This is a genomic window from Novacetimonas pomaceti, assembly GCF_003207955.1.
GTDB classification, from domain to species: domain Bacteria; phylum Pseudomonadota; class Alphaproteobacteria; order Acetobacterales; family Acetobacteraceae; genus Novacetimonas; species Novacetimonas pomaceti.
In genome coordinates this window covers 57,517-115,187 of record NZ_NOXG01000002.1, presented here as the reverse complement: position 1 = coordinate 115,187, position 57,671 = coordinate 57,517, and the positions used below count along the sequence as shown (strand labels likewise).

General features: G+C 65.2%; 43 protein-coding genes and 2 tRNA genes (1 of these 45 running past the window's edge). 6 read left to right on the top strand and 39 right to left on the bottom strand.

All coding sequences use genetic code 11. The features are described 5' to 3' along the window. The 6 genes from tatB to CFR71_RS02865 form a co-directional block, all read right to left on the bottom strand. Positions 1-457: the 5' portion of a Sec-independent protein translocase protein TatB gene (gene tatB, locus CFR71_RS02890; protein ID WP_110526809.1), read on the bottom strand. It extends 155 nt beyond the left edge of the window; the window shows 457 of its 612 coding nt (coding positions 1-457); its start codon is at positions 455-457; its stop codon lies off the left edge, out of view. Between the two features lie 100 nt (positions 458-557). Beyond that, positions 558-1,301 carry an SMC-Scp complex subunit ScpB gene (gene scpB / locus CFR71_RS02885; protein ID WP_110527498.1) on the bottom strand — a complete coding sequence of 248 codons (744 nt, stop codon included), beginning with the start codon at positions 1,299-1,301 and terminating at the stop codon, positions 558-560. A 92-nt stretch (positions 1,302-1,393) separates the two neighbouring features. Further along, positions 1,394-2,239 (bottom strand): segregation and condensation protein A, encoded by an 846-nt coding sequence (locus CFR71_RS02880; protein WP_239020245.1) that lies wholly within the window; start codon positions 2,237-2,239, stop codon positions 1,394-1,396. Positions 2,240-2,291: 52 nt separating this feature from the next. Beyond that, entirely contained in the window at positions 2,292-3,278 is a 987-nt protein-coding gene (locus tag CFR71_RS02875) for an SPOR domain-containing protein (RefSeq protein WP_110526805.1), read from the bottom strand. Further along, positions 3,275-5,077 carry an arginine--tRNA ligase gene (argS, locus tag CFR71_RS02870; protein WP_110527495.1) on the bottom strand — a complete coding sequence of 601 codons (1,803 nt, stop codon included), beginning with the start codon at positions 5,075-5,077 and terminating at the stop codon, positions 3,275-3,277. The genes CFR71_RS02875 and argS overlap by 4 nt, the downstream gene beginning before the upstream one ends. 104 nt (positions 5,078-5,181) lie before the next feature. Next, a complete protein-coding gene (locus tag CFR71_RS02865) occupies positions 5,182-6,363 on the bottom strand; it encodes a deoxyguanosinetriphosphate triphosphohydrolase (RefSeq protein ID WP_110526803.1) in 1,182 nt (393 codons plus the stop codon). 130 nt (positions 6,364-6,493) lie between these two features. Here CFR71_RS02865 and CFR71_RS02860 point away from each other — a divergent pair, with 130 nt between their 5' ends. Together CFR71_RS02860 and CFR71_RS02855 are read left to right on the top strand one after the other, a co-directional pair. Continuing rightward, positions 6,494-6,874 carry a HesB/IscA family protein gene (locus CFR71_RS02860; RefSeq protein ID WP_110526801.1) on the top strand — a complete coding sequence of 127 codons (381 nt, stop codon included), beginning with the start codon at positions 6,494-6,496 and terminating at the stop codon, positions 6,872-6,874. A gap of 5 nt (positions 6,875-6,879) precedes the next feature. Continuing rightward, positions 6,880-7,674: an exodeoxyribonuclease III gene (locus CFR71_RS02855; RefSeq protein ID WP_110526800.1), complete on the top strand. Its 795-nt coding sequence runs from the start codon at positions 6,880-6,882 to the stop codon at positions 7,672-7,674. Between the two features lie 147 nt (positions 7,675-7,821). Here CFR71_RS02855 and CFR71_RS02850 read toward each other — a convergent pair whose 3' ends face one another. The 16 genes from CFR71_RS02850 to CFR71_RS02770 form a co-directional block, all read right to left on the bottom strand. After that, entirely contained in the window at positions 7,822-8,706 is an 885-nt protein-coding gene (locus CFR71_RS02850; RefSeq protein ID WP_239020244.1) for a cell envelope integrity EipB family protein, read from the bottom strand. Positions 8,707-8,714: 8 nt separating this feature from the next. Then, positions 8,715-10,532 (bottom strand): aspartate--tRNA ligase, encoded by a 1,818-nt coding sequence (gene aspS / locus CFR71_RS02845; RefSeq protein WP_110527489.1) that lies wholly within the window; start codon positions 10,530-10,532, stop codon positions 8,715-8,717. Between the two features lie 138 nt (positions 10,533-10,670). After that, a complete protein-coding gene (gene mtnA, locus CFR71_RS02840; RefSeq protein WP_110526798.1) occupies positions 10,671-11,771 on the bottom strand; it encodes an S-methyl-5-thioribose-1-phosphate isomerase in 1,101 nt (366 codons plus the stop codon). Positions 11,772-12,071: 300 nt separating this feature from the next. Continuing rightward, positions 12,072-13,946 carry a molecular chaperone HtpG gene (gene htpG, locus CFR71_RS02835; RefSeq protein WP_110526795.1) on the bottom strand — a complete coding sequence of 625 codons (1,875 nt, stop codon included), beginning with the start codon at positions 13,944-13,946 and terminating at the stop codon, positions 12,072-12,074. Positions 13,947-14,059: 113 nt separating this feature from the next. After that, complete coding sequence (locus CFR71_RS02830; protein ID WP_408889209.1) at positions 14,060-14,701, bottom strand: NUDIX hydrolase; 642 nt, start codon at positions 14,699-14,701, stop codon at positions 14,060-14,062. A gap of 19 nt (positions 14,702-14,720) precedes the next feature. Next, positions 14,721-15,206: a cupin domain-containing protein gene (locus CFR71_RS02825; protein ID WP_110527486.1), complete on the bottom strand. Its 486-nt coding sequence runs from the start codon at positions 15,204-15,206 to the stop codon at positions 14,721-14,723. A gap of 74 nt (positions 15,207-15,280) precedes the next feature. After that, positions 15,281-16,039: a hypothetical protein gene (locus CFR71_RS02820; protein ID WP_239020243.1), complete on the bottom strand. Its 759-nt coding sequence runs from the start codon at positions 16,037-16,039 to the stop codon at positions 15,281-15,283. Beyond that, a complete protein-coding gene (locus tag CFR71_RS02815) occupies positions 16,017-18,233 on the bottom strand; it encodes a beta-glucosidase family protein (RefSeq protein WP_110527482.1) in 2,217 nt (738 codons plus the stop codon). The genes CFR71_RS02820 and CFR71_RS02815 overlap by 23 nt, the downstream gene beginning before the upstream one ends. Positions 18,234-18,643: 410 nt before the next feature. After that, positions 18,644-19,114: a cellulose biosynthesis protein BcsD gene (bcsD, locus tag CFR71_RS02810; RefSeq protein WP_110526789.1), complete on the bottom strand. Its 471-nt coding sequence runs from the start codon at positions 19,112-19,114 to the stop codon at positions 18,644-18,646. Further along, positions 19,114-23,007: a cellulose synthase subunit BcsC-related outer membrane protein gene (locus CFR71_RS02805; RefSeq protein WP_110526787.1), complete on the bottom strand. Its 3,894-nt coding sequence runs from the start codon at positions 23,005-23,007 to the stop codon at positions 19,114-19,116. The genes bcsD and CFR71_RS02805 overlap by 1 nt, the downstream gene beginning before the upstream one ends. Beyond that, on the bottom strand, positions 23,004-27,668 hold the full coding sequence (gene bcsA / locus CFR71_RS16805; protein WP_408891584.1) for a UDP-forming cellulose synthase catalytic subunit: 4,665 nt from the start codon (positions 27,666-27,668) through the stop codon (positions 23,004-23,006). Before bcsA ends, CFR71_RS02805 begins: the two co-directional genes overlap by 4 nt. A gap of 225 nt (positions 27,669-27,893) precedes the next feature. Next, positions 27,894-28,979 carry a hypothetical protein gene (locus CFR71_RS17110; RefSeq protein WP_110526785.1) on the bottom strand — a complete coding sequence of 362 codons (1,086 nt, stop codon included), beginning with the start codon at positions 28,977-28,979 and terminating at the stop codon, positions 27,894-27,896. Next, positions 28,976-30,070, bottom strand: coding sequence for a glycosyl hydrolase family 8 (locus CFR71_RS02785; protein ID WP_207781317.1), 1,095 nt, complete (start codon positions 30,068-30,070; stop codon positions 28,976-28,978). The genes CFR71_RS17110 and CFR71_RS02785 overlap by 4 nt, the downstream gene beginning before the upstream one ends. Positions 30,071-30,696: 626 nt before the next feature. Continuing rightward, a complete protein-coding gene (locus CFR71_RS02780) occupies positions 30,697-31,173 on the bottom strand; it encodes an RrF2 family transcriptional regulator (RefSeq protein WP_110526784.1) in 477 nt (158 codons plus the stop codon). A 304-nt stretch (positions 31,174-31,477) separates the two neighbouring features. Then, positions 31,478-31,553 (bottom strand) — tRNA-Glu (locus CFR71_RS02775). Between the two features lie 99 nt (positions 31,554-31,652). After that, complete coding sequence (locus CFR71_RS02770) at positions 31,653-32,003, bottom strand: hypothetical protein (protein ID WP_110526783.1); 351 nt, start codon at positions 32,001-32,003, stop codon at positions 31,653-31,655. Positions 32,004-32,052: 49 nt separating this feature from the next. On the opposite strand from CFR71_RS02770, the gene CFR71_RS02765 reads away from it, so the two are divergent. After that, positions 32,053-33,024 carry an RluA family pseudouridine synthase gene (locus tag CFR71_RS02765; RefSeq protein ID WP_110527473.1) on the top strand — a complete coding sequence of 324 codons (972 nt, stop codon included), beginning with the start codon at positions 32,053-32,055 and terminating at the stop codon, positions 33,022-33,024. 253 nt (positions 33,025-33,277) lie between these two features. Then, complete coding sequence (gene rpoH / locus CFR71_RS02760) at positions 33,278-34,177, top strand: RNA polymerase sigma factor RpoH (protein WP_110526782.1); 900 nt, start codon at positions 33,278-33,280, stop codon at positions 34,175-34,177. 238 nt (positions 34,178-34,415) lie between these two features. Here rpoH and CFR71_RS02755 read toward each other — a convergent pair whose 3' ends face one another. The 5 genes from CFR71_RS02755 to argC all read right to left on the bottom strand — a co-directional run bounded on the left by CFR71_RS02755 (position 34,416) and on the right by argC (position 39,376). Further along, complete coding sequence (locus CFR71_RS02755; protein ID WP_110526781.1) at positions 34,416-35,705, bottom strand: adenylosuccinate synthase; 1,290 nt, start codon at positions 35,703-35,705, stop codon at positions 34,416-34,418. Positions 35,706-35,793: 88 nt separating this feature from the next. Continuing rightward, positions 35,794-36,957: an ATP phosphoribosyltransferase regulatory subunit gene (locus CFR71_RS02750; RefSeq protein WP_110526780.1), complete on the bottom strand. Its 1,164-nt coding sequence runs from the start codon at positions 36,955-36,957 to the stop codon at positions 35,794-35,796. Positions 36,958-37,036: 79 nt separating this feature from the next. Further along, positions 37,037-38,218 carry a phosphoserine transaminase gene (locus CFR71_RS02745; RefSeq protein WP_110526778.1) on the bottom strand — a complete coding sequence of 394 codons (1,182 nt, stop codon included), beginning with the start codon at positions 38,216-38,218 and terminating at the stop codon, positions 37,037-37,039. A gap of 56 nt (positions 38,219-38,274) precedes the next feature. After that, a tRNA-Leu gene (locus CFR71_RS02740) sits at positions 38,275-38,358 on the bottom strand. Between the two features lie 73 nt (positions 38,359-38,431). Next, positions 38,432-39,376 (bottom strand): N-acetyl-gamma-glutamyl-phosphate reductase, encoded by a 945-nt coding sequence (argC, locus tag CFR71_RS02735; RefSeq protein WP_110527470.1) that lies wholly within the window; start codon positions 39,374-39,376, stop codon positions 38,432-38,434. 94 nt (positions 39,377-39,470) lie between these two features. Between argC and mazG the strand changes: the two genes are divergently transcribed. After that, on the top strand, positions 39,471-40,274 hold the full coding sequence (gene mazG, locus CFR71_RS02730) for a nucleoside triphosphate pyrophosphohydrolase (protein ID WP_110526776.1): 804 nt from the start codon (positions 39,471-39,473) through the stop codon (positions 40,272-40,274). A 13-nt stretch (positions 40,275-40,287) separates the two neighbouring features. Here mazG and CFR71_RS02725 read toward each other — a convergent pair whose 3' ends face one another. The 8 genes from CFR71_RS02725 to dusB all read right to left on the bottom strand — a co-directional run bounded on the left by CFR71_RS02725 (position 40,288) and on the right by dusB (position 50,357). Then, on the bottom strand, positions 40,288-41,124 hold the full coding sequence (locus CFR71_RS02725) for an inositol monophosphatase family protein (protein WP_110527467.1): 837 nt from the start codon (positions 41,122-41,124) through the stop codon (positions 40,288-40,290). Positions 41,125-41,236: 112 nt separating this feature from the next. Continuing rightward, on the bottom strand, positions 41,237-42,523 hold the full coding sequence (gene hflX / locus CFR71_RS02720) for a GTPase HflX (protein WP_239019218.1): 1,287 nt from the start codon (positions 42,521-42,523) through the stop codon (positions 41,237-41,239). 20 nt (positions 42,524-42,543) lie between these two features. After that, the gene (hfq, locus tag CFR71_RS02715) at positions 42,544-42,828 is read right to left on the bottom strand and encodes an RNA chaperone Hfq (RefSeq protein ID WP_110526771.1); all 285 of its coding nucleotides are present in this window, start codon (positions 42,826-42,828) and stop codon (positions 42,544-42,546) included. Positions 42,829-42,961: 133 nt separating this feature from the next. After that, positions 42,962-44,353: a nitrogen assimilation response regulator NtrX gene (ntrX, locus tag CFR71_RS02710; protein ID WP_110526769.1), complete on the bottom strand. Its 1,392-nt coding sequence runs from the start codon at positions 44,351-44,353 to the stop codon at positions 42,962-42,964. Further along, the gene (locus tag CFR71_RS02705) at positions 44,343-46,613 is read right to left on the bottom strand and encodes a sensor histidine kinase NtrY-like (protein WP_110526767.1); all 2,271 of its coding nucleotides are present in this window, start codon (positions 46,611-46,613) and stop codon (positions 44,343-44,345) included. The genes ntrX and CFR71_RS02705 overlap by 11 nt, the downstream gene beginning before the upstream one ends. A gap of 3 nt (positions 46,614-46,616) precedes the next feature. After that, entirely contained in the window at positions 46,617-48,068 is a 1,452-nt protein-coding gene (ntrC, locus tag CFR71_RS02700; RefSeq protein ID WP_110526765.1) for a nitrogen regulation protein NR(I), read from the bottom strand. A gap of 85 nt (positions 48,069-48,153) precedes the next feature. After that, positions 48,154-49,296: a two-component system sensor histidine kinase NtrB gene (locus CFR71_RS02695; RefSeq protein ID WP_110526763.1), complete on the bottom strand. Its 1,143-nt coding sequence runs from the start codon at positions 49,294-49,296 to the stop codon at positions 48,154-48,156. Further along, positions 49,293-50,357, bottom strand: a complete 1,065-nt coding sequence (dusB, locus tag CFR71_RS02690; RefSeq protein WP_110526761.1) for a tRNA dihydrouridine synthase DusB — start codon at positions 50,355-50,357, stop codon at positions 49,293-49,295. The genes CFR71_RS02695 and dusB overlap by 4 nt, the downstream gene beginning before the upstream one ends. 247 nt (positions 50,358-50,604) lie before the next feature. Here dusB and ispF point away from each other — a divergent pair, with 247 nt between their 5' ends. Continuing rightward, positions 50,605-51,774 carry a 2-C-methyl-D-erythritol 2,4-cyclodiphosphate synthase gene (gene ispF / locus CFR71_RS02685; RefSeq protein WP_110527463.1) on the top strand — a complete coding sequence of 390 codons (1,170 nt, stop codon included), beginning with the start codon at positions 50,605-50,607 and terminating at the stop codon, positions 51,772-51,774. Between the two features lie 186 nt (positions 51,775-51,960). Here the strand turns inward: ispF and CFR71_RS02680 are convergent, their stop codons facing one another. From CFR71_RS02680 to CFR71_RS02665, 4 genes are read right to left on the bottom strand one after another with little or no spacing between them, the layout of a single operon-like run. Next, positions 51,961-52,725 (bottom strand): ATP12 family chaperone protein, encoded by a 765-nt coding sequence (locus tag CFR71_RS02680; protein WP_110526759.1) that lies wholly within the window; start codon positions 52,723-52,725, stop codon positions 51,961-51,963. After that, entirely contained in the window at positions 52,722-55,190 is a 2,469-nt protein-coding gene (locus CFR71_RS02675; RefSeq protein ID WP_110526757.1) for an AsmA family protein, read from the bottom strand. Before CFR71_RS02675 ends, CFR71_RS02680 begins: the two co-directional genes overlap by 4 nt. Before the next feature lie 50 nt (positions 55,191-55,240). Continuing rightward, complete coding sequence (locus tag CFR71_RS02670) at positions 55,241-56,218, bottom strand: RluA family pseudouridine synthase (RefSeq protein WP_110526754.1); 978 nt, start codon at positions 56,216-56,218, stop codon at positions 55,241-55,243. Next, a complete protein-coding gene (locus tag CFR71_RS02665; RefSeq protein WP_408889194.1) occupies positions 56,215-57,537 on the bottom strand; it encodes a replication-associated recombination protein A in 1,323 nt (440 codons plus the stop codon). The genes CFR71_RS02670 and CFR71_RS02665 overlap by 4 nt, the downstream gene beginning before the upstream one ends. Between the last annotated feature and the right edge of the window lie 134 nt (positions 57,538-57,671).

Here is a 57,671-nt window from a genome sequence, read left to right as displayed (position 1 = left end):
GTCCCGCCATCGCGGGCCAGGCGACCGGTTCGTCATGCAGCGACGGAATATGGATCGTCGCCTCCCCCCGGTAACGCGACGGCATCGCCACCTCCGCCATGGGCGGTTCGTGCGCTCCGGCCGCAGGCGGGGCGATGGTGGGCGCGGACAGGGCGGTCCCCGCCTCCAGCGGGCGTTCGTCGAGCGTGCGACGCAGGCTGCCATCGCCATCGACCGCGCGCATGATCTGGTCGCGCACGTTCATCCGGCGCAGACGGCCAAGCTGGTCGCGGGCCTCCGTCAGGTCGGCCTCGCGCACCATTTCGTCAACATGGGTCTGGAATTCGGCGGCCATCCTGCGCGCCTTCTTGATCAGGCCGGTCACCGTGCGGATCGCCACCGGCATGTCCTTCGGCCCGATCAGCAGCAGACCCACGGCCCCGATCAGGGCAAATTCAGACCACGCGAAATCGAACATGACGCCCTGCCCCTTCCTGCCCGGCCCGTGGCGAAGCCATCCGCCGTCGCCAGCGTTTCATCAATCCATCGCATGCGCGAAAAAACCGTCCGCAGACCTATCACGCATCGGGCGGCGCGCAAACCACGTCATCGGGGCCGGCGGGCGCGTCACCCATGCGCCCGTCCCCGCCTGCGGCGCCAGCCGGGACGTCTTCATCCATTCCTGACGGATCCGGGACGCCGGCTCCGCTTCCGCCTTCCGCCGCGTCGGGGGTGGCGGCCTGCGCCAGATCGGGCACATCCACCAGCAGTTCCTCCCGCCGGGGCAGGTCACGCAGGTCACGCAGGCCGAAATGCCGCAGGAATCCCTCCGACGTGCCCCACAGGATGGGACGTCCGGGCACCTCCTTGCGGCCCAGCGGCACCACCAGTTCGGCCTCCAGCAGGGTATCAAGCACCTGCTGGCTGAGCGAGACGCCACGTATCCCCTCGATTTCCGCGCGGGTGCAGGGCTGGTGATAGGCGATGATCGCCAGCGTTTCCATGGTGGAACGCGCAAGGCGGCGCGGACGGCGCAGCACCCGCGTCAACCGCGGCGCGAGATCAGGCGTGGTCCGGAACTGCCATCCCCCCGCGACCTGCACCGGCATGACGCCGCGCCCTTCGTAAAGGGCCAGCAGCGCATCCAGCGTCGCGCGGGTATAGGCCGCAAGGTCCTGCACGCCGGCGGGAATGTCGCCCTGTGTTTCCAGCAGTTCGGCGATCGCACGTTCGCTGACGGGTTCCGCGCGGGCGAAAATCAGTGCCTCGACCAGACGCAGGGACATTTCCGAAACCACGATGTCTTCGGGCGTCTCCGCCATTGCCGACGCGGCAAGCGTCGCCTCCCTTTCAGGAGCAGACACCTCCGGCAGGGGCAGGCGGGGCGCGGGATCATCGCCGGGCGGGGTTGTCGTCATGCGGGTTCCATTCCTGTTTCCGGCAGGTCGGCCTGCGGGTTGCGGCGCAGCAGGATCTGGCCGAATTCCTTGTTCTGGCGTAATTCTATGACGCCGTTCTTGGCCATTTCCAGCGAGGCGAGCAAGGTCCCGGCCACCGCCGCGCGCTGTTGCGCGCGACGCTCGGCCTCGTGCGTCCCGTCGCTACGCGCCGCCTCGCGCGCGGTGGGCAGGAAGGCGTCAAGGCTGCACCAGTCAGGGACCATGTTTTCCCCCAGCAGGCGGCGCAGGCGACGCAGGGCGTCCTGCACGGTCCAGAAATGGAACTGGCGCGGGCGGTAGGCACGTTTGCGCACCCGCCTGCGCATCACCGCCATGTAGCCACGCATCAGCTGCCCGATATCCACCGCCAGGCCCGAACGGTCGATTTCCACCAGTTCCTCGGCCTCGCCCCGTTCGAACACGTCATGGCCCAGGCGCGGACGCGCCATCAGCCATCCCGCCACCAGCCCGATGCGTTCAAGTTCGACAAGACGCGCCTGAAGGACGCCGGCCGCCTCCTCCGCGTCGAGCGCGTCGTCTTCGTGAGCGGGCAGCAGCAGGCGTGATTTCAGCCATGCCAGCCACGCCGCCATGACCAGCCAGTCCGCCGCCAGTTCCAGCCGCAGGTCGCGCGCGGAATCAACCACCGCAAGATACTGTTCCACCAGCTGCACGATGGAAATCCGCGCAAGATCGACCTTCTGCGCGCGCGCCAGCTCCAGAAGCAGGTCCATCGGCCCGTCGAACCCGTCCAGATGAAGGATCGGGGCCAGGACGACCGGCGGTCCCGCATCCCGATCCGACGGGTCCTCAGCGGGCATGGCCGGCCCCCTGCCCTTTCGCGCCTGCATGAAAAACGCACATGCCGGATGCTCAGAACCGGACCGGGTTACATGCCAGCCCGTGCGCCTTGACCTGCTGGCAGAAGGCCGAGGCCTCCGCCGTGGTGGCAAATCCCTTGACCCGCAGGCGATAGAACGTCGTCCCGTTCCGCTCGGCACGGACAATCGCGGGCTGCCTGTCCCCGAACAGGGAGGCATACTGGCGTTGCAGCCGCCCCCAGCTTTTCTGGGCCGCCGCCTCGCTGTCGAGCGCGGCGAGCTGCACGCCGTAACGCCCCGTCGCGCCATGCGCGGGGGGTGCCGCCGGGGCGGCGGGGGCGGCCTGCGTCCCCTCATCCTCATCCGCCTCGTCCTGCCGTGCCGGGGCGGGGGGCGCGGCGGGTTGCGGCGCGGCGGCAGGCGTACCTGCGGCCGGGGCTGGCGGCAATGGCGCGCTTTCGGGCTGGGCCGACGCCAGCGGCTCGGACTGCACGCCCGGCACAGGCGCCGGGGCCTGTCCCTGCGCTGGCGGGGCGGCGGCAGGCGGTTCGGGCGTGGTGGCCTGTCCGTACTGGCGGGCCATCGCGTCGGGCCGGGGCTGTTCCGGGCCGGGGGCCATGTGCCCGCCATCCGCGCCATCGCCCGCCGCATCCGTGCCCAGCACCTGCATGCCGCCCGGATCAACCGGCTTCACCCGCAGCGGCCCGGGTGGCGGGCCGATGACGGGAATGCCGTTCTGGTGATGCCCGAACAGCGACCATCCGCCCACAAGCACGATCAGCAGGCCGCCCAGGCCCGCCGCCCCGTAAAGCAGCCGGCGCGTCATCGGGTCGTTACCGCCCAGCAGCCCGGATCCCAGCAGGCCGGACAGGGTGGCCCCGATCCCGCGTCCCCGGCCACCCCGGCGGGACGAACCGGGTTCGCTCGGCTCCATCGGCGTGCGCGGATCGTCCTCGTCATCCCCGTAATCGGGGCTCATGCGTTCGCGGTTGATCCGTTCCTGGGCGGGATTACGGTCGGTGGGGTCTGCAGGACTCATCGCATCTCCTTGACCGGCTCGACCCCCAGAACGCGCAGACCCGAACGGATCACGGTTGCCGTGGCCTCGACCAGTGCCAGTTTCGTCCGGGTCAGCGCGGCATCATCCTCATGCAGGAAGCGCAATGTGGCATCATCACGGCCCCGGTTCCACAGCGCATGGAAATCCGCCGCCAGTTCCTGCAGGTAAAAGGCGATGCGATGCGGCTCATGCGCTGCCGCGGCGCTTTCGACCACGCGCGGCCACTGCGCCATGCGGCCCAGCACCGCCAGTTCCGCATCCGACGTCAGGCCGGACAGGTCCACCTGCGACAGCGCCTCCACCGACAGGTCGCCGGGCAGCCGGCCCGCCTGCGCCAGTTCCGCCGCGCCACGCATCACAGAACAGCATCGCGCATGGGCGTACTGCACGTAAAAGACGGGGTTGTCGCGGCTCTGCGCCACGACCTGGTCGAGGTCGAATTCCATCTGCGCGTCGGCCTTGCGCGTCAGCATCGTAAAGCGCACCGCATCGCGCCCGACCTCGTCAATCAGATCGCGCAGGGTGACGAACGTGCCCGCCCGCTTGGACATGCGCACCGGCTGCCCGTCGCGCACGATGCGCACGATCTGGCACAAAAGCACGTCGAGTTCCGGCTTCCCGTCCTGGCCCAGCGCCGCGACGGCGGCCTTCATGCGCGTGACATAGCCGCCATGGTCCGCGCCCCACACATCGATCAGCACATCCGCCCCACGCGCGATCTTATCCGCGTGATAGCCGATATCATTGGCGAAATACGTGTTCGACCCATCGGACTTGCGCAGCGGGCGGTCCACGTCATCGCCGAATTCGGTGGAGCGGAACAGTGTCTGCGGCCGTGCCTCCCAGTCGTCGGGCAGCTTGCCCTTGGGCGGTTCCAGCACGCCTTCGTAAATCAGGCCCTTCGCCGCCAGCCGGTCGATGGCGCGGTCGGTCTCCCCATCCGCGAGGATCTTCGCCTCGCTGGTGAAGACGTCATGATGCACGCCCAGCGCCTCCAGATCCTCGCGGATCATCGCCATCATGCGCGCCACCGTCTCGGTCCGCACGGTTTTCATCCACACGTCCACCGGCGCGGGACGGCCGTCCGCGGCCGCAAGCGACGTGCCATGGCGGGCGGCCAGCGCCTGCCCCACCGGCACGAGGTAGTCGCCACCATACTGGATGCCGCCGGGGACGAGGGCTGCGAATTCATCCTGCGTCAGGGGCGTGCCGATCGCCTGCAGGTAACGCCAGTACGCCGCCCATGCGAGTGCCGTGACCTGCGCGCCGGCATCGTTGATGTAATATTCCTTGGTGACATCATATCCCGCCTTTGACAGCAGGTTCGCCAGCGCGTCGCCAACCACCGCGCCACGGCAGTGCCCGACATGCATCGGCCCGGTCGGGTTGGCGGAGACGTATTCCACGTTCACCTTCACGCCCTGGCCCGCCTGGCTGTCGCCATAGGATTCGCCCGCATGCAGCACCTGGGCCGCCACCTCCTGCAGGACCGAAGGCTCAAGCTTCAGGTTCACGAATCCGGGGCCGGCGGCCTGCGCCGCGCTGACGCCCGGCACGGATTCGAGGGCACGCGCAAGGTCGGCCGCGATATCGGCCGGCCTGCGCCGCGCGACCTTCGCCACCAGCAGCGCCGCGTTCGTCGCAAGGTCGCCATGCGACGGATCGCGCGTGGGCGTGACCTCCACCCGCTGCATGATGGCGGGGGGCAGGTCGGGCACGACCCGGCCCAGCGCCTCGCGCACATGCGAAAGATAGCGGACGAACAGACTGTCAGACATGCGGTGCGGTTTCCCAAAATTGACACCCGGGGCCACGGCCCGGAACAGATCGCGATGGACACGCCACGCCCTTCAGGACGGTCATGGCATGATGCCATGCTGTTTCACCCCGGCGAGGACAGGTCCGTCAACCGCCGATATTCCTCCATCGCGAGGCGGTCGGTCATCCCGGCTATATAATCCGCCACGACCCGGTGCGCATCAGCCATCTTTTTCGCATCCCGCGCCGCCAGTGCCTGTTCGCGCCATCCATCGGGCAGCAGCGTCATGTTTTCCGACAGGATGGTGAAAATCGATTCGACCGTCAGCCGCGCCTTGCGCGTCATGCGGTTCACCCGCCAGTGACGGTAAAGCCGGGCATACAGGAATTTGCGGATCTCGGCATTCGCCTCGCGGATGGGGGTGCTGTATTCCACGACCGGATATGGCGCGTGGCGGATGTCATCGGCGCAACGCGGCGACAGGCGTTCAAGGTTGCGCTGCGTCTGCGCGGTCAGGTCGGTCGCCAGCACGTTGATGACGCGGCGGATCGTCTCGTGCCGCAGGCGCGGGTCATTGGCCCCGCACCCTGCCGCCCCCACCTCGCGCTGGACATGGCGGGCCTGGGCCAGCGCCTCGCCCACGACGGGCAGGTCCTCGAGGTCTGGCAGGTGCAGCAGCCCCGCGCGCAGCCCGTCATCAAGGTCGTGCGCGTGATAGGCGATATCGTCCGACTGTGCCGCGACCTGTGCCTCGGCCGAGGCGAAGCTGCCAAGTTCCAGCCCGTGGCGCGCCGCGTATTCCGCGACAAAGGGGGTGGGATGATCGACCGGCCCGTTATGCTTCGCCAGTCCCTCCAGCAGTTCCCATGTCAGGTTCAGGCCGTCAAAGGCGAAATAATGCCGCTCCAGCTTCGTGACCAGCCGCAGGGACTGGGTATTGTGATCGAAACCGCCCCATGGCCGCATCGCCGCCGACAGCGCCTCCTCCCCCGCATGGCCAAAGGGGGTGTGGCCCACGTCATGCGCCAGCGCCAGCCCCTCCGTCAGGTCCTCGTCAAGGCCGAGCCTGCGGGCGATGGAGCGCGCGATCTGCGCGACCTCCAGCGAATGGGTCAGGCGCGTGCGAAAGAAATCGCCCTCGTGATTGAGGAAGACCTGCGTTTTGTACTGCAATGTCCTGAACGCGGCCGAATGGACGATGCGGTCACGATCGCGTTGCCATGGCGTGCGCGTGGGGGCCTCTTCCTCCCGGTGGAGGCGACCGCGCGCGGTCGCGATCTGGACAGCGTAGAGAGCGACACTCATATATACCTCTATCCCGCATGAGGACCGGGCGCGGTGACCGCGCATCCGTCCTTGTCCGATAACCCGCCCGGGACGCGAAGGCTACCTTGCCGCCGCGCTCGCCGCTTTCGTCACACGATGGTGATACCCGATGGACATGACCGCCGAACACGCCACCTCCTCCGCTTTCCGCGTCTCCGACGGCGCGGTGAAGCGCCTGCGCGAGATCATCGACGAACAGGGCGCGACCCCCGGCCAGATGTCTGGCCCGATGCCCGGCCTGCGGGTTTCGGTCCTGGCGGGCGGGTGCAACGGATTCCAGTACAAATTCGCGCTTGAGACCGACATCGCCCCCGATGACATCCTGATCCCGGCGGGGGAGACGAACGTGATCGTCGATCCCGCCAGCCTCGACCTTCTGGCCGGGGGGGAACTGGATTTCAAGGACAGCCTGATGGGCGCGCATTTCACCATCCACAATCCGCAGGCCACGTCGTCGTGCGGGTGCGGCACCAGCTTTTCGATCGACTGATCCCGATGAAATTCGCCACCTGGAACATCAATTCGATCCGCCAGCGGCGGGATCTTGTCCTGCAATGGCTGGAACGCGAACAGCCCGACGTGCTGGGCCTGCAGGAAATCAAATGCACGGATGACCAGTTTCCCGCCGACGCCTTTCGCGAGGCCGGTTATGAAAGCGTCGTGGTCGGGCAGAAAAGCTATAACGGGGTGGCGATCCTCTCGCGCGTGCCGTTCACGCTTGCGCATCGCACCCTGCCGGGATGGGAGACAGACCCGCCACAGGCGCGCTATGTCGAAATCCGCACAGATACGCTGACATTCGGCAACCTCTACCTGCCCAACGGCAATTCCGGCGGCGAGGCGGGATATGACAACAAGCTGTCATTCATGGCGGCGCTGCGCGAACATGCCCGCGACATGCTGCGCGCGGGCACTGATTTCGTGCTGGCGGGGGATTATAACGTCTGCCCCACGGACAAGGACCTTGCCCCCGGCGCGCTGTCGCCTGACGACGCGCTGGTGCGTCCCGCCTCACGCGCGGCATTCCGCAGCCTGTTGTGGCTGGGGCTGACCGATGCGCTGCGGGCGCTGCATCCGGTGGGACGTTTCTATACCTTCTGGGATTACCAGGCCGGAGCATGGCAGCGCGACAGCGGCCTGTGCATCGACCACGCCCTGCTGTCCCCGCGCGTGGCCGAACGACTGCTGACGGCCATGCCCGACAGGGAAGAGCGTGGCATGAAACAGCCCTCCGACCATGTGCCGCTGGTTGTCACGCTGCGTGATGGCGACGGGAAGCTGGAATCATAAAAGTTTCCGGGTGTCGCCTTTTTTCAAAAAGGCGACGTCTTTCGAAGCTTTTGCAAAAAGCTTTACCAAAAACTTTTGTCATTCATTATCAGGAAGTTGCTTTCAGACAGTCCCCAGACGCCGGCAATCCCCGGATCCTGCGGGATTTCAGCGGGCAGGCGGTTGCACCATGACGGAACAGTGGCGTGGCGCCGGCAACGGCGTAAAGGTCCGTAGCGTGCCCCGCATGCGGAATTCCCCGAAATTCATGTCCAGCCGATCCGACACGCCATTTTCGAAATAGCGCATGCCGACATCGAAATCGGGCGGCATGTCATGGGTCGCATGATCGTAATAGGCCACATGCGTGATAACCGACCCCAGATGCGACAGCGCAGCGATATCCGTCGCCGTGGGTGGCGGTTTCCATCCCATCAGGACGACGAAGGTATCGATCGCGCCCTTTTCCGTGGTGCCATCGAACAGGACCGGGTCGATCGAGGCCTCTCCCGCCCGCGCGGCGGCAATTATGGCGCGCGTGTGCCCGACGGGGAAAACCGTCCCCGCCGCCAGTGGCACGACATGGGGGGTCGGCTGCGTATAACGCACCTGCCCGCCCGTGGCGGTCATCGTCGCCTCGCCACTGATTTTCTCTTCCGCAACACCACTGCCATACTGGTGGGTGCGAAAGACCATATGACCGCCATCCTTGTCTTCCAGCACGGCGTAATCGGTTTTCATCTCCGTCTGCGTGCCACTGCGCGACGCGGTCTGGAGATTGAGTTCCTGCTGGGTGGACCATGCCGAACAGGCATCCGACAGCACGTAGGTCATGCTGCCGCTGGCGGAAACGATTTCCCCGCCACTGACGGATTCGAGCGTCAGGTCATAGACCGCGCGATGCGGCGCCAGCACCACCGGCGCGACACCAGACGCGGCGGTGCCATGCGCCATCCGCGCGCTCCCCGTCCCGCCCGCCATCAGGGCCAGCACCATGCACAGCCCCCGCCAGCGCGGCGCGACCGGGGCGCGGGTACGGATGACGGGGCGCATGGAAAAGCTCAGTCCTTCTTGGGCGCGGGCGCACCCTTTACGACCGCGGGCTTCGGCTTTGGCAGGTCCAGCGCCAGCGACAGTTCCTTCAGGCGCGCGGCCTCCACCGGGGCGGGCGCGCCCATCATCAGGTCCTCGCCCTGCTGGTTGAGCGGGAAGAGGATGACCTCGCGGATGTTGGGCTCATCCGCCAGCAGCATGACAATACGGTCCACGCCCGGCGCCGACCCGCCATGCGGCGGGGCGCCGTAACGGAAGGCATTGAGCATGCCGCCAAAGCGGGCCTCGACCTCGCTTTCGGGATAGCCCGCGATCTCGAACGCGCGGATCATCACGTCCGGGCGATGGTTGCGGATCGCGCCTGATGACAGTTCGATGCCATTGCACACGATGTCGTACTGGTACGCCTTGATCGTCAGGGGATCCTGCTTCTCCAGCGCTTCCATCCCGCCCTGCGGCATGGAGAACGGATTGTGGGAGAAATCGATCTGCCCGGTTTCCTCGTTGCGCTCGAACATCGGGAAATCCGTGATCCAGCAAAAACGGAAGGAATTTTCCTCGATCAGGTCAAGTTCGGTCGCGATACGCGTCCGCACGAGGCCGGAGAATTTGGCGACCTCGTCCCCCTTGCCCGCGGCGAAGAACACGGCGTCCCCGGCCTTGAGCCCCGTCTTGTCGCGGATGGCGGCGACGCGTTCGGGCTCGAGGTTCTTGGCGATCGGCCCCTTGGCGCCATCTTCGGCGAAGATGATGTAACCAAGGCCACCGGCCCCGGCTTCGCGCGCCCATGCGTTGAGCTTGTCAAAGAAAGCGCGCGGCCTGTCCCCCGCGCCCGGCGCGGGAATGGCGCGCACCTGGCCGCCATCGGCCACGATGCGGGCGAACAGGCCGAACCCGGACTCCGCAAAGGATTCCGTGACATCGGAAATCTTCAGCGGGTTACGCAGGTCGGGCTTGTCGCTGCCATAGACTTCCATGGCGGTGGCATAGGGAATGCGCTCGAACGGGGCCTTGCTGACGGTACGGCCGCCGCCGAATTCGCGAAACACCCCTTCCATCACCGGTTCCAGCGTGGCGAACACGTCTTCCTGCGTCGCGAACGCCATTTCGAAGTCGAGCTGATAGAACTCGCCGGGGGAACGGTCGGCGCGCGCGGCCTCGTCACGGAAACATGGGGCAATCTGGAAATAGCGGTCAAAGCCCGCGACCATCGCCAGCTGCTTGAACTGCTGCGGGGCCTGCGGCAGGGCATAGAACTTGCCCGGATGCATCCGCGCGGGCACGAGGAAGTCGCGCGCGCCTTCGGGCGAGGACGCGGTCAGGATCGGGGTCTGGAATTCCACGAAGCCGAGGTCGGTCATCCGCCGGCGCAGGCTGGCGATGACCTGGGCGCGCAGCATGATGTTGCGATGCACCTTCTCGCGACGCAGGTCGATGTAGCGATAGGTCAGGCGCAGGTCCTCGGGGTAGTTTTCATGACCCGCCACCTGGAACGGCAGCACGTCGGCCGCCGACTGCACGTCGATCTGCTGCGCGCGCAGTTCGATTTCGCCTGTCGGCAGGTTCGGGTTCTTTGTCACCGCATCACGCAGCACGACTTCGCCCGTGACCGTCAGCACGCTTTCGACGCGGATCTTTTCCGCCAGTTCCAGCACCGGCGAACCGGCGGGAATCACGATCTGGGTCAGGCCGAAATGATCGCGCAGATCGATGAACAGCAGGCCGCCATGATCGCGCTTGCTGTGTACCCATCCGGAAAGGCGGGCCGTCTGCCCGGCGTCGCTGGCCCGCAGGGCCGCACAGCTATGGGTACGATAGGGATGCATGGTCTCGTCCTGTTCAACCTGTTTCAGGGGGCCGGCGACAGTTGCGACCGCCCGGTCCCGCAGGCGCGACAAAGCCAATCTGGCCCCGCGCTGTCAAGTTCGGACACGCTCGCAACGCCACACGGGCGTCTTTTTTACCTACACATATTCGGGGAACAGATCGCACAACCCGTCCGCCGTGGCGCTGCAGCGGCCGCGTTCGGTAATCAGCCCGGTCACCAGCCGCGCCGGCGTCACGTCAAAGGCGGGATTGGCCGCATGGCTGCCCTGCGGCGTCAGCTGCACGCGTTCCACCCTGCCCGCGTCATTGCGGCCAAAGATATGGGTGACCTCGCTGCTGGCGCGTTCCTCGATGGGGATTTCGCGCACGCCGTCGGAAATGCTCCAGTCGATCGTGGTCGAGGGCAGCGCAACCCAGAACGGCACGTTGTTGTCCGCCGCCGCCAGCGCCTTGAGATAGGTGCCGATCTTGTTGGCGACATCGCCATTCCGGGTGACGCGGTCGGTGCCCACGATCACAAGGTCCACCTTGCCATGCTGCATCAGGTGGCCGCCCGCATTGTCGGCGATGACCGTATGCGGCACGCCATGGCTGCCCAGTTCCCATGCCGTCAGCGACGCGCCCTGGTTGCGCGGACGCGTCTCGTCCACCCAGACATGCACGTCAATGCCCCGGTCGTGCGCCATGTAGATGGGGGCAAGCGCCGTGCCCCAGTCCACGGTCGCGATCCACCCGGCGTTGCAGTGCGTCAGCAGGTTGATCGGCCCTGCGGCATCGCCACGCGCGCGATGGATTTCCTCGATCAGTTCAAGGCCAAGCCGCCCGATGGCCTCGTTCTGGATCACGTCCTCATCACAGATGCGTCCCGCCTCGTCATAGGCGGCGGCCACGCGGTCGGCCGGGGGCACGAGGCGCAGGCGCGTCAGCATCCGCCCGATGGCCCAGCCAAGATTGACCGCGGTCGGGCGCGTCGCCGCCAGCATGGCCGCGTCGCGCTCCATCGCCGCGTCGGACGCATCCACCCGCAATGCCAGCGCCAGCCCGTACGCCGCGACCGCGCCAATCAGCGGCGCGCCACGCACCTGCATGGTGCGGATGGCATGGGCAACCTGCCCGCATTGCGTCAGGCGCAGGATATCCAGCGTCCACGGAAGCCGCGTCTGGTCAAAGATCCTTATGGACCAGCCATCTTCGGGATCGACCCAGACGCTGCGGTACGAGACATCATTGATTTTCATGCGTCGTTTGCCGTTGTCAAAATCAGGAACCACCACTCAGGGGCGTGCAAGGAAGCATCCGCGCGACATGTATTCAAGTCCCCGATCGCGTCCATGCGGTGTCATGGGTACATAAAGGGACATTCCCGCCCGATTGCCAGCCCCATGGGCCACAATGCCACACGACCGGCATGCAATCCGGCAACGGACTGTCCGGTCATGACCGGGACGGCAGGAACACTTCCGCCATTAAAAAAAATCCCGCCATGCACGGGGCATGGCGGGATTTTCCACGACGTTACGGCCTGCGGGCCAGATCCGTCAGCCCGCCTTTGCGGCGGTGCGCGACAGCAGCGTCGTCAGGCGATGGGCGAATGCCGCCGGATCCTTTGGCGTCTCGCCATCCTGGATACGTGCCATGTCCATCAGGATCAGGGCGATATCGTCGATCGATTCCCCCGCCTTCACCCGTTCGGCCAGATCATGGATCAGCACATGGCGCGGATTGACCTGCAGCACCGGCGCGGTGGCGGGCACTTCCTGGCCGCTGCGGCGCATCAGGCGGATCATCTGCAGGTCCGGCCCGTTTTCGGGCGCGCCCAGCACGACGGCACTGTCCACCAGGCGATTCGTCGCCTTCACATCGGACACCGCATCGCCCAGCGCGGTCTTGAGCGCGGGCAGGACGGATTCGAGGTCGCTTTTCTCCTCCGCCGTTTCCTCGGGCGCGCCGAACTTTTCCAGATCCGCATGGCTCTGGCTGATGTTGCGCAGCGGCTTGCCCTCATACGTGCCCAGACGGTCGGGCCAGAACGAATCGACCGCGTCCGACAGCAGAAGGACCTCGATCCCGCGGGCGCGGAATCCCTCCAGCTGCGGGGAGGACGGCAGCATTTCCGCACGGTCGCCCGTCAGGTAATAGATGGCTTCCTGTTCGGGCTTCATGCGCGAGATGTAACCCGCCAGCGTCGTCAGGCCTTCCTGCGTGGTGGAGGCGAAGCGCGCCAGCCCGGCCAGTTCCGTGCGGTGTTCCGCGTCGTCCCAGATGCCTTCCTTGAAGACCGGGCCAAAATTGTTCCAGAACTTCTCGAAATCCGCTTCGTCCTTGGCGCGGGTCTTCAGTTCGGAAATCACGCGGTTGGTCACGGCCTTGCGGATACGCGCCAGGACCGGGGTCGCCTGCAGCATCTCGCGCGAGACGTTGAGTGGCAGGTCCTCGGTATCGACCACGCCGGTCACGAAGCGCAGCCACGGCGGCAGCAGCCCGGCCTCGTCCGTGATGAACATGCGCCGGACATGCAGGCGGATCTGGCTTTCGCGCACGGGTTCGCCGAATTCGAACGGCTTGCTGCCCGGAATGAACAGCAGGGCGGAGAATTCCAGCGTCCCTTCGGCATGCCAGTGAAGCGTCGCCCACGGCGTGTCGAAGTTGTGGCTGACATGACGGTAGAACTCGTTGAGCTGTTCCTCGTCGATTTCGCCACGTCCCTTGCGCCACAGGGCCGTGCCCTTGTTGGCGGTGGTTTCCTCGCCATCCTTGACGATGCTGATGGGCCACGAAATGTGGTCGGCCCATTTGCGCACGATCGTCTCAAGCTGAAACGAATCAAGGAAATCGTCGGCGTCTTCCTTGATGTGCAGGATGATGTCCGTGCCCGCCTTGTCGCGCGTGGCCGGCGAAATGGTGTAGTTGCCCTTGCCCGTGGAGGACCAGCGCCATGCCTCGTCGCTGCCGGCGCGGCGCGAGACGACATCGACCCTGTCCGCCACCATGAACGCGGCATAGAAGCCGACGCCGAACTGCCCGATCAGGCTCGGCTTTTCCTCCGGCCTGGCCTTCTGCAGTTCCTCGCCAAACGCACGGGTGCCTGAACGCGCGATGGTGCCAAGGTTGCGGGCAAGCTCTTCCTTGCTCATGCCCGCGCCATCGTCGCTGATGGTCAGCAGGCGCGCGTCCTTGTCGGGATTGATGCGGATCTTCGCGTCGTCAGGCAGTGCGCGCGCGCCATCGGTCAGGGCCTCGAACCGGCGCTTGTCCGTGGCGTCGGCGGCGTTGGCCACCAGTTCACGCAGGAAGATTTCGCGTTCGGAATACAGCGCGTGAACCACAAGGTCGAGCAGCCGCCCGACCTCGGCACTGAATTCATGCTGTTCGCCGCCGGTTTCCCCAACGGGTGCCGCTGTCTGTTCTGTCATCTTTTTACCTGTTCTCCAGCTTCAGTTCGGCCGAAATATCATGAAATGGATATGGAAACGTTCGCCCCGTTTTCAATGGGCTATCGCCTGTCCGTTGCGCTTCGCGCATGGCTTCAGTCGCAATAGGTCGGCAGGTCCGGGCTGGCGGCGTAATCGAACATCATGTCGATCTGCTGATGCAGCACGCGGCCAAGCGAAAGGTCGGCGGGGATTTCGTCGCGGGCAAACCAGCCGATTTCGGATGTCTCGACACTGAGGGTGGGCTCACCGCCCAGCAGTTCGCACAGGAAACACAAGGTATAGCACGAAAACGGTCCCGGCGGATGGGGATGGCGCGCGCGGTCCCACACCGCCGCCAGCCGGGTCGCGCGCACGATATAGCCGCTTTCCTCGCGCACTTCCTTGACCGTGTTTTCGATGGGCGACAGGTTCACGTCAGCCCATCCGCCCGGCAGCGTCCAGCGCCCGTGGTCCAGCACCTCGCGCACCAGCAGGATGCGCCCCCGCGCATCGAACACCGCGCCCCGCACCGTGGCCTTGGGCGTGGCATAGCCGCGCTGTGCTGCGAACAGATCCGCGATCTGCGGCGCGGGCTGCCCCGTGCCCATCGCCATCATCCGCGCGGCGATGTCACGCACCGCCTCGTAACGTTCACGGTCAAAGGGACTGCCATCGGCATAGGTAAGGCCACTTTGCGCAATGGCCTGCAGTTCACGTGCCAGCACAAGCCATTGCGGTTCGTCCGTCGGCTTCATGTCCTTCATGTCCCCTCCTTCATGTTCCCTGCCCCTCCGCGCCGGTTTCATCCGCGGGGGACCAGCCGGGGGGCGCGAGTTCGAACTTTTCGAACAGGAAGGCCGGGGCGACGATACATGCCACCAGCGACCATGTCCCGGTGCTTTCGGCCGCCTGCCACGCGCCGGCGGGGACAACGGCCTGCAGCACTTCCCCCGCTTCGGGGCGCGGGCCAAGGATAATGGTTGTCTCGGTCAGTCCCCCGGCCTGTTCCCGGTCGGCGATGCGCAGGCGCATCGGCCCCCCGCCCTGCCAGCACCAGATTTCGGCGGCATCGACACGGTGCCAGTGCGAACGCTCCCCGGCGGCGAGGAGGAATTCGATGGTGCTGACGCTTCCCCGGCCGCCATCCGCGCGTTCCTCGCGCCATATCTCGCGATAGCTTCCGCCCTCGGGATGGGGCGCAAGCGAAAGGAGCCTGCGGATTTCCGTCGGGTCCAGATCAGGATTTCGCAGATCTAGCATCTTCGCATCCTTCGGCTTTGCATGGATCATGCCCGACCCTAGCATGTCCCCCCGTGGCCGGGGAAACGGGCTCCTCAGCGATGACCGTCGTCGGGAGGCACGAAGTCCAGCACCGCGCCGGTATAGGTTTCGACCACTTCGCTGAATGGCTGCCCGTCCTGTCGCGACAGGACCGCGCGATTGCGCAGGATTTCGTCCGGCACCTGGATGCCGCCCGGTGACACGGCATCCACGGAGGGGGCATCCACCGGCTGATGTTCCCACCCGGCAGGAAGCGGCGACCATAACAGGGTGGAGTCCAGGGTGCGCCGCGTAAAGCGCAGGCTGGCGACAACATGCCCGAAGGGAACATCCGTATGGTCCAGCCGGTCATTCATCGCGTCCGTCAGGCGCGAGGGCACGTACCAGTTATCGGCCAGCGACAGCACATGCGTCCCGCACGTCAGCGCCACCCGACGGTGGCGGATGGCAACGGACGGCCCGACGCCAAGGTCGGCGCGCACCTGTCGCGGCACCTGCGTATCGGCACCGGGCGACTGACGGGCCAGAACATGCGCGGGGGAGGCCATGGCATGCGTGGCGCACCATTTTTCCAGCGTGACGGTCGCGCTGGGCTGGGTCAGCAACGCGACCTGCAGGGCCTCGATTTCCGCCATCATCCACATCCGCAACAGGGGGGTGTCCGGCCATGACGCCGCCATTGCCTTCCCCCCCGTCGCGGTCAGCATCGCGACACCAAGCAGCAGGAACAGTGGCAGCAGGAACCGCCTGCCCCGTTCCGCCCTTCCGCCCACGCCGCGCACCATCTGGTCAGGGCGCCATGGTCCAGCCACCCAGATGGACCGTCACCTGATCCGAATCATCGGTGGCCGAGGATCCAAGCCAGACACGGTAATGACCGGACGGCACGTCCCAGCGGTTATGCTTCACATCGAAATGCGCCAGCATGCGCGGCTCCAGCCGGACCGAAACCTCGCGGCTTTCACCCGGCGCCAGCGTCACGCGCTGCCATCCGGCCAGGCGACGCCCCCCGCCATCCGGCAGGCCGACATAGATCTGCGGCACATCCACGCCCGCGCGCGTTCCGGTATTGCGCACCGTGAACGTGGCGGTGACATCGTGACCGTGATGGCGGACACGCAGCCCGTCATTGCTGAACGTGGTATAGGTCAGGCCATAACCGAACGGAAACAGCGGCTTGGCATGCGTCCGGTCGAACCAGCGGTACCCGACCTCGCTACCCTCGTCATAAACCAGTTCCTGATCGGTATGGAACTGCATCTCGAACACGTTGGTTGCCGTGACGCCGGCAATGTCCGGATGGGCCAGCTGCGCGGTGGAGGCGGGAAAGGTCATGGGCAGATGTCCCGAAGGCGCGACCCTGCCGAACAGGAGGCGGGCAATCGCCGTGCCGCCGCCCGAACCGGGGAACCATGCCTCCATCACCGCGCCGACATTGTCCAGCCACGGCATCAGGACCGGATCGCCGGTTTCCATGACCACGACCGTACGCGGATTGGCCCGCGCCACGGCTGCGATCAGCGCATCCTGATTGTCATCCAGCGTCATCGCGTTGGCGGCATCCATCCCTTCATAGGTGAACTGGGTCGCGAACACGACCGCGACATCCGCCTTGCGCGCCGCTTCGACCGCGCGGGTAATGTTCGTTCCGGGGTCATAGGTCAGATGCGCGGAAGGCGCCTCCGCCTGCATCATCCTGAACGGCGAGGACGGGAAATAGACCGGATCCCCCGGCCAGTCCTTCTTGCCCGGCCCCTTGACCACGCCGATCGGCGGCGCGCCGATCGGATCGACCTGGCTGGACCCGCCGCCGGATATCACCCCGACATCGGCATGCCCGCCAATCACCGCAATCCGGGCATTCGGGTCAAGCGGCAGAAGGTTCGCGCGGTTCTTCAGCAGGACCGCCCCCTCCTCCTCGTCATGCTGGGAGGCAAGCGTGTCCGTCACCACATCCAGTGGCTGCATGACCGGCGGATGATCAACCAGCCCCACGTCATACATGGAACGGATGATACGCCGCGCCATGTCATCCACGCGGCTGGCGGGAACGCGGCCTTCCTTGACGTCACGCGCCAGGATTTCGCGGAAATACGGACGGGCATCGGCATCGTCACCCGAAGATTCCTGATCCAGCCCCGCCAGCGCCGAACGGGCCGAGGAATGGGTCGCCCCCCAGTCGGACATGACGAAACCCGGATATTTCCAGTCCTGCTTCAGCACTTTGGTCAGCAGGTACGGATTTTCGCAGGCATAGATGTCGTTGACGCGGTTGTACGAACACATCACCGAGCCGGGATGTCCCGTTTCCATCGCGATCTCAAACCCGAGGAGGTCGCTCTCACGCATCGCCGCATTGTCGATATCCGCGCTCATGGTCATGCGCGACGTCTCGAGGTCATTCATCGCGAAATGCTTCAGCGTGGAAATCACATGCTGGGACTGGATGCCCGCGATCGTCGCGCCGACCATGCGTCCCGTCAGCAACGGATCCTCGCCCGCATATTCGAAATTACGCCCGCCGCGCGGGTCACGCGTCAGGTCGGCGCCACCAGCCAGCAGGACGTTGAACCCCTGCCGCCAGGCCTCGCTCCCGATCATGGCGCCCCCCTGGCGGGCCATGTCCGGATCCCATGTGCTGGCTGTTGCAAGGCCGGACGGCAGGCCGACCGCCTGCCCGTGCGGACGGACATGCGACGGATTGCGCAGCCCCAGCCCCGCATCGCTGATCTGCAGCGGCGGAAGTCCCGCCGGCGTCCGCAGATACGCGGCCGACCCCAGTCCACCGGGCGGCACGGGGGCGTTACCCATCGTTCCCCCACCATCAATGGTAAAGACCATCGACAGCTTGTCCTGCAGGGTCATGCGCGACAGGAGATCCTGCGCGCGCGTATCGGCGGGGCCTGCCGCGCCATCACGATGCCGGGCCTGCGCCATGGGCGACATCCCCATCAGGCCGCCAAGCGCCACGGCGGACAGCAGAACCAGTTTACGAGCCATCATCATGCGTCGATCATCCTCCCATGCCTGTTCCAGACCCAGACGAAGCTGACGCCACATATGGCATGCCACCCCCAGCCAACCCCAAGGATGAACGCCACCGTGGAAAAAAGGCATGACATATCGCAATGCCAGCAAAGAAAATTAAGGATTTGGCGCGTAATATCCCGACACAGTCAAATATCGGCCGACGATGACATCGACAATGGCACGGGAAGAGCAAGGGCCCCGGCTGCGAATATCGCCCTGAAACATGGCCATGCACGCAAAAAACCCGGCCGCCCTGAATGGATGGCCGGGCCACCGTGGCCGGATGCCTTCCCGCGCGCGGGAAACCCATCCAGCCCCCGGCGCAACCGGAAGAGGCCTGTCAGGCGTCATGAAACAGCGGCGGACCAGACCGCCGTTGTCATGCCTCAGGTCGCGGAGCTGCGGACGCGCATGTACAGGATGATGGTCTGGCGCGCCACGGCGTTGATATCTTCCGCATCAACGTCACGCGTCACGACATAATCACCGAACGCGCCGGCCTGCGACGTGATCCAGCGGCCATACAGCCCTTCAAGCACGGGGGCCAGCCACGTGCCCGACGGTTCGCCGGCGCTGCCGACCTGCGGCAGGTTTTCGTGCACGATGCGTAGGGACTGATCCTCGGTAAGGAGTTCAAGCGTCACCGTGCCCCAGCCGATCATGGCAAGCAGACTGTTCAGTTCAATCTGCAGCTTGTCCACTGTCTGGCATGGCGGCGGCATGATGCGGGTGCCCATGCCCCGACCAACCTCACGCAGGAGTTCGTTTCTGACTTCGATCCCGACCTGATCGTCAATTTCCCATGACAGGGCCTGAAGAAACAGGGTGAAATCCGGTTTTTTCTCAAAGATTGTCATTACTGGTCCATAATAAGATAGTGAGCCGAGATCATGGCGCCGCCTTCATCCCAGTTGCCAGCTTTCTGGAAACGACCGGAAAGATCAAGACGCAGCGAACGGCTGACGCGATAACCCACCCGGCCATCAAAACCACCAACAAGACTGCCGACGTCATCGCCGGGATAGCGAGCCGATTCCAGAGAAAGGGTAGCAGTAGATACGCCTGCCATTGCATTGGCAAGGGCCTGATACAGCGGATTGGTGGGGAAGAAGGCCGAGCTGTGCTCATGGAACAGCTGATAGCCGATCGATCCCGTCACATCCCAGTCAAACAGCCCACTGTGTCCCGAATAACGTACGGGCACCGTCGCGGCGAAATAGGACTGCGGCGAGAAGTAGCCGCCCTGTCCATAGGTATAGAAATCCTGATTGTTCTTGTACCCGAAATAGGTCAGGTTCACGCCGACGCGTACTTCGTGCTTGCGGTTGCGGAACGCCAGGGTATTCGCGCCCAGACCGCCCTCGACCTCGGTATTGCTCTGGACATGATGGCCCGTCTGGATGGCATAGCCGCCACCACCATACAGGATCGTATTGCCCAGCGTGGCCTCGACCTGGCCATGGAAATGATTGGTGACCACGCCACCCCATTTCTTGCCCGTCAGCGCATCCGTCATCCCGCCATAGGACAGGACGCTGTTGGTGATGGAACGGCGCTCGCCGCTGACACGGAACGTCACCGGCCCGACACGCGGGGCGAACTCCACACCGCCGATCACATTGGGCAGCGTAAAGCCCAGGGGCGACGCGCCCACGTCGGCGCTGACCCAGTTGTTGGCAAAGCGGACATCAGGGGCCACGCCCGCCTCGCGCCCGATGGTGTCCGTATTGATCCGGTGATGCGAATTGTTGTTCTCGGCCATGGCGAACAGGTTCGTGCCAAAGCGCGGGATGTCATACCCCGTCTGCGGCAGATGACCCGAGGTCAGGAAGGTCGGCGTGGCGGTAAAGGTCAGCGCCGAAGTGCCCGCCTGCAGCGGCACGCGTCCCACGATCGGAACGGAAGCCTCGGTCAGCGCGCCCATGCCACGCGTTCCCGAACGCACGCGGAAGCCCAGCCCCGCATCGACAGATGGCGCCATGTCTTCCGACAGGGTACGGATCTGCCCGTTGATGGAAGACAGCATCTGGTCCGAAACCTCTGGCACGCTGCCGGCCGAGCTGTAGCCATTTTCACCCGGAGGCGCCCCGAGCGAGAGCGCATGGCCATACGCATCGTGACGGAACGGATTGGATGACGGGGGCGCGGTCGCCTGCGTTTCCTCGCTCGGCAAGGCTTCGCCGCGGCTGATCTGCAACTGCTGCAGGCGCAATTCATAGGCGCGACGCAGGTCCGCCAGGGTCCGGTCGCCATGTCCCACGGCCCGATCGGCCACCGCCATGCCAAGCCAGCTGCGCGCGTCCATCGGTGACTGCTGCACGCCATCCTGCGCCAGCTGCATCGCCAGTTCGTTCTTGCCATCGTTCGTCGCGGCCTGCACCGCGGCCTGCCGCGCGTCCAGATCCTGCGGGTTATGACGCAGGACGGCCAGGTCGATTTCCAGCGCATGCCCGTACTTGCCACGTCCATTATACAGACGCGCAAGGGCAAGACGGGGGGACGTCGCCTGCGGATCGGCCTGAAGCGCCGGGGCCAGATGGTCATACGCCGACGCCTGGTCGCCACGCTGGTTCAGCAGGTCGGACTGCGCCACGGAAATCCCCATCCGGAGCTGCATCAGCGTCTGGCGCTGTTCCGGGGCCATCGCGACCCCCGTCGCCGTGCCGCTGCCATCACCCAGCGGGGCAAGCAGGCGCGCGGCGGCGACCGGATTGCTGATCTTCATGTATTCGGTGGCATAGGCCAGACGCTGCTCGGTCGTGAGATCGATGCTACGCGTCGAAGCGATCCGAAGCGCCATATGCGCGTGCAGCATGTCGCCACGCTGACGGAACAGGTCGGCCACGGCCACGCCCCGCGCGCCCGAAGGATCCGGCACGGCCAGCGCCTCGCGGATCAGGGGGGTGGGGTTGGATACCATCGAAAGGCGGCTTGCCAGATCCGACTTGATCGCCATTTCATCGGCGATCGTGCGGATGGCGGGGGAATATTCCTCCGGCGACAGCCCTGCCAGCAGGCGCCGCGTCATGACATCGTTGCCATTGCCCGACGCATACAGGATCGCCGCCTGATAATCCTCTGGCGTGCGGGGATTTGTCAGCAGCGGCTGCATCACGCTGGCGGCCTCGGCGCTGTCGCCCTGCTGTTGCAGCGCATTCGCCAGATTGATGCGCAGCCACGGATCATTGGGCGCACGCGTCATGGCCTGCCGCAGCAGGCTTACCTTCTGCGCGGAATCGGATGTCCGCGCGGCTTCGGCCATGATGCCCGAAACCTCGATCTGCCCGACCTGTTCGCTATAGCGGTTGCCGACACGCGACAGCAGGGCATTGGCCTCGTTCTCCTGGCCTTCGCCCATAAGCACACGGGCAAGCCCCATCAGCGCGATGGGATTGTCGCCGTTGCGCGCAAGGACGGCGCGGTAGTTGCGCTCGGCCTCGCTGGTCTGGCCCATGTTACGCTGCAGGTCAGCCAGCATGAGGGTCGCGCCCTCGGCCTGTCCGGGCTGGCGGGCCAGCGACATCAGCCGCTGTTCCGCTTCCTGGTTCTGTCCATTGGCGATCAGGCGACGGACAACCTCATACTGCTCGCCCACCGCCAGACCGGCCAGCGCGGGACGCCAGTGCGCCGCGCTTTTTGGATCGGCGGCCACAGCCTCTTCAAGATAGCGATGCGCTTCCTCGTTCTGGCCCGCCCGCATCGCGACCAGCCCCATGCCGCCCAGCGCGTCGGCATCCTTGGGGTTAATCTTCAGCGCGCTTTCAAAGGAAGCCCGCGCCGCCGAAAGGCGACCGGCATTCAGGGCCTTGAATCCATCCTGCCGCGACAGCGCGCCCTTGTCGGGCGGCCCACCGGCCGGTTCCGTCATGTGGGTCCGCAGCGCCGTATCGGACGGATGCGCGTCCAGCCACTGCTGCATCAGCGGCAGGGTTTCAGGCGTGACCGGCAGCCATGACAGCGTCTGGCGATAGGATTTTTCCGCCGTCGCCGCCTCGACCGGGGCCGTGCTCTTGTATTTCTCCAGGGCCTGAAGGCGCTGCAGGCCCTCCATCCGGGTCGCGGGCTGATAGGTCAGCACCTGCGCAAGGGCAAGCTGCGCACGGAAATCGGATGGGTTGGTCTTGACCAGCCTGACAAGGCCATCGCGGGCCGCGTCCGCCTGCCCCTGCACGCCGGCCAGGGTCTGGTAATATTCAACCGCCAGCGAAGGCGTGGGCGTCGGGCCGTTGAACAGGTGCTGGTACGCTTCCACCGCCTGTTCGCTATGACCCGAGGCCGCCAGCGAACGGGCATGCGCCAGATCCGGCTGGGAGATCGACTGCTCATGCAGCAGGTCATTCAGCTGGCCTTCATACGTGCTGCCCGGCGCGACCTCATGCAGGCGCCGCTGCGTATCAAGGGCCGCGTCACGATTGCCGATACGTGACTGATATTCGCCCTGCGCCTCCAGCAGTTCGATGGAATCAGGGGCCAGCCGCGCAGCGCTCTGCAGGGACTGGCGCGCATTGTCGTACTGCTGCTGCTGCATCCAGAACCGGGCCTGCTGGATCAGGCGTTCGACCACGGCGGCCTGACTGCCCTGACCGGCGGCGCCGACAGTGGCGGCCTGCGTCATTGTCGTGCTGCCGGCCGCGGTCTGCGCCGCCGCATTCTGGGCCCGTGCGCCATGCGTCTGCAGCAACAGGCCTGTGGCACAGGTTGTTGCAAGCAGACCGGCGGACAGGGATGAAGCATATCGTTTATGGGTCACGACTTGCGCCTCTCATCCTCAAGCTGCTTGAAACGCCGCGCAGCATGCCGCGCCAGGGCCCGTGCCAGGACACTGACAATCAGAATACATCCCAACAGGCCGACAATCAGCACGCGAACCGGCCTGTTGTGCATATACCAGTCCGGCCATAGCCAGAGCGGCAGGGTGCCGATCGTATAGACCGGCGAGTTACGATAGAATGACAGGTCATCGCCGTGGGCCAGGACCAGGTCACCCTGGATCTTTGCCTCGTTCTTGCGCTGTCCCATCATCTGGATCAGGTTGTTCAGCCCGGCCCCATCCGCCGACAGCAGCGCCACGACGGTGCGACCGGCCGTCAGCGGGCTTTCCGCCTCGATCATCGCGCCGACGCCAGCGGTCAGCGGGCTTTCGACTTCCGTGGGCTTGCTGTCGCGGTTGCGGAACGCGGTCAGCGGATCGTCAATCGCATTCAGCATCTTGTCCAGCGACGAGGCATGCTGCGCCGTATGCAGCCTGCCATCCGACACATCATAGGCGGAGCGGGCCAGCAGGGGCGAAATCTCCCCACTGGAGGCCAGGGTCGAAATGACAATCAGGTTGCGGTCGGCAACGTCGCTGACGTGATCGGCCGATACGATGTCCACCCCGGACACGGGATACCATGTCGCCGCCCCCATGAAACCCATCAGGTCAAGATATGACCCTACGACCGACGCATTGGGATGTTCCGGCAGCACGATCGCCGTCTGGGACAGATCCGCATAGGTGGTGAAGGGGAAGCCGACACTGGCCATATACGCCAGATTGGGCATCTGGGCGATGTGATGGGCGTTGGAGAAATCGATCGTGGAATCCGGGTCGATCCCCAGATGGATCGTATTCGCCCCACCCGCCTGACACGCACCGCGCGTCATCGGCAGCGCATCGAAATAGAACTGCAGCTGATCCTGACCGAACACGGTCCATGGCTGCACATCCACCTCATGTGTCTGCAGGCCGCCGGCGACCGGCTTGTTCAGGCCAACACGTTCCAGCACGGTGTTGATCAGCCCCTGCGGTTCATACAGGCTGAAGGAACGCAGGTAGGTGCCGTTGATACCCACATCGAGGTGCGAACGCTCCACCTCGGCGATCGGACCTGCGGGGGAATGGAACTGCACCTTCATCTTGTACGGACGGTTGCGCCACGTATAGAGATCCGGCGGAAGGCGGAACGGAACCGACAGCACGCCCGGCGTATAGCCCGTGCCCTGCAGCTTGCTGGCCTGCACCAGATCGCCAAAACGGACCGGATGGTTCATCGCAAGGAACGATGGCGCATCGTTGGGCTTGCTGGTGGCGATATCGACGGGCGCCACATCCATGTGGCTGTCGGTCGGCAGGTTGCCGGTGCTGAAGCTGAGCCCCTTGCTCGCCGTGATGACCTCGTCCCGGTCACGGCCCGTCACAACCAGAATGGTGGCGTTGGCATCCGATGGATTGGGCAGTTCCAGCAACGATGGACCGTTGACCTGCGGATGGCCCAGACTGGTGGGCAGTTCGTCCGCCACGCCAATCAGAATGGCATTGCCGGTTTGCGGAATGGTGGATGCAACAGGGAATGTCACCCCGAGAAAGTCGGTCTGCTTGCCGAACCAGGAGGCGATGATGCCCGCCGCCTTGAGGATCTGCGGATCGTACGTCTGCGCCAGAATCATCGGGATCGTCACGCGCTGGCGCACGTTCTTGTCATAGAACGGCTGCGGCAGGCGCGACAGCTGCCGCCGTGGCGGAAGGGCGATCGTCGTGATCTGCAGCTGGGAATTTTCGGAAATCGTCGCCCACAGCAGGTTGTTCGTTGCGTCGGAACACCCCTTGGCCCCCGATGCGAAATTAAAGTTCAGGCGATTCCCGCTCACGAAGAATATCGGGTTGATATCGAATGAAACCGGACCGAACGTCGGATGCGCCGGATCGGGACGCAGGGTGCCCAGATACTGTTCGTTGAGGGTCATCGTGACGGAACTGGTTTCCGGCCGCAGGCTTGGCGACATCGCACCCGACAGGACCAGACGGGCCGACGTCACAAGCTGATGGGCCGGAATGCCGAACTCGATCCCCTGCAGCGGCGCAAGGCCGCGCATCGTGACCGGCCCTGCCGCCCCAAGTTCCTTGAGCGTAAAGGTATGTACGGTTGCCGCATCGGCCGTCGCGCTTTCCGCATTATCCAGCAGCGCGTCGGCACTGTCGGGGCTCAGGGGCTGGCCGGTGGGCTGACCGGCGGGCACCGGCTGGCCCGACGCACCCGGAGTGGCCGGGGCGGTCGGGACAATGGCGGGCAGCGGTGGCAGGTCGGATGCCTCGGGCTGGTGCGCGGGCGCCTTTGCCGCGACGGCCTTCTGCGCGACCGGAGCGGCCTGCGCCGAGGAAGCGAACGCCAGCACCGTCACCAGGGAAACCATCTTCACCGCGCCCTTGAGAACGCGTTCCCTGCGATCGTCGCCCGCGTTCTTTGCATCGTTCGTCAGGGCAGCGGAGGAATTCTCTCCCGACGACCTGCCCGACGAACCGGAACGGGATTCTCCCCCTCTGGAGCGGAACAGCCCCCTGATGCTGAGAACCATGTCCAGCAGGCTGAGCAGCGGACGGTCAGCCTTGTAATTGCCCCAATCCACCCAGGCATCGGCACGGCCGAACACCAGACGGATGACGGCGAATTCCTGCGGAAGGTTGTCGATGCTCCAGATAAAGATGCCACGGTCACGGGTTGCGCGGATGATCCTGGCCGGCAGGATCAGTTCCTCCCCATCCAGCACCGTGCGGATATAGACAGGGGTCGGCTGCGTGACCTTCGCGGGCCACGACATCTTTACCGCGACACCACCCATCGACAGATCTTCGGTCACGCCACTGGCAAGGATCGAACCGTCGGCGGTCGCGACCTCGACGGGAATGGTGGCGGGGATGCGGTGGCTGTTACGCGTCTGCTGGGTTTCGCGGCCAACCGCGATGGCGGCCAGGATGATGACGAGACTGAGGGTCGCCCATGCGGAGTTGAGCAGGTACGCGTGCTCCGCGATCTGGTCCAGATGGCCGAAGGACAGTTCATAAATACCGCGCACCAGACCGGCGAACATGATGATGCCAAGGATGATGTTCGGATAGACCGCCCCAAGGTCGAAATAGCTTTTGGCCAGCAACCCGCCCTTTTCCGTCACGTTGAACGTGCCGCGCTTGGGGCTGAGCAGGGTCACGATCGTCACGCGCACCAGGAACAGCGCCATCGTGGTTTCGTAAACCTCGCTCCAGAACGAATAACGCCAGCCCTTGTTGATTTTCGATGCCGTGCCGACCGCATGGAACATGTGCGGGATGGCATAGGCAAGCAGCGCGAGCGGCGAGGCCGCGATGATGTTCTGCCCAAGGAACAGGAACGCCAGCGGGGAGCTGAGGAAGATGACGCGCGGCAACACGAACAGGAACGACGTCATGGCGGACAGGTAACAGAGCCGCTGTCCCCATGAGAGCCCCCGCCCGAACAGCGGATTGTCGATACGGAAAATCTGCAGCATGCCGCGCGCCCACCGGACACGCTGGCCGATATGCAGGATCAGGCGTTCCGTCGCCAGGCCACCGGCAAGCGGTATGCGCAGATAGGCGGTGGACCAGCCATGACGCTGCAGCTTGAGCGCGGTATGCGCGTCTTCCGTCACGGTCTGGGTGGCAAAGCCGCCAATCTGTTCAATCGCGGTCCGGCGCAGAACCGCGCACGAACCGCAGAAAAAGGTCGCGTCCCAGAAATCATTGCCGTCCTGCACCACGCCATAGAACAGGTTGCCTTCGGGCGGGGTGCGATAACCAGCGGAAAGGTTCCGCTGGAACGGATCGGGAGAATAGAAGTGATGCGGCGTCTGCATCAGCGCGATCTTGGGATCCTCGACCATCCAGCCCATCGTAAGCTGAAGGAAGGCGCGGGTCGGAACGTGATCGCAGTCGAAAATCAGGATGAAATCGCCATCGGTATGTTCAATCGCGTAATTCAGGTTCCCGGCCTTGGCGTGCTCGTGCGTCGGACGCGCGATGTAATTCGCGCCACAGGCTTCGGCAAACGCCTCGAATTCGGGCCGTTCGCCATCGTCAAGGATATGGACCCGCACCTTTTCGGGCGGCCAGTCAATGCCAAGCGAAGCCAGAACGGTCAGGCGGACGATGCTCAGCTCTTCATTATAGGTCGGCACGAAGATATCGACGGTGGGCCATTCATCGATATTCGCCGGCATCGGCAGCGGCGCGCGATGAAGTGGGGAAATCGTCTGGAAATAACTGAGGAACAGCATCATCAGGGCATACAGCTCCGCCAGGAGCAGCGCCGTTCCCAAAAATCCCTGCAACCAAGTATCGAATGAAAGCGTTTCCGTCAGACGCCATGTCAGGTAACGCAGCGACACCAGTCCTGACAGCACTTCGAGGAAGATCTGCGACCGACGGCTGGGTTTATGACCGACGATGAAGAAGATCACGACACATACAAATGCCACAATCAGCTGCTGTTCTGGCGGCAGGGTTACGGACGTGGCCGCAATCAGCGCACACAGGCCAAAAACACCAACAATCAGCCCTATGCCCCGGATGGAAAGGATTTTTGTCATCCACCGGGACAAGCCTGACTCTGACTGCGTTGACGACCGAACCTCTGGCATAAACAACTCGTCCGAAATGCTGTAAAAACAGAAAGATACGTCAAAAACTTCTTCCCGATCGGGTTAGTCTGACCGGGGGAAAGCAGGCCCGCCCTGAACAATACGGATGTTGCCAGAGCCAAAGACAGAACGGATCGTCGAGCCGTGCCGGAAGCCTCCGGATCCCCCCACCCTGCACCTGACCGGCAGCATGCGGGAACCCGGCGACCTCCGGGTTAGATAACCTCAGGAATTCTCTTCGCTGTTCTCACGACGACGCAGCAGTGCATCGCGCAGGGAAGGCCGTGGGTTGAGAAATTCGGTCGCGCGACCACCAAGCGTCAGGAACACTTCCGTCATCGTGGGCGATCCATCCGTGGATGCCGGCGGATTGGAAGGCTGGGGATTCGTATTTGTCTTGGTCATGCTGGTCACCCTGGAAACATTGGAACGAACTGATCGCGTGGACGCCACGGGGAAGAATTTTTTCTCATCCCGGTTTTCCCGCATTCCCTGAAAGAAAAAGCTGAGGTCGCCAGGACGCGGACGCTCCCGTGGATCGAGACGTGCTTTTGGAACAGGACTCCATTCCTCCGCAATCGCCATTTCCACAGGCTGACCATTTTCTGATGAGGCCGCCGTGGCCGCGGGCTGTTCCGCCGGTCGCGATACGGAAGTTCCCGTATCCGCTTTCTGAACCGGGGCGGTGGGCCGGGAAAAAGGCTGCACCATGCGGGTCGGCGCGGGGGCTGATGGCGCAGGAGCAGGCGGCGAGACCGGTTCCGGCGCGGAGGCCGTGGCCTGCGGCACCTCGGTCGGCGCAGCCACCTCCGAAGGCGCAGGCTGCGACGGTTCTGCCGGCGCGGGTTCAGGCGCGGGAGCCTCCGCCTGGACCGGAACGGATTCGGGAATCTCGGGGGCCGGAGCGACCTCCACCTCGGGTACCGGCGCAGGCGGCGCCACCACTTCTGGCTCCGGTGGGGGCACCGGCTCGGGTGGCGGTGGCGGTGGCGGTGGCGGTGGCGGTGGCGGCGCTTCCTGCACAACCGGGACATGCACAACCGGAGCCGCCACGACAGGCCGGGATTCAGCCACAGGTTCAGGCGGGGGCGCAGGAACGTAACGCTCCTCGACCGCCTCTTCATGCGCCATCCGGTCAAGCGCCTGCTCAACCGTCTTGGGGGTATCCGTTATTTCCAGGGAACGATCGACAAACGGCCGATAGGCAAACCCTTTCCCCTGGACACCAAAAGAACGCAGAACCCGCTGGAAATCCTGCGGACTTCCACTCTTCCCCCCTCCGGTCAGGCCATCAGACTCAGATGCACTCACTTTGTAGTCTCCTCTGCCCGCGCAATGTAAACGAGCAGCGTCAACGCTGCGGAATAATAATCGGGCGCATGATCCAGTGTCGGCAGTTCACCGGCGGAATCAAGCCCCGAGCATTCAGCGACCGCAAGATATCCGGGGGGAGCATTATAGGGCGAACGCGCGCCTGTGGTCAGATCGATCCATCCAGGCAGGGCATTCGCCCCGAAATGATTCCAGAACAGGGCGAAATCCGCCTGCAGCTGCGGCACCAGCATATGCGCCCAGTAAAGATACAGCGGCACCCGAATCGCATCGTAGGAGAAGCGCGGGGGCCAGCCCGATGCGATCGACAGTGCTCCGCTTTGCCGATTCACCGCCAGCCAGTCGGGCGGCAGGCGCCACTGGCCGAAACGCCCCGCCGAAATCAGACGCAGCCCGTCCTCCATGACGGCGCGCCATTTCGTATCGCCCGACAGGTCGAACGCCTGCAGCAGCGATGGCATCACGTAATAGGAAAGGTTGAGGGTAACGGTGTCTTTCTTGACGAACCCGTTCGCGCCGGGGAGCAGGACCAGGTAAGGCCCCACCTTCATCGTCATAAGCTTGAGGATATCGGCATAGATATCCGTCGCGTCCTGAATGAAATCGGGGCGATTGAAACGGTGCCCCGCCCGCCCAAGAGCCAGAGCGATCAGCAGGTCGCCGTCCGTCGCATTGTTCCTGTCCGGCACCGGCGGCTGATGATTGCTGAGGTAACGCCACGAAAACAGCTTGTCCGTGCTGTGCTGCAGATGGGTACGCGCCCATGTCCACAGCGCCTCGAACGCCGGAAGGTCCCCTGCCGATACAGCGAACAGCATGCCGTAGCCCTGCCCCTCGCTATGGGATTCACCACCATTTCCGGTGTCAATGATACGGCCATCGGGACGAAAATACTTGCTGCGGAAAATGTTCCACTGCTGCGTTACGGCATCGGGGGTATCCGCGAACGCCATGGATGAAAGCATCTGCGCACCCCCCATCGCCGCCATGACCGACATAAAGGAACGCCGCCCCACCCCGAACCCGGCCGAAGAACTGTTTTCTTTAGTCATCATGGAAATCAACTGCATCAGATCTTACATATCCCGAAAGACAAACACTCAAAAACAGGACAGTCCCGGAACGGACCTTTCCCCTCCGCAACGCGATGGCGGCTTGCGGCTGTGGCATCCGGTCCATTACGCCCTCCAAACACCGACACGACATGAACCGCTTTCCCTACCGCACCCCCATATCTGGATTTACTTGGAAATATCGCCTCTGCCGCATCCCGATCATAATCATCGCCCCGCCCTTGGCAAACAATGGCGAAGCCCCTGCCACGATACGACCTCGATGAAGTTGTAATTTTATCACAAGCTCCAACTTCAGGTTTCCACCAGTCTGCCAGAACCCACACCGGGCGCCGCCCCTTGCCAGAGCAGGCCGCGCCTGAACAAAACAGGCAGCGCCCATCCAAAAGCTTAAGTCGGCGTAATAATATTCTTACGTTCGGATGAAATTGAAAACCCGAAAGATATTTAAAATTTCAAGCCGGATTGATTCAGATCAATGACTCTTCCCCACACCATGCGGGACGGTCTAAAATTCAGTATTGTATTTACATCTTTAGCTGCCACAGGCGCCGTACACAGCCACGGCCATGGCAAAAAAACAAGTAAAACGCGGATATGAAAAGCGCGTGACCAGACCGGGATCAGGGCGCGCGTCCGTCAATCGCCACATCATCTGGAATGAACAGCCGCCGCATCATGTCGTCACGCGCCGACATCCTGAGGATGTCTGATAACGTCCAGTTGTCCAGCACCTCCATGAACGCATCAAGGGCGGTTCCCAGCACGAAATAGAACTGGCAGAAGCCACTGAGCACGCAATCCTCGTTCTCGCGCCCCGGGCGCATGCACGAAACCAGCTGCCGCTCCTCTTCCGTCAGGCGCACCACGTCGCCGATCCGGATTCCATCCGCGGCCCGCCCCAGTTCGATCCCGCCGCCGCGTCCGCGCACGGTCCGTATCAGGCCGGCGCGCCCCAGCTTGTGAACGACCTTGACCATATGGGTTTCGGATACCCTGTTGGCCCGTGCCACCTCCCGTATGGAGACGCGCGTATCAGGACGCAGCGCAAGATAAAGCAGCACCCTGAGGGCATAATCAGTATGCAAGGTCAAACGCATCTAATCTGTTCGCATCTTCCGAAATGAACGCAGGACATCGGCATGCGGCAAATGTAGCCTATCCTACACACGGGGCGCAAAAAGCGATAATATTCCACAATACTTGAACAAAAGCCCTCGCCGTATTTTAACATAATACATATTTTATTTACTTATATATGGCCTTATGAAACGGGCGCGACTCTTTGCGGCCGGCAGCGCCTGAGACGCATCGACGGGCACATCAATTGATGCGCCCACGTCAGCAGTCAGATATGAAGTCAGGAAATATCGACGGCAGCCCACCATGTTCACACAGTGTCGCTGGCGTCCCGTACGGGATTCGAACCCGTGTTGCCGCCGTGAGAGGGCGGCGTCCTAGGCCTCTAGACGAACGGGACATGGCCGAAAGCGCTTCTAGAGGATTGCGATGCCCGACACAAGCAGACGAATCCCCAAAAAGCTGCCCGACCTCATTTTTTCTTTCGTGCCCGGCGGTTTTACGGGGAAACCTGCATCCGCCCGGCAATGCGGTTATGGACGAGATCCCACAGGATGACCCTGTCCGCGCCGCCGCCCGTCAGCGCCACCGCCAGCAGCGTATCGCCCTGGCGCGCCAGCGAAACGATACGGGTGCCCGCCGGTTCATCGAGCACCAGCCGCCCCACATCCGCTGCGGGCAGCATCCGCGTGACAGCGGGCGCTGCCTCCGCCGCCGCGTCCGTGGCGGAGTCGCGGGGATGGGAAATCCGGTGCACCAGCACCCCCACCAGCACCAGCGATCCCACCGCCAGCAGAACACCCATCCCGATCACCGCCGCCAGCAACGCGCGCGATCCCTGTTTTTCCATAGTGTGCTTTCCGTTTCCGAACGCGGTTTTTTCCATTATTGGACGCCTCATGACCCAAGACATCCAGCCTGAACCCGTCATTGCCACCGACAGGGATGCAGGGCAACGCACCGACCGCTTCATGGCCGACGCGATCGGCACCCTGTCGCGTTCGCGCATCAAGTCCCTGATGGAGGGCGGGCATCTCCTGTGCGACGGACTCGTGCTGCGCGAACCGGCCGAGCCTGTCCGCGCGGGCATGCGCTATGAACTGCGGGTCCCTGCCGCGGCGCCCGCGACACCGCAGGGACAGGACATCGCGCTGGATATCCTGTTCGAGGACAGCGACCTCATCGTCATCGACAAGCCGGCGGGACTGGTGGTGCATCCAGCCCCCGGGAACGAGGACGGGACGCTGGTCAACGCGCTTCTGGGGCATTGCGGCGACAGCCTGACGGGCATCGGCGGGGAACGTCGCCCGGGCATCGTGCATCGCCTGGACAAGGACACGTCCGGCGTCATGGTCGCGGCCAAGACGGAACTCGCCCATCAGGCGCTGTCGGAGGCGTTCGCCAACCGCGATATCGAACGCGCCTATCAGGCGATCTGCTGGGGGATCCTGTCGCCTGCCACGGGATCGTTCGATGGCGCCATCGGGCGCGACCGGCGGGACCGCAAGCGCATGGCCGTCATCAGCAATGGCGGCGGCAAGCACGCGCTGACACATTACCGCACGCTCAGGACATTTCATGGCGGGCTGAGCCATGTCGAATGCAGGCTCGCCACCGGGCGCACCCACCAGATCAGGGTGCATTTCGCCCATGCGGGGCACGCGCTGGTGGGGGACCCGACCTACCTGCGCCGCATTCCCGCCGCCGCGCGGGGACTGCCGGCGGACGCGCGTCACGCGGCGCTGGATTTCGCGCGCCAGGCCCTGCATGCGCAACGCCTTGGCTTCGTGCATCCACGCACTGGTGAGCGCCTTCTGTTCGAGACGCCGCTGCCGCCTGATTTCCAAGACCTGCTTGCCGCGATTGGCTGATATTAAGGCGGTTTAATGCGCGTTTCCTTGACGTAAACGGGAATGGACAGTATCGCTTGGATCTGTTCGCCAGGGCCGACGCCCCCAGGCAAACTGGACGTCCTGCACGATGTCGCCCATTCCGGGGATGTCCTGCGGGGACGGAACAAGTCCAGTCGTGCGTCTCTCGGAAAACGGCTGCAACCCGTTGGTCGCCTGCTCGTTACAGACTGACCCGCCAGCCCGTTCATCCGGACACAGGAGTCCGATTCTGATGGCCTCTTCTTCCGCAATTCTATCCGGTCCCGAAAACAATCTTTCAAAATACCTTCGGGATATCCGCAAATTTCCGATGCTCTCCCCCGAGGAAGAGCTGAAACTGTCGCGCCGCTGGAAGGAAAAGGGCGACACGGAAGCAGCACATAAACTGGTTACCTCCCACCTGCGTCTGGTGGCAAAGATCGCGATGGGCTATCGCGGCTATGGCCTGCCGGTGGGTGAACTGATCAGCGAGGGCAACATCGGCATGATGCAGGCCGTGCGCCGTTTCGACCCGGAACGCGGGTTCCGGCTGGCCACGTATGCCATGTGGTGGATCCGCGCCGCAATTCAAGAATACATCCTGCACAGCTGGTCGCTGGTGAAAATCGGCACCACGGCGGCACAGAAAAAGCTGTTCTTCAACCTGCGTCGTCTCAAGGGACAGATGCAGGCCATCGACGATGGCGACCTCCAGCCCGAACAGGTGGACAAGATCGCCAAGTCGCTGGGCGTGCCCGAACAGGATGTCGTCAACATGAACCGGCGACTGTCCGCCCCGGACCACAGCCTCAATGCCCCCCTGCGCAGCGACAGCGAAGGGGAATGGCAGGACTGGCTGGTGGATGACCATGACAACCAGGAACAGACCCTGGCCGAGCATGAGGAATATTCCGGACGCCAGGCGCTTCTGGTGAATGCGATGAAATCCCTGAACGAACGCGAACGTCATATCCTGACGGAGCGGCGCCTCAAGGACGATCCCGCCACGCTGGAAGACCTTTCCCACGTGTACAACATCTCGCGCGAGCGGGTGCGCCAGATCGAGGTCCGCGCCTTTGAAAAGGTGCAGAACGCGATGAAGGCCGAAGTCGCCGCACGGCGTGAGGAACATGAAAAGGCTCAGAAGGGCTGAACCGGTTGGCAGGGAAAGCTTCCCTGCCCCCTGTCGCGTTACATGAAAACGGCCCGGAAGAATGATCTTCCGGGCCGTTTTTCATATCTGCCCAAACTGAGCAAGTAACAGGCTTTTACCCCTGAAGACTGTTTGAAAATAAAAGTTTTTGGGTGTCGCCTTTTCTCTAAAAAGGCGACGTCTTTTAAAGCTTTTTATAAAAAGCTTCACCAAAAACTTTTATGATTTCAGGCTGTTATCAGTCCTCGAACGGATCGCGCATCAGGATCGTGTCGTCGCGTTCCGGGCTGGTGGACAGCAGCGTGACCGGGGCTTCGACCAGTTCCTCGATCCGGCGGACATACTTGATCGCCTGCGCCGGCAGGTCGGCCCAGGAACGCGCGCCATGCGTGGTGCCTTCCCATCCCTCCATCGTCTCGAACACCGGACGGATGCGGGCCTGCGCGGCCGGGGCGGACGGGAAATGGGTGGTCTGTACGCCGTCAAGCTCGTACCCGACGCAGATTTTGATTTCCTTGAGACCGTCCAGCACATCCAGCTTCGTCAGCGCCAGCCCGTTCACGCCCCCGACGCGCACCGCGCGGCGCACCAGAACGGCATCGAACCAGCCACAACGCCGGGGCCGACCGGTGACGGTGCCGAATTCGTGACCCCGTTCACCCAGCGTGCGTCCCATTTCGTCATGCAGTTCGCTGGGAAACGGGCCTTCGCCCACGCGCGTCGTATAGGCCTTGGCAATCCCCAGCACGAAACCGATGCTGGTCGGACCGACGCCACTGCCGGTCGCAGCATTGGCGGCAACCGTGTTCGAGCTGGTGACGAAGGGATAGGTGCCATGGTCCACATCCAGCATGACGGCCTGCGCACCTTCGAACAGGATGCGCGATCCGGCGCGGCGGCTGTCATCCAGCAGGTCCCACACCGGCGCCATGAAGGGCAGGACGCGCGGCGCGATACCGGTCAGGAAAGCCATCAGCTCTTCCTTGGTGAAGACCGGAGCCCCCAGCCCGCGCAGCAGCGTGTTGTGATGCAGCAGCAGCTCGTCAAGCTTCCAGTCCAGCGTTTCAGCCTCCGCAAGGTCACACAGGCGGATCGCGCGGCGCGCCACCTTGTCCTCGTACGCCGGGCCGATGCCGCGCCCGGTCGTGCCGATCTTGCGATCGCCGCGCGCCGCTTCGCGCGCGCGGTCCAGCGCCCCGTGCACCGGCAGGATCAGCGGCGCATTTTCCGCGATTTTCAGCGTATCGGGCGTGACCTTCAGCCCCTGCGCCGTCACCCGGTCGATTTCCTTGAGCAGCGCCTCGGGATCAACGACAACGCCATTGCCGATGACGCCGGTCTTGCCCCGCACCAGCCCCGACGGCAGCAACGACAGCTTATAGGTCTGATCGCCCACCACCAGCGTATGGCCGGCATTATGGCCGCCCTGGAACCGCACGACGATATCCGCGCGGCTGGCCAGCCAGTCGACGATCTTGCCTTTGCCCTCGTCACCCCATTGGGTGCCGATCACGGTGACGTTGGACATGTCCTGCTCCTCGCTCTGCTTATCTGACGATCCGGATGCGCATCGTCAGGCGCGACCGGAAGAAAATTCAAAAGATTAAGAAAAAAACTCAGTCGATTTTTCCGACATTCCTGACCGGCTTCAGCTTTCCGCGCGACACGATGAAGGCGCATCCAAGCCTCTGCGCCTCCGCCACGGGAATGGCCATCTCGCCAAGGGCTGCCACCGTCGCATATCCCTGCGTGCGCAGATCCTGCGCCACCTCGGGTTCGGTCCCCCACGGCACGAACACGCGCGTCCGGCTTTCACGCGGCGGGGCGACACGCAGGATCGTATCAGGCCGCAGCGTCAGGCCGCAGGCGGGTTCATCATCGTTGGAACGGTAACGGCCACCCCGGCCCAGCTCCTCCTGCCGGCCCAGGGCATACACCGTGACACAGACGCCGGTGTGGTACTGCCATCCACGGAATTCGACGGGATCGACCGTAAGACGGATGCCCGGCACCCGCTCCTCGATGGTGGCGACGGTCGCCGCCAGCCGGTCGCTCTGCGCGCGCGCGGCAGGTGGCAGGCTGACGCGCGACAGGACCTCCAGCGCGCGACGCGCCGGACCGGCCGCGTACAGAAGCTCCGTCAGGATGGGCGCCAGCGCGCCGCCGTAACGCGCGACCGCCGCCGCATCCTTGCGATCGAGTGCGCGCAGCAGCGCCGAACGGGTGGCGGGCGTGAACGTCCCGCCCGCCAGCAGCGCGGTGGTCAGCGGCGGCATCGTCAGGTCGAAGGAGACATTCGGCACGCCCAGCACCTTCAGGCCTTCGGCCCCCAGCGCCACGATCTCGGCATCCGCCACCGGCGTGTCCGGCCCGATCAGCTCGATCCCGGCCTGAAGGATCTGCCGGTCGGTCTCCCGCGACGGACTGCCCATCATCACGCATGCCCCGGCATAGGACAGGCGCAGGGGACGGGGCCTGCGCGCCAGGCGCGTGGCCGCGATGCGCGCGATCTGCGGGGTCATGTCGGGACGCAGCGCCATCATGCGCCGCGTATCGGGGTCCATCACGCGGAATGTCTGTTCCGCCACCGCCGCGCCCGATCCCGTCAGCAGCGTTTCCTCGAATTCCAGCAACGGCGGGGAAACCCGGTCATAGCCATGCGCGGCGAACACCCGCATCAGGGATTCGAGTCCATCGGCCTCCGCCTCTGCCGCGGGGGGCAGCACATCGACAAATCCGGCAGGCAGCAGTGCGGGATTGAGGGGCGGGTCATCCGTCATCGTTCATGCCTATTTCTTGACGTGCGCGCATCAGCCGACATGGCGTGCGGGACGCGCGTCACGCGTTTGCGCAGTGGGATCAGATATATGTCGCACGAACCCGGGCATGCGCCCAGTCGAGCCATGGCAGCACCGCCGCCAGATCGGACGATTCCACCGTCGCCCCGCCCCACAGGCGCAGGCCCGGCGGCGCATCGCGATAGCTGCCGACATCCATCGCCACCCCCTCTGCCGCCAGAAGGGCCACGATCTCGCGCGCGGCCTTCGTCTGCGTTTCATGGTCCAGCGCGGTGAACCACGGCGCGACGATGCGCAGGCAGATGGCGGTGCTGGAACGGTGACGCGGCGACGCGGCAAGGAAGGCGGCCCAGTCGCTGCCGGCCACCCACTGCGCGACCACCGCAAGGTTGGCGCGGCTGCGCGCGATCAGGCCCGTCAGGCCACCCACCTGTTCGGCCCAGCGCAACCCGTCGAGCGCATCCTCCACACACAGCATGGAGGGCGTGTTGATCGTATCGCCCCGGAAAATGCCCTCGATCAGGCCCTTGCGGTCGGTCAGGCGGAAAATCTTGGGCAGCGGGCGCGGCGCGGGCTGCGACACCAGACGCTCGACCGCGCGCGGCGACAGGGCCAGCATGCCATGCGCCGCCTCCCCGCCAAGCACCTTCTGCCATGACCACGTGACGACATCGAGCCTGTCCCACGGAAGGTCCATCGCGAACGCGGCGGACGTCGCGTCGCAGATCACCAGTCCCTCGCGATCGGTTGGGATGGCGTCGCCATCGGCGAAACGCGCGCCGGAGGTCGTGCCGTTCCATGTCAGGACCACGTCGCGCGACCAGTCCACCTCCGCCAGGTCGGGTACCTCGCCGTATCCTGCGCGCAGCACGCGGGCATCCGGCAGCTGGAGCTGTGCGATGATGTCATTGGCCCATGTGGCCGAAAAACTCTCGAACGCAAGGACATCGACCGGGCGCGTGCCCAGCAGCGACCACAGGACCATTTCCACCGCGCCGGTGTCGGAGGCGGGGACGATCCCCAGCCGCCAGTCATCGGGCATGCCAAGGATATCGCGCGAACGGGTAATCACCTCGTTCAGGCGCGCCCGTCCCTCGGCCGAGCGATGCGAACGTCCCACCAGCGCCGACGACAGCGCCGCCAGCGACCATCCCGGCCGCTTGGCGCAGGGGCCGGAGGAAAAGCACGGATTGAGAGGCCGCGCCGACGGCTTTTCGATCTGGATTTCGGGCAAGGAAAACATCGTCCTGTTCGCAACACGGGCAAAAGGGACGGCGCGTCACGTCATGACACGCCAACTGGTACGAGAGGGGGGATTCGAACCCCCATGCCTTGCGGCGGTCGATTTTGAGTCGACTACGTCTACCGTTCCGTCACTCTCGCATGCTGGCCTGCTTAACAGCAAAACAGGGCCGCTGGCAATTGATCGCGCACCCGCATCTGCGGGCCGCACATATCATACCGGGGGTGGCGTCTCCAGCCCCAGCATCAGGGCGATGTTCTGGATCGCGGCACCCGACGCCCCCTTGCCCAGATTGTCCAGACGCGCGGTCAGGACCGCCTGCCGATGCTCCTCGTTCACATGCACCCGCAGTTCCATGCGGTCGGTTCCCGCCAGCGTATCGGCGCACAGGCTGGCGCAGGCGTCGGGCACGCTGATGCGGTCCGAGCCACGATAATGCGCCACCAGCGCCGCATGCAGGTCCGCGCCGCGCGTCCCCTTTGGCAGAAGGTCAAGGTGCAGGGGGATGGAGACGATCATCCCCTGCGGGAAATGCCCCACCGACGGCACGAAAACCGGCGCACGCGACAGGCCGGAATACAGGGTCGCCTCCGGCAGGTGCTTGTGCTGCAGCGACAGGCCATACAGTTCGAACGCGGGGCCACCGTCGCGCTCGTGCGCCTCGATCATCGCGCGGCCGCCGCCGCTGTAGCCACTGACAGCGTTGACCGTAACGGGATAGTCCGCCGGGACAAGTCCCGCCGCGACCAGCGGATGCAGCAGCCCGATGATCCCGGTGGGATAGCAGCCGGGATTTGCGACATGGGTGGCCGTGCGGATGGCCTGCGCCTGTTCGGGGCGCATTTCCGGAAACCCGTACACCCAGCCGGGGGCGGTCCGGAACGCGGTGCTGGCGTCGAGCACGCGCGGCGCATGCCCCCCCTGCGCCCGCAATTCGTCGATCATCGCCACGGCCTCCCGCGCGGCGGCGTCAGGCAGGCACAGCACCACAAGGTCCACGGACGACATCATCTCCCGCCGTGCCGCGGGGTCCTTGCGCAGTTCTGGCGCGATGGAGCGCACATGCACCGGCAGGCGTTCCAGACGCGCGCGGATTCCCAGGCCCGTCGTGCCCGCTTCTCCGTCGATGAATGCCGATGGCAGTGCGTGAGTATTCATGATCCCTGTTTCCCGGAAAAATCCGTCGCACATTGCGCGGACCGGCGGACTATACAATCATCGCCGGGTGCCGCAACCATGACAGGAGCCCCACATGCCCGACGCCCCCACGTCGCCCGACGCGCCGCAGGCCATCAGCCGGCTGCTCGACATCATGGCGCGCCTGCGCGATCCACGGACCGGATGCCCGTGGGACCGGGAGCAGGATTTCGCGACCATCGCCCCCTACGCGATCGAGGAAGCCTATGAGGTGGCGGACACCATCGCGCGGCAGGACTGGGACGGGCTGCCCGATGAACTGGGCGACCTGCTGCTGCAGGTGGTCTATCACGCGCAGATGGGGGCGGAGGCCGGCATGTTCGACTTCGCCACCATCGCCAGCATGATTGGCGACAAGATGGTCCGTCGCCACCCGCATGTCTTTGGCGACGCCACCCTGACCGAGGGGCAGTGGGAGGAGGGCAAGGCCCGCGAACGCCTTGCGCGCGACCGGGCGGGCACGCTCGATGACGTGCCGGTCGGCCTGCCTGCCCTGCTGCGCGCGCGCAAGCTGTCAGGCCGTGCCGCGCGGGTGGGATTTGACTGGACGCACGCCGCCGACGTGATGGACAAGGTGGACGAGGAAATCGCGGAGCTGAAGGCGGAACTCGACAGCGGCGACAGGGCGCGGATGCGCGATGAACTGGGCGACGTGCTGTTCACCCTGGCGACCCTGGCGCGCAAGCTCGACCTCGACCCGGAGGACTGCCTGCGGCATGCCAACGCCAAGTTCACGCGCCGCTTCACCGAAATGGAACAGGATCTGGCCCGACGCGGCCTGGCGCTACGCGACGTGGATGTCAGCGTGATGGAAGAAGGATGGCAGGCCGTCAAAAGGCGCGAACGGGGGGAGGAATGACCTCCCCGTCCCGTCAGGACGCGCCGAGCAGCAGGTCGCGCAGGGCAGTCCAGCTGGCATGGTCGGGGGCATAAAGCAGCCCGCCCACCCGGTCGGTCACGCGATAGGGGGATCCATCGAAATGCGCGGCATGGCCGCCCGCCTCCTTATGGATCAGCCATCCCGCCAGATGGTCCCAGGGCAGCGTGCGGTTGAACAGCAGGAAGTGGCATTTGCCATCGACCAGCATCAGGTATTCCTGCGCGGCGCAGCGGAAATCCCACGATCCCATCACGCGCGGCAGGTTGCGCGTCACGGCATCGCGCAGGTCGGGCGCCAGATAACGCCATGATGCGTTACCCGACATCGCTTCGGGCACGACCGGCGCCGCCACCCGCATCGCGCGTCGCCCGCCATCGCGGTCATGCAGCCACGCCCCCTGCCCCCGCGCCGCGACCGCGGCCACGTCGCAGATCGGGTCAAGGATGACGCCGCCCACGACCTCTCCCCCCGCCACGGCGGAGACCATGACGCCAAACAATGGGACCCCGGCGGCATAATTGGCGGTCCCGTCAATCGGGTCGATCACGAAGGCAAGTCCCGCCTGTCCCAGCCCCGACAGAAGCGACGGGTCGGCGGCGACCGCTTCCTCCCCCACGATCAGGGCGTCGGGATACAGGTCGCGCAGGGCATGGGTAATGACACGCTCGGCCGCCTCATCCGCCGCCGTGACGACATCGAGCGCCGAACTCTTGGTGCGGATGTCCGCATGGTCCAGCCGCCGGAACCGCGACATGACCTCGCCCCGCGCGGCATCGCGCATCAGGCCGAGAACACCCTCCATTTCCGCAAGGCCAATCCGATCGGTCATTGTCCGTTCCCCCATGCCATGGACAACCACGTCCCATGACAATTCTGATCCTGTCGCGGTCGGGATACCAGCCCCGTCCGGCATGCGACCCGGTCACACAACGGTCATCGGCTCAGCTTTCGAAGCAGGTGATCCCGGCGGCATGCTGCATTTCGAAACGCGCGCGATTTGCAGGGGAAAGACGCACATACATGTCCACCCCGTCCTCCTCATCCGTGCGTTCGACCACCTCGCCATGTTCATACAGCCACGCGATCGCCGCGCCATTGGCGACCGGAATGCGATAATGCGCCAGTTCCATGGCGTGCGTCAGGCGTTCGTCGATGCAGCCCAGCAGATCGGGCAGCCCGTCGCCGGTCATGGCCGAAATGACGATCGCGCCCGGACGCGCGCCCACGGCCTCGCGCCCGCCCAGCAGGTCGGCCTTGTTCAGTACCTCGATCACCCGCGACTGCCAGTCGGATTCGATCGTGCCGCTGCGCGCCATGCCTTCAAGCACCTCGATCACATCGGTGCGCTGGGCCGCGGTTTCGGGGTGGGAGACATCGCGGACGTGCAGGATGATGTCGGCCTCGGCCACTTCTTCAAGCGTCGCGCGGAAGGCGGCGATCAGTTCGGTGGGCAGGTCGCTGATGAACCCCACCGTGTCGGACAGGATGATCCGCCGCCCCGACGGCAGGCGGATCCCGCGCATCGTGGGGTCCAGCGTCGCGAACAGCTGGTCCTGGGCATAGACGCTGGCCCCGGTCAGGGCATTGAACAGCGTCGATTTCCCGGCATTGGTATATCCCACCAGGGCCACGACGGGGAACGGCACCCGCTTGCGCGCCTGACGGTGCAGCCCGCGCGTGCGGCGCACCTGTTCGAGTTCACGCTTGAGGCGGACGATCCGGTCGCCGATCATGCGGCGGTCGGCCTCGATCTGCGTTTCGCCAGGACCGCCAAGGAACCCGAAACCGCCGCGCTGGCGTTCCAGATGGGTCCATGTCCGCACAAGGCGGCTGCGCTGGTATTCCAGATGCGCCAGCTCCACCTGGAGGGAGCCTTCCTTCGTCGCCGCGCGTTCGCCAAAGATATCGAGGATCAGCGCCGTCCGGTCGATGACCTTGCAGCCCAGCGCGCGTTCAAGGTTGCGCTGCTGCACCGGGGTCAGGCGGGAATCGATGATGACGACGGCAATGTTGTCCGCCCGGACGGTCGCATGCAGCGACTCGACCTGTCCGCTGCCCAGCAGGGTGGCGGGACGGCGCGCGCGCAGCAGCAGCACCGCCTTGCAGATGATGACCAGCCCGATGGAGGCGGCCAGCCCCACGGCCTCTTCCAGGCGGGCTTCGGCGGCGCGGCTTTCATCCTGCCGGTCGGGACGTTCCCACGGCAGGATGACGGCGGCGCGCGTCATGACCGGTCCGGGGGCCGATGTCACAGGAATTCGCCGGTACCGGCCACGGGGGAAGCCTCCTCACCTTCGGTAACGGGCGGTTCGAACAGGGTGACGGGATTCGCCGGCATCACGGTGCTGATCGCGTGCTTGTACACCAGCTGCGTATGGCCATCACGGCGCAGCAGGACGGAAAAATTGTCGAACCACGTAATGATTCCCTGAAGCTTGACGCCATTGACAAGGAAAATCGTAACGGGCGTCTTGGATCGACGGACATGGTTCAGGAAGACGTCCTGAACGTTCTGCGAAGGATCTTTTGCCACGGCAAGGCCTTACTTTGTTGCTGTTGGGCGGGTCACACATGGCACGGAATCGTCCCCGTGCCCATGCTACGGCGTTGCCACCGTCCGTATCACGGTTGATTGTCTAGCAGCCCTGCGGGCATCGGGCAAAATCTCAGGCAGGGTTCCGATCTTCCGACGTCACGCCAAGCTGCTTGAGCTTGCGATGCAGGGCGCTACGCTCCATCCCCACGAAACCTGCCGTCCGGCTGATATTCCCCCCGAAACGCAGAAGCTGCGCCTGCAGGTACTGCGTTTCGAACAGGTCGCGCGCCTCACGCAGGGGGAGGCCCATCACGTCCTCATCGGAATCAAATTTCAGTAACGTGGGCGCCCCCTCCCCGACACTCGACGGCAGCATGTCGGCGCGGATCGGGTCCGTGCCGTTGCCCGGCATCATGATCAGCAGGCGTTCCATCAGGTTGCGCAGTTCGCGCACGTTGCCGGGCCAGTCGTAATTCTGCAGCGCGGCGATGGCGTCACCCGACAGTTCACGCAGCGGCAGCCCCGCATTTTCCGCGGCACGGCGCAGGAACAGGCGGGCAAGGTCGGGAATGTCCTCGCGCCGTTCATGCAGCCCCGGCACGCGCAGCGGCACGACCGCAAGGCGGTAGTACAGGTCCTCGCGGAAGCGTCCGGCGGCGATTTCCGCCTGCAGGTCGCGATTCGTTGTCGCAAGGACGCGGACATCCACCTTCACCCGGCGCGACCCGCCCAGCCGCTCGAACGTCTGGTCCTGCAGGGCGCGCACGATCTTGCCCTGCGTTTCCAGCGGCATGTCCGATACCTCGTCCAGCACGAGCGTCCCGCCATGGGCACGCTCCAGCACGCCGGTACGACGCCCCGCCCCGTCTTCGGTTCCCTCGATCCCGAACAGTTCCTCCTCGAAACGGGCGGGGGCAAGGGTCGCGCAGTTCAGGACGATGAACGGACCGTCGGACCGGCGCGAACTGGCATGGATCATGCGCGCGGCCACTTCCTTGCCCGAACCCGCCGCGCCGGAAATCAGCACGCGCGACCCCGTCGGCGCCACGCGGTCGATCTGGTTGCGCACGGCGGTGATGGCGGCGCTGCGACCGTCAAGCATCGCCTCCGACCCGGCGCGCAGGCGCAGTTCCGCATTTTCGCGCGCAAGGCGCGACGCCTCCAGCGCGCGGCGCACCACGACCAACAGGCGGTCCGCCTGGAACGGTTTTTCGATAAAGTCATACGCCCCGTGCTGGAGCGCCGCCACGGCGGTTTCAATCGTGCCATGACCGGAAATCATGACGACAGGCACCGAGGGTTCTTCCTTGTGGAAGACATTGAGGATGCCAAGCCCGTCAAGGCGGGACCCCTGCAGCCACACATCCAGGATGACAAGCGACGGACGACGTTCGCGAAAGGCGCTGATGGCGGAATCGGCATCGCCTGCCAGCCGTGTCTCGTATCCCTCGTCGCTCAGGATTCCCTCGATAAGCAGCCGGATGTCAGGCTCGTCATCGACGATCAGGATTTCATGTCCCATGGTCGTCCTTTATCGGCAAAATCAACGTCGAAACAGCTCCCCTACCTTCGGGACAATCTTCTAGACCGACACTGCCCCCATGGTCTTCCAGAATCTTCTTGACGATTGCAAGACCCAGTCCGGTGCCTTTCGGCTTGTGCGTCACATAAGGCTCCGTCAGGCGGGTGCGGTCCTCGACCGGCAGGCCGATCCCGTCATCGGCCACCGACAGACGCAGATCGCCATTCCCGCATGACAGGTCGATGCGGATCGTACCGGCCACGTCATTGCCTTCCCCCCCAGCATCCGCTTCTTTGGGGCGCATGGCAATGGCATCCGCCGCATTCTGCAACAGGTTTGTCAGCGCCTGCCCGATCAGCCGGCGGTCGCATTCGACCATCGGCCCCCGGTCCGGCAGGTTCACGACATAGCGGATTTCCGGATGCGCGCTGCGCTGCAGGATCAGGGCCTCGCGCACGATACGCGAAAAATCCTCGTCGCGCATCATGGGCTGGGGCATGCGGGCAAAGGCGGAAAATTCGTCCACCATGCGCCCGATATCCCCCACATGCCGCACGATCGTATCCACGCATTGCGAAAATGTGTCGGGATCGGATGAGATTTCACGCAGGAACCGGCGCTTCAGCCGCTCCGCCGCAAGCTGGATGGGTGTCAGCGGATTCTTGATTTCATGGGCGATGCGGCGGGCGACATCGGCCCAGGCCGCCTTGCGCTGCGCCACCTGCAGGGCGGTTATGTCGTCAAAGGTCACGACATAGCCATCGGCCACGTCGCCGGTGACGCTGCTCTGCATTTCCGCGCCGATGCGCACCAGCAACGTGCATGAACGCGTTCCCGCCACGACATGCACCTCATGCGTAAGCTCGCGGTTCACGCCACGCGCCACCTGTTCCAGCATGGGCGCGAATTCCGGCACCACGTCCACCAGCCGTTCCCCCACCGCGTCGTTGAGGTCGCGATGCAGAAGGACGCTGGCCGCGCGGTTGGGCAGTTCGATGACCTGGTGGGAATCCAGCCCGATCACCCCCGCCGACACCCCCGACAGCACGGCCTCGGTAAAACGCCGGCGCTCGTTGATCTGGGTGGAGGCATTCATCAGTTCGGTGCGCTGCGTCGAAAGCTGGTCCGTCATGCGGTTGAAGGCGCGCGACAGGCTGGAAACCTCGTCATCGCCCTCGCCTTCGGGCACATGCGCGTCAAGGTCGCCCCGGCTGATCCGTTCGGAGGCAAGGATCAGCAGGCTGAGCGGGCGCACGATCTGGGTCGCCAGCACCAGCCCGATCAGGATGGCCGCCCCCAGCACCAGCACCGCTACCAGCGCGAAGATCAGCACGAAGGTGAACTGTATTTTCGCCCTGTTGCGGTTCAGGCGCTGGTAATCGCTGACCACGCTTTCGGTCTTGCGCATGTGGCCAAGGATATCGGGATCGACCGGGCGGGAGATCATCAGCATCAGCGGCGGCGTATCGCCCAGCGAGATGACGGCGCGCACCGTCTTTTCATCGGGGGAATCGAGGATGGCAATATCGTTGGTCCGCGCCATCAGGGTGGCGGCGGGTGGCGGCAGGTCCTGCCCGTACGCCGAATGTCCCATCAGCCCGCCGGATGCGACAACCGTGTTGGTGAACGGATCATAAATGACCGCCATGTTCAGCCCGCGCAGCGTCGCCTGTGAATCGAGTATCTGGCCCAGCGCGTCCGGGTCGTGCATCAGGTCGGTGCCGTTGCCCATCAGGCCGCTCTGCGCGCTGACGAGGTAGTTCGCCAGCGAAAACGCCTCGGTGCGGATATTGGCGTTATGTTCCTGAAGATAGCCGCGCGACGCCTCCAGCGCCTCGTTAAGGGCGGTGTTGACGCGGTCGCTGAACCAGATCTGGATGCCGTAATGGAAAAAGACGGCCGCGAACACGCCCACGACGATGGTGGGCGCGACCGCCACGATCCCGAACAGCGTCATCAGCCGCACATGCAGCCGCGCCCCGGCCAGCCCGCTGCGCCGTTCGGCCAGCATGCGCCCCACCTGTTCCGTCAGCGCGGTGGCCAGCAGCAGCAGGACGAGGAAATTGAGGATGAAGATCAGGGCCTCGATCTGCGGGTGGCGTGCCAGCGACATGCCCCCCGACAGCACGACGAATGTCGCCACCCCGAGGCAGAGCGCCAGCAGCACCAGCAGGAGGGAGACATTGCGCTGCACCAGCAGGTCCAGCCCCCGTCGCACCAGCCCGTGCGCGCCATCCAGATCGCCGCGACGTTCCGTCATGGCTCAGCCACCACCGCGCACGACGGGGATATCCAGATCGCGTATCTTCTTGCGCAGCGTGTTGCGGTTCAGGCCCAGCATCGCCGCCGCCCGGATCTGGTTTCCCCGCGTGGCCGACAGGGTCATGCTGATGAGGGGGCGTTCGACCTCCGCGATCACCCTGTCATAGATGTCATTGAGCGGCATGCCGTCCTGTCCCGTTTCAAGAAAATGGCGGAGATGGCGCGCCACCGCGTCCGACAGCGTCTCGGTCTCGCGGGCCGCGGCCTCCGCCACCGGGGTGGACATGGCCTGTGCCTCCGCCAACTCATGCTCGATCAGGTCCGCGCCCAGCGTCTCCTGCGGGTAAAGGGCGCTGAGCCTGCGCATCAGGTTTTCAAGCTCACGCACGTTGCCGGGCCAGCGATAGGCCTGCAGCGGCGCGATCGCCGCCTCGTCCAGCATCTTGGCAGGCGCGCCGTCCTCCTGACAGGCATTGAGGAAATGCCGCGCCAGCAGGGGAATGTCCTCCGTCCGTTCGCGCAGCGGCGGCAGGCGCATCGGCACGACGTTGAGACGGTAATACAGGTCCTCGCGGAAGGTGCCCGCCCTGATCGCCTGGCGCAGGTCGCGGTGGGTGGCGGCGATGATGCGCACGTCCGCGCGCACCGGATGGACGCCGCCCACCGTCGTGAACTCCCCATCCTGCAGCACACGCAGGAGGCGCGTCTGCGCCTCTGGCGGCATGTCGCCGATTTCGTCAAGGAACAGCGTGCCGCCCGCCGCCTGTTCAAAGCGCCCGGCGACACGGCTGGTCGCGCCGGCGAACGCGCCGCGTTCATGCCCGAACAGTTCGCTTTCGATCAGGTCGCGCGGCACGGCGGCCATGTTGATCGCGACGAACGGGCCAGACCTGCGGCGGCCGTATTCATGCAGCGCCCGGGCCACCAGTTCCTTTCCCGTGCCGCTTTCGCCCGAGATCATCACCGTCAGGTCCGATGTCGTCAGCCGCGCGATGATGCGATAGATGTCCTGCATCACCACCGAACGGCCGATCAGCGGCATCTGCTCTTCCGGCTGGGCCGGGGCCGGGGCGGGCAGGACAGTCGCGGGCGTCGCCAGCGCGCGCGCCACCACCGCCAGCACCTCCTTGAGGTCAAAGGGCTTGGGCAGGTATTCGAATGCCCCGCGCTGCGTCGCCTGCACCGCCGTCGTCAGCGTGGACTGCGCGCTCATCACCACGACGCGCAGGTCGGGCCGCACCCGGCGGATGCGCGGGATCAGGTCCAGCCCGTTCTGATCGGGCATCACGACGTCGGTAATGACCAGATCACCCTCCCCTTCCTCCACCCACTGCCACAGGGTGGAGGCATGCGCGGTGGCGCGGACCTGATATCCGGCACGCCCCAGCGCCTGGCTGAGCACGGTGCGGATGGAACGGTCGTCATCGGCAACAAGGATAGTCGGCAGCGACATGACGGCTTTACAATCTTTCTGCTTGCTGAAGGCCCATGTTCCCGGGAATGGATGGAAACGGCCTGTATCGGGATGCGACGGCGCCCTATGGCATGTCGCGGTCTTCGGACACCACCGGCAGGTGCAGCAGCACCTCGGTATGTCGGGGACGGCTTTCGATCTCTATGACGCCCCCGTGGTCGCCCACGATCTTTCCGGCCAGCGCCAGCCCAAGCCCGCTGCCACTGGCCTTGGTCGTCAGGAAGGGTTCGAACAGGTGCGGACGGATGTTTTCGGGAATGCCCGGCCCGTTGTCCCGCACCGAGACAAGCAGCGGCAGCTGCACGCGCCGCCTGCCCCCCACGGTGGAAACCCATATGCCGGGACGGTAGCTGGTCGTCAGGGTGATCTGCGCATCGGGGGTCGCGTCGGGACCATGCAGGGCCTCCGCCGCGTTCTTGACGAGGTTGAGCAGCACCTGCACCAGCTGGTCGCGGTTGCCCCAGACAGGCGGGAGCGAGGGATCATAGACCTCCTCGAAGCGGATGTCGGCAGCGAAACCCTGCTGCGCCAGGCGGCGGACGTGTTCAAGGACGCGATGGATATTGACGGGTCGCCGCTCGATCGGCTTGTCGCTGAACATGTCCATCCGGTCCACAAGGTCGCGGATGCGGTTCACCTCGTCCTGGATCAGGACGGCAAGCTCGCGGTCGGCCTCCCCCACGGAACTTTCCAGAAGCTGTGCCGCGCCACGGATGCCCGAAAGCGGGTTCTTGACCTCATGCGCCAGGATGGCGGCCATCCCCGCGACGCTGCGCGCGGCGGAACGGAACGTCAGCTGCCGGTCCAGAACCCGTGCGGCGGACGAATCATGGAACGTCAGCACGACGGAACCTGGCTCCTCCATCAGGGGCGCGCCCTGCACGGTGACGCCCTCGCGATGCAGGCGGGGCCCCTCCAGCGTGACCTCGTGTTCCACCACGGTCTGCCCATGGTCGCGCACCTGCGCCACCAGCAGGAAGACGGGATGGTCCGCCGGCATGATGTCGGTCAGGCGCATCTGCACAAGGTGGGCGCGCGACATGCCGAAGAACGGTTCGGCCGCCGCGTTGACGTAACGGATCGCCATTCCTTCGCCCACCAGCACGACAGGCAGCGGCAGCGCATCGAGGAGGAGACGCCCGTTGCCCGTCACGGTCTCGGGTGAGCACGCAGCATGGCCGCCTGTTCCTGACGGCAGTTCCCTCATGCCGCGCGCGCGCTCGGCCCGGTGTCGGCACCCGTGGTCGATGGCCGCGGCCCGCGCACATGGCCGGCCGCGATCTGGCGGTCATAGAATTCCCCGATCATGCCCAGCGCGGTTTCCACCGTATCGACGCGGTTGATCGCCGCGCGGAAACCCGCCGAATCCGGCAGGCCGGCGGAATACCATGACACATGCTTGCGCGCGAGGCGCAGGCCCGGATGCGCGCCGAAATGTTCGATCATCATGTTATAGTGTTCAAGGACGATCGATTTTTCGGTCGGCAGGTCAGGTTCCGCCACCATCACGCCCTGCGTCAGCGCCGCGCCCACCTGCGCGGGGAACCATGGGCGGCCGTAGCAGCCGCGCCCGATCATCACGCCGTCCGCGCCCGACTGCGCCAGCGCCTCACGCGCGTCGCCCACCGTCAGGATGTCGCCATTGACGATCACCGGCAGGTCGATCGCCTCCTTCACCGTGCGCACGAAACGCCAGTCCGCCGTGCCGTTATAGAACTGCTGGCGGGTGCGGCCATGGACGGTCACCATGCGGATGCCCGCCTCCTGCGCGATGCGCGCCAGCGTCGGGGCATTGAGGCTGTTGTGGTCCCAGCCCATGCGCATCTTGAGCGTCACCGGAACGTCGACCGCGCGGACCACGGTGGCCAGCAGCCGCGCGGCAAGGGCCTCGTCCCGCATCAGGGCGGACCCCGCCTGCTGTCCCACCGCCACCTTCTTGACCGGGCAGCCGAAATTGATGTCGATCAGGTTGGCCCCGCGATCGACGGCGATCCGCGCGGCCTGCGCCATGGCGTCGGGATCGCATCCGGCAAGCTGCACCGCGTTCAGGCCGTCGCCCGCGACCTCCGCCATGCGCAGGGTATTGCTGTTTTCACGCACCATCGCCCATGACGCGATCATTTCCGACACCACCAGCCCCGCGCCCAGACGCCGCGCCAGACGGCGGAACGGCAGGTCGGTCACGCCGGACATGGGTGCGAGGATGACCGGCACGTCCAGCCTGATCCCGCGTCCCAGATCGATTGGAGGCAACAGTTCAGATGACATCAAAAAAACCCGCTTTCCCGAAAATCCGCTTTCCCGGGCCGTGCCCTACCATTTCGGCAGGGGCCACGCCAGCCGTCACCGGTCGGGGTGGTCCCGCCGTTCCTGTATCACAATGCTTATGATTTAGGCAGAATACCTTTTCCGTTTCCATCACGCAATTGATGATAATGCGTATCGGGAACGAAATTGGCGGCCATGACGCGTGGATGCTTGACGTGGGGCCGACATGGCCGCATTCCTGCCGACCATGCGTGTTGCAGCCATCCTCCTTGCCGCAGGCCAGGGCCGCCGTTTCAGCGCCCAGTCCGCGTCCCCTGTCGCCAAGCAGTATCTGACGCTCGGCGGCAGGCCCGTCATCCGCCATGCCGCGGATGCCCTCGTTCCGCATGTCCAGATCCTCCAGCCGGTGGGCGACCGCGCCGCGCTTGACGATGCGCTGTCGGGCCTTGCGCCGGACGGCTGCGCCGTGCTGGCCGCCGTGCCGGGGGGGGCGACGCGACAGACCAGCGTCAGCGCCGGGCTGGAGGCACTCGACCGGCTGCCGGCGGACCAGCGGCCGGACCTGGTGCTGATCCATGACGGCGCGCGCCCCTATGTCCCCGCCGACGTGACGCGCGCGGTGATCGATGCGCTGGGCGCGCACGCGGGCGTCATTCCGGGCGTGCCCGTGGCCGACACCATCAAGCGCGCCCATGACGGCATCATCACCGATACGGTGCCCCGGACCGACCTTTACCGCGCCCAGACGCCGCAGGGTTTCCGTTTCGAACTGCTGCGCGACCTGCATCGCGGGGCGGCGGCGTCCGATGCGACCGATGACGCGGCGCTTCTGGAAACCGCGGGCCATCACGTGGCGATCGTCGCGGGATCCGAAGACAACATCAAACTGACCTACAAGGAGGATCTGGTGCGACTGGAACGCCTGATCGGCCCGACCCTGCTGCCGCGCATGGGGCTGGGGTATGACGTGCATGCCTTTGCCGAAAACCGCCCGCTGATCCTGTGCGGCATCACCGTGCCGCATACGCGCGGGCTTGCGGGGCATTCGGACGCCGATGTCGGCATCCATGCCCTGTGCGACGCGATTTACGGCGCGCTGGCCGAAGGAGACATCGGCCGCCATTTCCCCCCCAGCCAGAACGAATGGAAGGACGCCGACAGCGCGCGGTTCCTGGTCCATGCGGGCGAACGCATCCGCGCGCGCGGCGGGATGCTCATCAATGCCGACCTGACCCTTATCTGCGAACGGCCCAAGATCGGCCCCCACGCGCAGGCGATGCGCGAACGCCTTGCCGAACTGCTGCAGGTCGGGGTGGATCGTATTTCGGTCAAGGCGACGACGTCCGAACGGCTTGGCTTTACCGGTCGCGAGGAAGGCATCGCCTGCACGGCGGCCGTCAGCGTCCTCGTCCCCTGAAAACCGGTCTCTGTCCGTAACCGTTTACGGACAGAGACATCCCGCAGCACCCCAATAACAGTCTGAAATCATAAAAGTTTTTGGCGAAGCTTTTTCAAAAAGCTTCGAAAGACGCCGCCTTTTTAAAAAAAGGCGGCACCCAAAAACTTTTACTTTTCATCAACAGGCTGCTTTCAGGCAGCGCGCCTATCCCTTGCGGGCAAGGTCGAGGAAGGTCCAGCCTTCGACCACCTCGCGCTCCAGCAGCGCCAGCATGGCCTCCTGCTGCGCGTCGCGCCCCCATATTTCCATCTGCGTGCGTTCATCCAGCGTCGCGACCTGCGCTGCCTTGCGGGCATCGATCGCCCCCGTGACAACCGCAATCCCCAGCACGATGCTTTTCATCGCGGGCACAATGACGCCCAGCGCGGCGAGTGTCGCGTCGTCATACCCGCGCAGCATCGCCGCCAGCCCTTCCATCGCCTGCGGGCTCTGGCTGATGGGCATGATCCCCTGCGTCGTGCGCAACGTGATGCCGTGACGTTCGCGCAGCCAGTCCACCCATGGCGCCCACTGGGCCGCCTGACGTTCGCACAGGGTCGCGGGATGGGTCGCGCGGTAACACAGCAGTTCCCCATCGGCATATCGCAACAGGGCATCGACCGTGGCCTCGCGATCCGGGGCGATGCGTTCGATCATCGTCCCCGCGATCCGGGTCAGCGGCAGGTCCGCCGGCGTGAACGTGCCGCCTTTCGCGTCCTGCCCCGCCGCCGCCCATTCCCGCGCCAGCGCCTGCGCCAGCGCGTGGATTTTCACCCACAGCAGCGCCTTGCCCGGCAGGCGCACCGGACGGCCGTCCAGATGCACCACGTAACCGTCATCCTGTTCCACGACATCAACCGTGTCCCAGAACCGCCGCCGCGCGTCCTTTGCGGCGGGCGTGGCAGGTTCCGCATCCGTATCGTGCGTCAATGTATCAGCCCCAGTCCCTTGAGCACGTCCTTTGCCTTGCCGATCTTCGCCGCGGCCTTGGGATTGTCACGCGCCAGGGCGCCCGCGTCGGTGGAAACCTTCGGCATGGCCCCGGTGGGTTCGGGCCCGGCCTGTCCTTCACGCGCGGCCTTCAGCGTCGCGGGACAGGGATCGACCACGGTGCTGCTGCCGGATGAGCCACCCAGCAGCAGGCCAATGGCGTACCGCCCGTCCGCTTTCGCATCCATGCGCGGACGCGGCGCCGACAGGCTGCCGCCCACCTGTACCGGGATCGACGCCCCGGTCCCGCCAACCAGCACCTGCGGCAGCAGATGCAGATCCAGCGCATAGGACGCCAGCCCCACGGTGCCGCTTCCGGTCATGCTGAGGACGGAGGTCTGCAGCCCGATGGTATCGACCTTCGCCTGCCCGTTCGCCATGTCCATGTGCAGGCCGAAACAGCGCAGCGGAAGCGCCCCCGACCCCGTCAGGCCATGCGCCACATTGCCCAGCAGCGATCCCAGCGCCGCCCCGTCAATCGTGCCATTGACGATGGACGCCCCCATGTGTCCGCTCAGCGTGCCGCGCAGTTCGGCGGTCGTATGGCCACGCGCGCTGCCTTCGCCCACCAGCTGGAACGCGCCACGCACCGCCACGGGCATGCCGGTGCGCTGTTCGATCCATGTCGCGGGCAGCACCAGCGTGCCGATGGTGCCCGAGACGACCGGCACGTCACCAGACGCATCCACGGCGAAATGACCGGATATGCGTCGCCCGGTGCCCGATGCCTGTAACGGATCGACGCTCAGCCGCCCGTCACGCAGGGCAATCTGCATCAGGGCCTGGCGATAGGCCTCGCCCTCCAGCTCCATCTGCGCCACACTGACCTTGAGGTCCATGTCGATGTCACGCAGGCGTTCGAACGCGATACGGTTGTCCGAGGGGGGCGGCGCGGTTTTTTCCGCGGCCTTGGCCGGGGTTACGGGGCCGCGCAGGGCGTCGAGGTCAAGCCAGCTTGCATCGATCGCGCCCGCCAGCAGCGGCACGCCACCATGGCCACCATGCATCGTCAGGTCCAGCGTGCCAGTCAGCGCAAGCTGCGTGCTGCGGATATTGAGATCGGACAGGGCAAAGCGCGCGCCGTTGCCCTCGCTGACCAGATGGGTCGTCGCCTCCAGATGGTCGAGCGCCGCGCCATTGGGCAGCACAAGGTGCCCGGCACTTCCCGTAACGTTCACCACCGCGCGCGTGCCGCCCAGCATGCCCGCGATCCGCAGCGACCCGGGCGCGCCCGACAGGTCCACCGACAGCGGCAGCGAATCCGAAAGATGCGTCAGCAGCGCATGTTCCGCCTGCTCCAGCGAGCCGAACGACGCCGCAAGCTTCAGGTCCTGCCCGTTCCAGTTGCCGGCCCCCTTCATCGTCAGCATCTCGTTCGGGGCGGCGGCATCGACCGCCAGGCTGCCGACCTGCAGTCCCGCCAGATACCGCCGCGCGTCGAACGCGCCCGTCTGCAGGTGCAGCGACCTGACCTGCGGCACGATCTTCGTATCCTGCGGCGCGCTGCCATCGACCACGCGCGTCGACAGCCGCATGTCGGTCACGTCCGGCAGGTCGTATCCCGCCAGAAGCGGCGCCAGATCGGCCAGACGCGCGATCTGCCCGTCGATCTTCAGGTCATATCCCTTGATGCGGTCGGGATTGGCCAGCGTCCCATCCACCGTGACCTGTCCCGCGTCGCGGCCATGATCGCGAAAGGCCGCCTGAAGGCGAAGCGGCCATTTCTCCCCGCCCTGCGCGCCCTGCGTCAGGGCGATCGCACCGGTATGCCCCGTCAGCGTGAAGGTCGCGTCCCCCTGCCCGCCCGCGATGTCGAATGTCGGCTGGCTTCCGCCAAGTCCGCTGACATTGACATGCGCGAGGGCAAGCTGCGTCTTTACATTCGTCAGGCGATCGTCCCAGCCCACCGTCGCATCGCGCACCTGCAGGCTGCCAAGCTGCACCGTCCATGGCGTGCCCGACGCCGCCTGCGGCGCGGCCGGATGGCTGGCCTGTGGCCCGTTGGGGGTCAGCCGCCAGTTCGCCTGCCCGTCGGCATTGCGCTGCAGCGCCACGACAGGATGGTCGAGCGTGACGTTTTCAAGCTGGATGCGATGATGCAGCAGCGCCATCAGGTCCACGCTGGCGTCCATGGCCCGCGCGGTGAACATCTGCGCCGTGTCGCCGCCCTTCATGTTCGCAAGGCCGATGTCGCGCACGGAAACCGAAGCGGGGAAAAGATGCACCTCCAGCGCGCCAAGCGTGACGTCGCGCCCGGTCTGGCGTTCGATCGCGGCAATGGCGCGCAGGCGCAGCGCCTGCGGGTCCAGAATGCTTCGGACGGCCAGTGCGCCGCCTGCCGCCACCACCACGATCGCGGCGGCGGATATCAGCAGGCCACGGCGTAAATTCGCGCTATTTGCCATGTTTCCTCAGTCCCGTTTCCTGTCTGTTGCGGGCCTTGCCCCACCCGCCCTCATGTGCGCCGGGGCGCGGGCGCGGCAGGCGCGGCAAAGCCAAGCTGGCGGAAGGTGTCCTTCATATGCGACGGCAGGTCCGCCGAAACCACCAGCCGGCCGCCAGCCGGATGCGGGATGTCGAGCATGCGCGCGTGAAGATGGAGCTGGTCGGCAAATCCCTCCACATGGGCACGCTCGTCGCCATATTTCGGGTCGCCGAGGATGGGGGTCCCCAGGGCCTCGCAATGGACGCGAAGCTGGTGCGTGCGCCCCGTCAGCGGCGACAGCGCCAACCATGACAGCTTCCGTCCCGCCGCGTCCAGCACCTCGTATTCCGACAGGGCATGCACCGCGTCCCTGTCGCGTCGTCCGGCCACGACCATGACTGCCCCCGCCCCTGCGCCAAGACGGGACAGGGGCTGGTCGATCACCCCCGACGCGGGCGTGGGACGCCCCACCGCCACGGCCCAGTATTCCTTGCGCACGTCGCGGCTGCGAAAGGACGCCGCAAGCTTTGCCGCGACCCCGGGCGTGCGCGCCAGCAGCAGCAGCCCCGACGTGTCGCGGTCGATACGGTGGACAAGGCGCGGACGCGGGTCGTCGGGCTGTTCGCGCAATCCGTCCAGCAGCCCGTCGATATGGTGCGTGATCCCCGGCCCGCCCTGCACCGCGATGCCCGCCGGCTTGTTCAGGACGATCACCTGATCGTCGCTGTAGATGACCATCGCGCGGATTTCGCGCACCTGCCGTTCATCCAGCGCCCTGTGCGTCACGGGCGCGGGACGGCTGGCCTGCGGGATGGGGGGCACGCGCACCGCCTGTCCGGGGGCAAGCCGGGTGGCGGTGGTCGCGCGGCGGCCATCCACGCGGATCTGTCCCGTGCGGCACAGTTTCTGCAACGCCCCCTGCGTCAGGTGCGGGTAATGCCGGCGGAACCAGCGGTCAAGGCGGATATCGGCTTCGTCATCACTGACGTTCAGGGTCACGACACTCATGACCCACGGCTTTCGCGCACTCTGCTCCAACTGTCCAGACGTCGCGCGACCTCACGTTCATGACCGCGCCCCGTCGGACGGTAGAACTGCGGCCTCCGCATGCCGTCGGGAAAATAGTTCTGGCCCGAAAAACCCTCGGCCTGGTCGTGGTCGTATTCGTATCCCCGGCCGTAGCCGATATCCTTCATCAGCTTCGTCGGCGCGTTAAGGATATGGGCGGGCGGCATCAGGCTGCCGGTGGCGCGGGCGGCGCGACGCGCCTTGCCATAGGCGACATAGACCGCGTTCGATTTCGGCGCGGTCGCCAGATGCACCACCAGCTGCGCCAGCGCCAGCTCCCCTTCGGGCGAGCCCATGCGTTCATATGTCTCCCACGCCGCGACCGCCAGCGGCAGGGCCTGCGGATCGGCCATGCCCACGTCCTCCGCCGCGAAACGCGTCAGGCGGCGCGCGATATACCGTGGATCCTCCCCCCCTTCGAGCATCCGGGCGAACCAGTACAGCCCGGCATCCGGGTCCGAGCCGCGCAGGGATTTATGCAGCGCGGAAATCAGGTTGTAATGTTCCTCCCGATCCCGGTCATAAAGCGCCGCGCGTTTCGCCAGCAGCCGCGAAAGCGACTGCGGGTCGAACACGTCATCGCCCGGCTGCGCCAGGATCTGCTCGACCATGTTCAGCAGGTAACGTCCGTCGCCATCAGCCATGGCGCGCAGCGTCGCGCGCGCGGGCGGCGTCAGCGGCAGGGTGCGGCCGACCTCCGCCTCCGCGCGGCACAACAGCAGTTCGAGCGCCGCATCGTCCAGGCGGCGCAGCACCAGCACCTGACAGCGCGACAGCAGCGCCCCGTTCAGCGCGAAGGACGGGTTTTCCGTCGTCGCCCCCACAAGGACCACGGTCCCGTCCTCAACCACAGGCAGGAAGCCGTCCTGCTGCGCGCGGTTGAAACGGTGGATTTCATCAACGAACAGAAGCGTCCCCTCGCCCCGCGCGGCGCGGCGCCTTGCGTCCTCGAACACGCGCTTGAGGTCGGCCACGCCGGAAAAAACCGCTGAAATCTGCACGAAACGCAATCCAGCCGCGTGGGCCAGCAGGCGCGCGATCGTCGTCTTGCCCACGCCCGGGCCGCCCCACAGGATAAGGCTGGCAAGGCTGTGGTTACGCAGCATCAGGCCCAGCGTGCCCTGCGGCCCCAGCAGGTGGTCCTGTCCCACCACGTCGCCCAGGGTTTCGGGACGGAGCCGATCGGCCAGCGGACGATGCCGCGACGACGCGCCTCCCTCCCCCTGTCCAGAGGCGGGGGCGGCCTGTGGACGCGACATGTCAGGCATTTCCCCGAACAGATCTTGGGTAGGGTCGTGCATGGGGTCGGGGCCTGCCTGTCATGTTCCGTGAAAGGGCCGCACCGCGATACGGCCCGTGAACTGTAACATATAGGGATGCCTTACGGCCGATA

What these genes read in the sequence shown, in the direction of transcription:
- scpB (WP_110527498.1), bottom strand. Translation starts at nt 1,301, where the DNA reads ATGGCGGAGACGCCCGAAGACATCGTGGTTTCGGAAATGTCCCTGCGT.
- CFR71_RS02880 (WP_239020245.1), bottom strand. Translation starts at nt 2,239, where the DNA reads ATGCCCGCTGAGGACCCGTCGGATCGGGATGCGGGACCGCCGGTCGTC.
- CFR71_RS02875 (WP_110526805.1), bottom strand. Translation starts at nt 3,278, where the DNA reads ATGAGTCCTGCAGACCCCACCGACCGTAATCCCGCCCAGGAACGGATC.
- argS (WP_110527495.1), bottom strand. Translation starts at nt 5,077, where the DNA reads ATGTCTGACAGTCTGTTCGTCCGCTATCTTTCGCATGTGCGCGAGGCG.
- CFR71_RS02865 (WP_110526803.1), bottom strand. Translation starts at nt 6,363, where the DNA reads ATGAGTGTCGCTCTCTACGCTGTCCAGATCGCGACCGCGCGCGGTCGC.
- CFR71_RS02860 (WP_110526801.1), top strand. Translation starts at nt 6,494, where the DNA reads ATGGACATGACCGCCGAACACGCCACCTCCTCCGCTTTCCGCGTCTCC.
- CFR71_RS02855 (WP_110526800.1), top strand. Translation starts at nt 6,880, where the DNA reads ATGAAATTCGCCACCTGGAACATCAATTCGATCCGCCAGCGGCGGGAT.
- CFR71_RS02850 (WP_239020244.1), bottom strand. Translation starts at nt 8,706, where the DNA reads ATGCGCCCCGTCATCCGTACCCGCGCCCCGGTCGCGCCGCGCTGGCGG.
- aspS (WP_110527489.1), bottom strand. Translation starts at nt 10,532, where the DNA reads ATGCATCCCTATCGTACCCATAGCTGTGCGGCCCTGCGGGCCAGCGAC.
- mtnA (WP_110526798.1), bottom strand. Translation starts at nt 11,771, where the DNA reads ATGAAAATCAATGATGTCTCGTACCGCAGCGTCTGGGTCGATCCCGAA.
- htpG (WP_110526795.1), bottom strand. Translation starts at nt 13,946, where the DNA reads ATGACAGAACAGACAGCGGCACCCGTTGGGGAAACCGGCGGCGAACAG.
- CFR71_RS02830 (WP_408889209.1), bottom strand. Translation starts at nt 14,701, where the DNA reads ATGAAGCCGACGGACGAACCGCAATGGCTTGTGCTGGCACGTGAACTG.
- CFR71_RS02825 (WP_110527486.1), bottom strand. Translation starts at nt 15,206, where the DNA reads ATGCTAGATCTGCGAAATCCTGATCTGGACCCGACGGAAATCCGCAGG.
- CFR71_RS02815 (WP_110527482.1), bottom strand. Translation starts at nt 18,233, where the DNA reads ATGATGATGGCTCGTAAACTGGTTCTGCTGTCCGCCGTGGCGCTTGGC.
- bcsD (WP_110526789.1), bottom strand. Translation starts at nt 19,114, where the DNA reads ATGACAATCTTTGAGAAAAAACCGGATTTCACCCTGTTTCTTCAGGCC.
- bcsA (WP_408891584.1), bottom strand. Translation starts at nt 27,668, where the DNA reads ATGCCAGAGGTTCGGTCGTCAACGCAGTCAGAGTCAGGCTTGTCCCGG.
- CFR71_RS02785 (WP_207781317.1), bottom strand. Translation starts at nt 30,070, where the DNA reads ATGCAGTTGATTTCCATGATGACTAAAGAAAACAGTTCTTCGGCCGGG.
- CFR71_RS02780 (WP_110526784.1), bottom strand. Translation starts at nt 31,173, where the DNA reads ATGCGTTTGACCTTGCATACTGATTATGCCCTCAGGGTGCTGCTTTAT.
- CFR71_RS02770 (WP_110526783.1), bottom strand. Translation starts at nt 32,003, where the DNA reads ATGGAAAAACAGGGATCGCGCGCGTTGCTGGCGGCGGTGATCGGGATG.
- CFR71_RS02765 (WP_110527473.1), top strand. Translation starts at nt 32,053, where the DNA reads ATGACCCAAGACATCCAGCCTGAACCCGTCATTGCCACCGACAGGGAT.
- rpoH (WP_110526782.1), top strand. Translation starts at nt 33,278, where the DNA reads ATGGCCTCTTCTTCCGCAATTCTATCCGGTCCCGAAAACAATCTTTCA.
- CFR71_RS02755 (WP_110526781.1), bottom strand. Translation starts at nt 35,705, where the DNA reads ATGTCCAACGTCACCGTGATCGGCACCCAATGGGGTGACGAGGGCAAA.
- CFR71_RS02750 (WP_110526780.1), bottom strand. Translation starts at nt 36,957, where the DNA reads ATGACGGATGACCCGCCCCTCAATCCCGCACTGCTGCCTGCCGGATTT.
- CFR71_RS02745 (WP_110526778.1), bottom strand. Translation starts at nt 38,218, where the DNA reads ATGTTTTCCTTGCCCGAAATCCAGATCGAAAAGCCGTCGGCGCGGCCT.
- argC (WP_110527470.1), bottom strand. Translation starts at nt 39,376, where the DNA reads ATGAATACTCACGCACTGCCATCGGCATTCATCGACGGAGAAGCGGGC.
- mazG (WP_110526776.1), top strand. Translation starts at nt 39,471, where the DNA reads ATGCCCGACGCCCCCACGTCGCCCGACGCGCCGCAGGCCATCAGCCGG.
- CFR71_RS02725 (WP_110527467.1), bottom strand. Translation starts at nt 41,124, where the DNA reads ATGACCGATCGGATTGGCCTTGCGGAAATGGAGGGTGTTCTCGGCCTG.
- hflX (WP_239019218.1), bottom strand. Translation starts at nt 42,523, where the DNA reads ATGACGCGCGCCGCCGTCATCCTGCCGTGGGAACGTCCCGACCGGCAG.
- ntrX (WP_110526769.1), bottom strand. Translation starts at nt 44,353, where the DNA reads ATGGGACATGAAATCCTGATCGTCGATGACGAGCCTGACATCCGGCTG.
- CFR71_RS02705 (WP_110526767.1), bottom strand. Translation starts at nt 46,613, where the DNA reads ATGACGGAACGTCGCGGCGATCTGGATGGCGCGCACGGGCTGGTGCGA.
- ntrC (WP_110526765.1), bottom strand. Translation starts at nt 48,068, where the DNA reads ATGTCGCTGCCGACTATCCTTGTTGCCGATGACGACCGTTCCATCCGC.
- CFR71_RS02695 (WP_110526763.1), bottom strand. Translation starts at nt 49,296, where the DNA reads ATGAGGGAACTGCCGTCAGGAACAGGCGGCCATGCTGCGTGCTCACCC.
- dusB (WP_110526761.1), bottom strand. Translation starts at nt 50,357, where the DNA reads ATGTCATCTGAACTGTTGCCTCCAATCGATCTGGGACGCGGGATCAGG.
- ispF (WP_110527463.1), top strand. Translation starts at nt 50,605, where the DNA reads ATGCGTGTTGCAGCCATCCTCCTTGCCGCAGGCCAGGGCCGCCGTTTC.
- CFR71_RS02675 (WP_110526757.1), bottom strand. Translation starts at nt 55,190, where the DNA reads ATGGCAAATAGCGCGAATTTACGCCGTGGCCTGCTGATATCCGCCGCC.
- CFR71_RS02670 (WP_110526754.1), bottom strand. Translation starts at nt 56,218, where the DNA reads ATGAGTGTCGTGACCCTGAACGTCAGTGATGACGAAGCCGATATCCGC.
- CFR71_RS02665 (WP_408889194.1), bottom strand. Translation starts at nt 57,537, where the DNA reads ATGTCGCGTCCACAGGCCGCCCCCGCCTCTGGACAGGGGGAGGGAGGC.